The following is a 57,671-nucleotide window of genomic DNA, read 5'->3' as shown; positions in this document are numbered from 1 at the left end:
TCGTCTTTTGCAGAGGGAGACGTTAGGCATTGATTGGCTAGGGAACACGGTACTTCTTAATAATGTCGATGATGAGGAAACGGAATATGGGAAAGATAACAAAATGGATATAAAACTATGTAATTTTTTTATCGTTCCTACCCATCGTCTATACATAAAAGAAAATCAAACCATACGAGAAGAAGGATTAGGCATTAAGGTTTATACAAAGTTAAGCAAGAAAAAATATAAATGTATTTATTTAAACCTCAATCAAGAGATGATAGAAAAGGGATATTGGGTAACTGCCTCATTTTTAGATCATGATTTATTTTTGTACGATAAATCGTACTATCGATACTTGAAAATGGCTATAAAGCTTTCGACTAGAATTTTATTAGATAGTGATTTCAAAATATTTGATGGAGAGTGGTGGTTTGAAAATCGGTTTTCAGATGTAACAATTAATGATTTTGAGGGCTACCATCAACGAAGACCGGTACTGCAGCTTGTACATCCAGTAACTACAAATGGCGTAATAAAATCATTCTATAACCTATCCAACAGTGAAAACTTAAATATTAGTGATATAAACACACTAAAAAAACAAGATGCCATCATTTTTTTGAAGGAAATTTTAGCACTAATTGAGGAACAACCTTTAACGAAGTTAGGAGAAATTCCTGAAAATGAAGTTGATAATCTGGGGTGGCAAGATGATGATAAATATTATTTACCATACAAAGAGACATGGGATTTGGTTGAAACTAGGCTAAGACATAGAGAAAAGTACTCACTCTTAGCAAGGAAAGAGCTTGATTTGTTCCTATTCGACGAGAAAATTATTGAGATTGAAGAGGAGAAAAGTGGTAGGAAAAGAGCAGATAAATTAGTGACTGTCTATCCTAAGACTAAAATACGAGTTTTTGTTATAAAGAAGACGAAAATGAACGAATACCTGAATACATAATCAGATTAAAAGAGAAAAAGTACAAGGAAAGCGAACAATCGCCACCTTGTACTTTTTTATTTGCCTCTAACAGATAAGTAAGCGCTGGACTTGCTTAAAGATATACCACCCCGTCAACAGTGGTCCTTGCTACGTCCATGGTTACCTACATCATTGAGAGGATTGATTAGTTAATGATTGACACAATGACTATTTATTATCGAATAACCAAAAGTGAGTTTAACAACTTATATACAAATCTAAATGAATTAAGCATCGAGTCTTCAGGGAGAAAACTCCATATTGATAGAAAGGATAAGGACGCTTTGGTAACTTATTCGTTCGCAAAACTCGGTTTTCAGATCATCAAACTTAGGTATGTTAAGGAATATAATTACCGGGCTATTGAAATCACACTAAAACCAAAACTTCTAGTTGATGAAGGAAATGCTTTCGATGTAACGGACTTGGATGAGATGGAAGAGGTCAGAAGAGAATTTAAAAGATTCGTGGATCTATTATCCTTACCTGACCTTTTACAATGGACGGTCAAAAGAATTGACTATGCTATTGATTTGGAAATTAATCAAGATTTAATTCCTATCTATATGTTCGTGTTTAAACAAAGTAATATCCCAATTTATATGCTTAAAGATCCTATAACCCAGATGTACCTGGAATCGCCGACAAACTTCTATCTTTACTCAAAAAATCTTACTGTCAATTTTTACAACAGGTATAGTACTTTGAAAGAGAAATTCGAAAAAGGGGAAATTCATAAAATAAACCTTGACGCAGTTAAAAATAAACTCAGGTTAGAAGTCCAGCACAAAAATTGCTCAGGAGAGCTGTGTGAATATCTCAGTGTAGAGAGATGTAAAAAAAGCATTTGTTACTTTTATGATTCAATCATTGGCAATGGTCACTACTATAATTTTGAAAAATCGCTAGAGCTAATAACTAAATCTACAAGAAGTATTAAGAGAAGTATTGAACTCAAGGAATTCATAAAATACATTCATCAGACTGGGAGTGTCTGGTTGGCAAGAGAGTCCTTTGCAAAAAGCAAAAAATTTGATAATGAATTGAAGGCTAGAAAAATCTTTAGTCGCAATCTAAATTTGCTTCGAGAATTAAACATTAACCCTGTCACATTGACAAATAGTTCAGGTATATCAATGCTTGAAAACCTTTGCGAGAGAATCAACAAGAAATTTAAACTTGACGAAAGGAATGTCAATTAAAAGAGTGTATAGTATCAATTTCTTTATCGGTGATATGCTCCAAACTAGCGTTTTGTGAAATGAATTACCCGAACAGTAAAAAACAAAAAGCACTTTTCTCTAAGAGAATCGTGCTGTTTTCTATCTATCCATATTTTCTAATAGTTCTAATATCGCTTCACCAATACTCCTAGCTAGCAGCGGCGGGACAGCGTTTCCAATCTGCCTATACTGAGCATTTCGCCCTCCAGAAAATACATAGTCAGGAGGAAAAGACTGAATAAGAGCCGCTTCATAAGGGGTAAAAGTTCTAGGTTGATCTGGGTGAATAAACTTAAGACCATCTTTCTCCATATGAGATAAAATTGTATTTGATGGTTTATTCCAAGAATGTCTCACATAAGTGTCGACATGTTTCGTTCGATCATATGGATAGAGTTCATCCAGAAATTTATCATAAAATAAAGAAGCTTTATTCATGAATTGCGCTGAAGAAGAACCTGGTTTCATCATCGAAAACATAACAACATCCCTGATATTATGTTCCCTTGAAATATGAGATTGCCTGTGTGCTAAATGTCGTTCCACATATTTTTTACTAGATTATTATATCCTCGTAAAAACTCTTCTAAGTAAATCAGCTTTTTATATTTCTTACTCAGTAATTTCGGTAGACATTCATCAAAATACCGTATGATCTTATTAAATTCATCTGAATTGACTTCTGGTTGCTCCTTATATGTGTCCTTCAAGTTCTTGATACTACCTACAAATGCATAGAGGCTTTTTTCTAAATTTTGCGTAATTACATTTAGATTGATTAAAGACTTCATTCTACTTACACTAATTTCTGGAAGAACTACAGGAAGTCTCCCTATGGCTTGTAGTAAGGTTTGATCAATCTCGTAATTTAAAACATCTAGCGTTGGGTTAAGCTGGTTTTGATTATTTGCGATAATAATAACTCTTTTTCTCTGTTGAGGAACACCGTAGTTGACAGCATTTAATACTTGGTATCTTTTTACAAGGTCTCCTTCTATTCGTGTTGAGTATCCCAAAGATTCCAGTTCATCGCAAATCACTTCAATAGCTATTTGCTGTTTCTTAGACAACTCTTCTTCTGTATCAAGTTGTTTTGAAATAATCCCCTCAACATTCTCAAATACTACAATTCGTGGACGTATTTGACCAACTAAATCAAAGAAATGCCTAAATAACGTATTCCGGGGATCGGTTCTTAATGCCTCTCTCATTTCTGGTTTTCCAGACCTTGCAGGTCCAGCGAGAGAGTAAGTTTGACATGGAGGTCCTCCGATAATAACGTCTACGCCAAGGCATTCAGCAATGATTCTATCTTTTATCTCTTTTTTCGTTAAGTCTCCTTCGATAACTTTATTTTCGCCTAAGTGGTTTCTAAGCGTATTACATGCATCTTCATTCAATTCAACTGCTTTGATAATCTCAAAGCGGGAGTCTCCTCGTCGTGCCATCTGGAACCCCGTAGAGAAGCCCCCTCCACCAGCAAATAAATCTAAAACAGTATAAGCCATTTACATCTTCCTCGACAAATTTCGATAGTCATAAGTTATTATAACGCATCACCAAATATTCTATAAATCTATTTTTTTAGTAAACTGGTGAGTGACTAGTTTTTCAAATGCATTTGCTACTTTGTTTACATCTTGCCCTGACAACATTACTGCTAATTCATGATTTTCAAAAAATCCCCTTCTGGATATATTTGAGGAACCAATTATTGCTCGTTCACGATCTACAACTATCATTTTTGCATGCAGATCAAACCCGTCTGGATGAGTAAAATCATAGAGCTTATAATTTATAAATTTTCTCGAAAAAGATGCTAACATTGCTTGAGCTGCGGAATGGTGGTTATGAAATTGATTAACCAAAATTCTTACATCAACGCCCCTAGATAAAGGGGCGTTAATCAATTCTAAAACGTCTGATGCTCCTGTGCTAATTTTGTAAGCACAGATCATTATTTCGTATTGTGCATTTAGAATCAGTTCTTCCAAGTTGGCTGTAATAGATTCGACACCGTTTCCCAACCAGCCAAGTCCAGTAGCTAATATTTTAATCTCCATAGTTAAGGTAAATTCTCCATAAGCAAATTTCGATCAAGTAGCATATTTCTATGCTCACAAGAAGTTTCAGAGACAAATTGACAAACATAACAAGCCGCACCGTTAAGTTTATTTGGAGCAAACTTCTCTTCACCACACAATGGATCGTTAGAGCATGTGTGAACATTTCTAAAAACTCTATTCAAGACCCTGTTAAACTCTGGAACCAATCCAATAAGACCGCCTAAAGTACCATCCCCACCAGGTTGTGTAGTGTATAATAAAACCCCACCACTTATCCTATCATCTTCAAATTTAATAAATACTCGTTCTCTAATAGAAGCGGATGAGTATCCCGAATCAACCGATAAAGAACTTATTAATCGATGGGCCAAGGTATGCCACCAAACAAAAACAGGGTGGAGTTGTTCAGGATCAACTACTCCGCTTTTTACCCCATATTGTTCGGGATCTTTAAATGCTATGAGCCAATTTTCATAATCTTTTCCACTCATAGCAAAATGGCCTGTACCTATCTCTTCAGTTGGAGCCAGATCAATAAATATCCCCTCCCCAAATGTCTCAACACCAGGATACCAGTCCTTTATCCCATCATGATAAACAGTCGAGACAATATCTCCGTTAACCAGATCTAAACGACGATAACCAGTTTGAACCATAACTACTCTTAATCTACTAACGGGGGTAATTCTGAGCTTTCTACCGTTTGGTCCTGCAAATATTTTAATATCTTGTCTAACTACCTCAAATTGAGGTGGCGAGCCTGGTGTGGAAGAAACTTGTAACGGGGCTCCTCTTGTTGCAGCTATTTGTAGGGCATTAAACTCTGCAACACGATAATCCAGCTCGTTTTGAATATCGATTGGCTCACATACATCAGCTATCGCATTTATTATTGCAGAATTATCGTAACGAGATATTTCGTCATAAATGTTTTGCTGAACTCTACGACGATCCACAAGGGCTTTAATTTTGGTTAAAAGTTCCTCTTTACTACTTATCTCTGAGGTGTAAATCAGATTTATTATACTTGAATGCGCTAATAATTGATGAAGTCGCGTATCCCGATTTGGTATGGTAAGTGAAGATATTATCTCTCCGACCCTTAAATTAGATGCGCCTCTTTGCATCATCCGAGCCGGTTCATCGCAACCTGGTCTATCATTCCCCATTTCAGGATAGCGACCAGTACAATCTAATTCAGTTGCATATGCAGTCCCTAAATTAAATTCTCCGTCACAATCAGGACATACGATAGTTACATTTTTAAGTGCTCCACCTCCTCCTTTCCAAATTAGAAAGTCTGGATAACATGGCTTTTTTTTGTGTTTAACGAGACCGCCCCAATTTACATCATCAAGATGACCTTTTGGACATGCTACTACAAAACGAATAGCTTCCCTTCGGGATTTTTGCCATCCTTCATATGAATTATGGAATCGACCGCAATCAGGGCATCCTATCTGTCTACTAATATTGTATCGGTATAATTTGTTATGGTTCTTTTTAATGCACAAGGACCATTCAGGGAAGTGCTTGGTTTCATAAATTGCTCTTGATTCAGCAACTTGTAATTCAGCATTAGTAGGTAATCGAATAATCCCTGCACCTTGAAGCAAAGATTCGGACAAACGCTGGTCAACTATTTCAAGCTGATCCAACGATTTATAATTAAGAATTCCTGATTGAGCAATATTGTTTATCACTCTTGGTCCATTTGGCCCCTCTAATATTGCTCCTGGCCCGTAAGTTGTAATATATTGCGACGGTCTAATAGATTGTCCCATTTCGTCACCTCAGCTCTTAAAGTTTGTCGTGCCCTCAACGTCTCGTAATGACTGAGGCGCATTTTCAAAAGCAACATCTAGGCCTTGGAAATAATGTTGTGGATCACCTAGCACGACTGGGTGAGTTGGTTGCCTATTCATAGATGATTCGTTATATAGGAGGCGATTGGCATGTTTTTGAGCTAGCATATACCATCGATCTAATTCAGAGCGAATTTCTGAGATAATAGTTGATCCTTCTGGCCTTCTTCCATCAGGTTGTTTACTAGCCCTCTGAGCAAATAAATCAATTACTCTTGATACTTCTTGCGAATGACGTAAATTTCGCATATTTACCGCAGCAGACTCGGTGGTTTGCCCTTGTAATCGTTGTTGATATCTCCACTGATTGGATACTTTGGCACCTAGAATTCTTATGGCATGTCTTAATAGAGCGACACTTAAAGGACCAAATGCTTTTTCTCGCGCTCTAGGCGAAAACGGTGCTACCGTCACAGGTTCTACATATTTGTATAATGCCCTGTGGTAACCTGTAAAAAATTCATAATGGTCTAAGTCCCGCGGGCGACTTGCTCTGAAAAATGCTACAACTAAACCCGCGTGTTTCCGTCCAACACGACCAGAAGCTTGTATATAAGACGACGTAGACTTTGGCTGTCCGTTAATCACCATTAATCGTAGTCTATCCACATCCACACCTGTTCCGAACATACTTGTTGCTAATACACCATCTTCGGGATTACCTGTATCAATATCTTTTCCGAGTAACTCTAACAATCCTGGTAACTCGGTCGAACTCTTTCGACTTGACAACTCTAATGGGTTTTCACTTAACGTTCTACTACTTGGACCATTAATGTAACTTATTCTTTCTGGAATGTCTTGTCGATACAAAGAGGCTGCACCAGCTAATTCGCGCACAGCATTAAAGTAACCGACAACGGTAAGAAATCCATCTATTCGTTCTGGAGGCATTCCTGTATTTTTTAACGCATGTGCGGTCTGTAACAAAGAAGACCATATCCGAACCAAAGGTGTTTGTGCCCCTTTACCAGGAGCACAAATCCCCACGTAGAGACGTCCCGCATTTTTACTATCTAATGGGTGGATTTCCTCACTTGTCGAAAAGAAGTTATCATTAACATCAATCCCCGAGGGAGGAAATTGAGCAAATTCTCTACCAAATAAAGACTTCACTTGTTTTTCTGCTTGCCGTACAGTTGCTGTAGAAACAACATATTTAGGAGAAACTCTTTGGTTCTCCCCTTGCTTTGTACAGAGCTCATCAATAATGGTTTCGTACAGTCCGTATAAGCTTCCCAAAGGCCCCTCAATTAAATGCAACTCGTCTTGTATAATTAACTGAGGTGGATCGAATGCATCTACTCTTTTATGCAATGATTGACCTCTCTGGTACCCTGGAGGATTGTCCTGTAGTGAGGTTGGCATACCTCCTCCGTGATTTGGTGGACACATCTCACGATAATATCCCCATCTAGCATGATAATACTCTACATTACCGAAAATCGAAGATGCTTTCGGCTCTGATGGTAGTTGTGCAAATTTATCTGCAGTAGCAATAATCATTGAAGGGCAGCGATGGTATATCTGATCATCCACGGTATAAGCAGGAATAACAATCCTCGATGAAATGGATGGCTCTCCTGGCACCTTAAAGGCATCCATAATTTCTTGGAACTCTGTATCCCCAGATGTTGATAAAAACTGGCTTCTAACACTTGCAGGAACTTTTTCCGCCCAATTTCCTCTATTCAAATCACATTCTGGATTAGGGCATATTATATCGAAGTTAGCTTCTTTTTCAGTATTCTGCATTGTATAGAATGTTTGAAAGAAGTAACCAGGTCGAGTAGGTCTAGCAGATAATAATTGTGCATTACGAATGATCCCTTTGATCTGGTTATTCCAAAGATCATCTATCGAATCTGATTCTATATGTTGATTCTGATCAACAACAAATGTGACAGAAGCAGTATAGAATACATTACCATGTTTAGTAATGGTTATTTCACTAATTGTCGCTTCCCCTAGAACCACATCAGATGCTTGAAGCCTTGATATTGTTGTTGTGGCCTTAAACAGAAAATGAATAGTATGGGTGCCAGGACCTAGGCCTTCATTTGGAATGGCCACAAAAGAATTACAGCAAGGACAATTTAATACTTGGGCAGGTTCACCTTCATTATGTTTCCCTTTGCTCTTTAGAAGATCAAATGCACCTAGAATGTTAATAATACGACCGTTTTGATCTGGGAATTTTAAGGTATGTAAACCGTTAGGAGTAACACCTCCACCAACCCATAGTCCCACTGAAATTCGTTCCCCACCCCAAATGTAGTCACTCATTTCCTTACAACCAGAGGGCCTCCACCCAACCTTCTTCCCACTTTTTAGCAAACCGTCCACTCTTAAATATTCAGCAGCGGTTATGACGCGAAGAGCCCTACGAAACTGCTGAATGGTTAAAAGACGTAGTGTATATCTTGAAAGTACATTAACACCTGCACCCTTTTTATGCCCTTGACGATCTATTCTTGCACGGCGTCTTTGCAGAGCGATTGTGAACGCTGCTAATCCTAAATAACTTTCTGTTTTACCTCCACCAGTTGCAAACCAGAGTAAATCAGCAACTCCTCTATCGGGATCATTATCATCAGCAACCGCAGATACATTCAATAATATAAACGCTAGCTGGAACGGTCTCCATGGGAATACCTTTTTATTTGCCCATAGGGATTGTAAAGCCATGACCTTATTCGCAAAACAAAATGCTAGTCGTACATCTTCGTCTGTACACAATAAATCAATTGATCTTGACATTCTGCCAATTGCATTCTCGATTAGGAGAAAATGTTTATGGGCTGCCCTTTGAAGATTTTGACTTAACTCACGACTTGAATTCTTGGCTTTTTGTTCTTCAAGCCACATTTTATAACCTGAAACCAAAGGAAAAAGTCTATCCCTCAATTCTTTCGGTTCCCAAGTTTCAGATAAAATATCAGGGTTAAACTCAGGCTTTGGCCCATATTGTTCCCTCCACACCATACTGGGCGCTTCCATCGGGTATGTCGGAGTGTAGTCGGTCCTCAAATCTGGAGAATTAAACTGTATTCTAATCTGTTCTGGAACGATACAGCCATCACTCCAAATAAACGGTGGAAATGTTAAATCTTTTAGCTTTGGGTGTTCTCTTTGAATATCAATTGATTTCCAAGTAGCACCAACTAAATGTCCTCTAGCAATAGCAGTCCTTTCCTTATATAGAAGTTTAAGTGAATCCTCCTCTTCAAGTTCACTTACACTTGCATTATCATATATTGTTTCGTCATCAAGAGCACAAAACTCAAATCCAGACACTTTATTTATGCGGATTTCAGGTTGAAATACGAAATCAGCTGTAGTTGGCTTAGAATGGTTATCCAATGGAGTATTGTTAACCAAAAAGATAGAAATCTTATAGCGATCAGTTGCAATTTTAAGAGTCCTTACAAAAAACTCTACACCAGTTTTTTCATTATCACACCAATAATGATTAGTAGTGATATTGAACTCTTTATGGAACCAATATGGCTTTCGAAGCCACTCAGTCCCATTAGATATGTATCTTCCCCATGTAAAACATACATTAGCCAAAGCATTTTCAGATGAAATTTCTGCGACGAATGAAATTCCCATCGATTTAGGAAGTGATTTTGGATCTAAAGATGGTGAACCAGCTATCGCAGGCTCAAAAGAATCATCATTTGAATCCTGTTCATCATCTTCCCCATCATTCATTAATTCGGCTTCAGCATCAATGTCTCTAGTTGTATTCGCACTCCTTGGCGAAAGTACGCCAACAATATATTCATTTCTAGGATCAAAGTCATTTGGTAAAGTTTCATTAGCTCCATTTCGGGGACCTAATACTTCTCTAATTAGTTCCCCTAGAATTATTGCTCTTTCCATTTGATCAACCCCTTGTCTAATTTCCTAGTACAAAGGGCTTGTATTCGAGATAAAACGACAAAAATCCTCTTCCAGTAAACAACAATTATAGAAAAGCCCAGCAAAAACTTTCACAGTTTTTAGAAAATACTCAACAAGTATTAGTATTGTTTTACCAATGAAAGTAATATTGTGTAAAAAAGTTAGTACAAATAATTAGCTTACCCCTTTCCGTTTTCTGAAAATATGATTCTATCTAAATAAAGGATAACATCACTTGATAATACCAAGAAAGCTACGCCCCAGAAAGTAGACTATTCGATCTGGAGAAGGCATACACCTTATGAAAACAAACTAGAACTTATAGATGGTGGATGCTTTTGGGGGGACGAACAGCGTAACAGAATGACATTAATGCTTGTTTATAACATGGGACTTTAACAGTTAATCCAGATACTCCTCGATGAATCCATAAACGAGTTACGCAAATTATTATCGTAACTATGTTAAGCTGGAAACATTAGTCACTATTGACCAGAATACTATTCTTGACCAATTCTTGACCACGAAAACTATTTTAGGGGGCGCTCCCGATCACCCTACTTCAAGACAAAAAGAAAAACCCTTGAATAACAAGGGTTTTATCGTTTGTTTTATGGTGATCCGGACTGGGTTCGAACCAGCGACCCCCACCCTGTCAAGATGGTGCTCTCCCAACTGAGCTACCGGATCATGGGATATGTATGTGACCTTGTGAAACGTATGTACTCACTTAATGGTGGGCCCTGTAGGACTCGAACCTACGACCAATCGGTTATGAGCCGACCGCTCTGACCAACTGAGCTAAGGGCCCCAATCGCACCGGACGTCGATCACATTTATTACTATACAGCATCCTAAATTGGATTTCAAGAGGAAATGAATAATTTCTTGTAATTTTTTTCACTCTGACCAAAAGAACTTGAAAAACCCGCTTAAAACCTACTTTATTGCGTATTCACCACCTATAAAACTCAAGCTGTCTCCCCTTTCTGCTGAAAAATAACCGATAAATTTTTCCTCGCCCTCCACTCCTCAACTTTTCCAAGTTGTTACTGACTGCCCCCCTTTTCTAAGTACACTCCTAAATCATTGCTACATCCATCAGTTTTGGGGCTTGGGGAATGAAAAGTGGGGATCGGGAGGGAGTGCCGTCGCATTGCTCTTGTTCTTGTTCTTGTTCTTGTTCTTGTTCTTGTTCTTGTTCTTGTTCTTGTTCTTGTTCTTGTTCTTGTTCTTGTTCTTGCTCTTGTCCTTGCTCTTGCTCTTGTCCTTGTTCTTGTCCTTGCTCTTGTCCTTGCTCTTGTCCTTGCTCTTGTCCTTGCTCTTGTCCTTGCTCTTGTCCTTGCTCTTGTCCTTGCTCTTTATCCCTCTTCTTCCCCTACTCCAACACTTTAACTTCCCCCTCCCCCTACTCTCACCCCCGAACCCCAAAAGCCATCCCCGCCGCTCCTCTCCCCACCCTTCCTGCCTCTCGCTCCTGCAAGCGGCAGCCCAAATGGGAACAGCACCAACGAAAAAATGGCTCTTGATTACTTTATACAATTTACTATTTTTGGATCTTCACTAGATTTTTACAACGCTCTATCTTTTTACCATCTACTACCTTTTCAAGACCGACAGGCTTTTCACAATCCCGCCAACAAAATTCCGCTTCCTTGCTCTTTCTTACCTTACCCCTGCTCTCTAATCCCTGCCCAAAACAACCACACAAAGATAGGTAGGTAACAATCCAAGCCACCTAAATCCTCTCAACCATCAAAACCGCCAACCTACGCAGCAACGCATTTACCCCGCCTGCTCGGTTCCCCCGGCCTTTTCCTCCACGCGCAGCTTGGCTTCCCCGCGCTTGAGTGCTTCGGCTTCCAAGCGGGCTTGTTCTGCTTCCTGCTCATCCCGCATGCGGTGAGCCATGCGGCTGGAGGCGTTTGCGGCCACGCTGGCTACGAGATCGTCGAGGAAGGTGTGGACGCGGCCTTCTTCCGACTTGGTGTCCAGTCTTTTGATGACGCCCACTTTATGTTTGTCCAAGTGACCAAAAGTGGTAACTGCGATGCTGCCGTATCCGAAGACGGAGCCTAGTGCCAATGTCTCGTCGCATCCGAACAGGCCTTCGTCCGTTGCGATGATCGATTGGAGCGGCTCGGACAACAGTCCTTTTTCCGCCAGCGTATCCAACTCAACGCCTACCAAAATGGCGTGCTGCATTTCCCTTTTTTCCAAGACGGCTTTTACGCTCTCGATGCACGGTTCTATGGTCAGGCCAGGGTGATAGGGGGCCTGCATGAGATAGACAATCTCAGCGATATCCTCCACCGTGACGCCACGTTCTGCCAGACGGTTGAGAGCAGCGTTTCTGACTTCGATGCTGTGTACTTGCTTCTTCATATAAGAGACAACCCCTTCCACAAATCGAGTGAAGTCGTTTCCTACCATAGTATCACATGGTGACAAAATTGCGACAATCTTTCGCCCAAATAATTGGTAATTCGCCCTCCTGCCCCGCCACAGCAAAATGCTTGAAGGGCAAACTAGCTCGCGACGATGCGCTGGGGCACACGAAAGCATTGGGCAGGTTATGTGCTCTCCTGTATAATAAATTTTGCGAAGAACACCCAGAAGGAGGACACTGCTGTGGCCCTTGAGGAAATCGTCTTGGACAGCCGGCTGCTCGGAACGCCGGAAAAATTGATTGTCTATACCCCGAAACGTTACTCGCCGCTTTACTCCTATCCGGTTCTTTACGTGCAGGATGGCGACGATTACTTGGCAATGGGCAGAATGGCGACCTTGCTGGATCAGATGATTGCGGACAAAGAAATCCCTGATCTGCTCGCCGTTTTTCTTCCCGTCGACAAAGCCAAACGCTTCGACCGCTACCATCCGGATGGGAAAGAGCATTTTGCCTATTCCCGTTTTCTCGCGGATGAAGTGGTCAGCTTCATTGATTCGCATTACTCCACGCATCCATTGGGCAACGGACGCACGTTGCTGGGTGAATCGCTTGGCGGCGTCGTTTCGCTGTTCACCGCGCTTGCTTACCCGCATACGTTTGGACAAGTTGCCAGCCAGTCAGGTGCTGTGGACGAGCAGTTGAACCGCCGGATCGCCCAAGCTGATCTCACCGTGTCCCAAACGTTCTACCTGGAGATTGGGACAGAAGAAACAGCCGTGAACTCTTCTCGCGGCGTCTTGAACCTGTACGCAGCCAACGAGGAGCTGCGGGCGATTTTGCAAACGAAAAAAGCCACCCTCTATTACGAAACATTCGAGGGTGACCATACATGGGGCCACTGGCAGAAAAATTTACCGCGCATGCTACGGACGCTTTACGGGTAAACTTACCGTGGCTGTTCTTCCTTGGGACCTTCATCTTTTAAAGGCGAGACGAGTGCTTCTTCGAACTCTCCTTTGCGGATCGCTGTCAAAATGGTGAAGGTCAGGACGGACAACAAAAGCAGGACGAGAAAAATGAATGTAATCATCATGGCCGTGTACATGCAGCGCGGCACCTCCTTGCACTACACAGTGTTTCCTGACGCGGCTGGAATATACGGATCGGCGCATAACATTACACAAATGAAGAATTTTCTGTTAAAATAGTTTCTTGTAGAGCATGATAGATAGTAAGGAGGAGTGGTTCTTATGTTGTACAGTATCGTAGTCTTTCCATCCAGCAAGGTGCAGGAAGTAGCCAACTCTTACCGGAAGCGTTATGACCCGGCATACGCATTGGTCCCTCCATATATCCGCTTGAAAGAAGCTTTTGACCTCGATGAAGCCAAACTGCCAGAACTGGTGAGCCATCTGGAGCAGGTTGCCTCTTCTTCGGAGAGCTTTACAGCGCACTTCCATCGGGTATCTTCTTTCCATCCTACAACAAACGTGATCTACCTGGCTGTGCAAAACAAAGAGCCTTTTACCGCACTGCACGAGCAAATCGTGAACAAGTGTGTTTCGGAAAAGGAAACGTATGCGTACGTTCCGCATCTGACCATCGGGCGCGATCTGTCCGACGATGAGCTGCGTGATGTAACCGGACAATTGAGCATGGCCAAAATCGATTTGACCAGCGAGATCGATCGCTTCCACCTGATTTATCAACTGGAAGACGGAATCTGGAGCGTTTACCAGACATTCCTCTTGAACAAATAAAGCATTTCTCTTCCCCTCCTCGCGAGCCTGACTTGCCGGGAGGGATCTTTTTACTGCCACCAGAAAAGGACGTGTCCCCACAGTGAAACAACAATCTTATGCGATTCAAAAAGTAAGCTCGGAAAAAGAAATGCAAGATGCGCTCACGGTGCGCAAAGCAGTGTTCATCGACGAGCAGCAGGTTCCTGCCGAGCTGGAAATCGATGAGCATGACGAGCAGGGCAGCGGCACGGTGCACTTCGTCGCTTACAACGAACAGGAACCAGTCGGAGCGAGCCGCTTGCGTCCGTACGCGCCTGGCGTTGGAAAAGTCGAGCGCGTCGCTGTGCTGCAAAGCGAACGCGGAACCGGACTTGGCCGACAAATCATGCTCGTGATGGAAGACGCGGCAAAAGAACTCGGCTTCGACAGCCTCAAACTAAACGCCCAGACGCACGCGCAGCGTTTTTACGAAAAGCTCGGTTACGAGCCGCACGGAGACGTTTTTGATGAAGCGGGCATTGAGCATATCGCGATGGTCAAAGCTTTGCGATAGATGCGTTGCCCCAGGCATCATAGACGTTCCTAGCGCTACATAAACCACTGGCAGATCGCCTCCTTAGCAACCTGAGCTTTTCTTTTGCCCTCCCCTCTTTGCCAAAGTAGGCGGAGGGCGTTTTGCTCTTGACGACTTTTGCCATCTGAATTAGGATGGAAGCAAAACATACGCAACCGTATTTTTAGAGGTGAAGCATGCAATATACGCGAGAAGATTGGGTTCGCGCAGGGCTGAATACGTTGGCGGAGGCGGGAGTGGAAGCTGTGCGCGTGGAAGCCATTGCGCGGAAGTTGTCCATTAGCAAAGGGAGCTTCTACCACCATTTTGCCGACCGCCAAGATTTGCTGCACGCCATGATCGACTACTGGGAGCTGCACGCCACGGAGCGGATCATTTCCGCGCCGGAAGCCGAGCAGGCTACGTTGGAGCAGCTCTTGTCGTTCGTGTTTGCAACCGAGCGCAAGACGGAAGCAGCGATGTACGCCTGGGCCAAGCAAAACCCGGAGCTGGGCAGGCGCGTTGCCGGGATTGAAAAACGCAGAATCGGCTACGTAGCTGCCTTGTATGCCAAAAAAGGACTCTCCCCGGACGAAGCAAATGCCCGCGCTCACCTCGCTTACCTCGTCTACATCGGTTGGCTGGTGCGCGGGGAGCTGGACGAGCCGTTTGACATCGCTGCGCCGTTGCAGCATTTTTTGAAATGGACAACGTGAAGCTTGCCTTGCTGTGGAGACTTCGTAGAGGTAGGGCTGTGCACGATGATGATCCGTATGGTCTCCATCCGGCAACATAAGAACATTTCTTTCTGCGTGAACTTCCTCGTGCCGGGCACGATGATGTACCGTACAGCTTCATCTGACAACATGAAAGCATCCTTTCTTTCTGCGGAACTTCCTCATGCTGGGCACGATGATGTACCGTACAGCTTCATCTGACAACATGAAAGCATCCTTTCTTTCTGCGGAACTTCCTCGATCTAGGCACGATGATGACCATATGGCTCCATCTGACGACCTGAGAAAGTCCCTATCTGCGGCGAACTTCCTCATGCTGGGCACGGTGATGTACCGTACAGCTTCATCTGACACATGAAAGCCTCCTTTCTGCGGAACTTCCTCGATCTAGGCACGATGATGACCATATGGCTCTATCCGACGACCTGAGAACGTCCCTTTCTGCCCCCTCCCTGCACAGGGGGATTCTCGCACCCAAAACATACGCTTGCGTATCTTCCGTAAAAAAACGCCCACGAAGCTTTAACCAAGGAGGCACTCGCATGACCACATTCGTCGTCTTATCTACTGCGATTATCCTGGCCGTTCTGTCATTGTTGCATGTGTACTGGGCATTCGGCGGCCGTTGGGGACGGACTGCCGCCATCCCCGTTACTGCGCACGATTCCCGCCCGCTATTTCGTCCCGGAAAGATCGGGACGCTCATAGTCGCTGGCCTGCTGCTTTTCGCCGACTATTTGCTGCTCACACAAAGCGGTTATCTTGCGCCGCTGATTGCGCCCGCCTTGATTCAATGGGGCTGCATCTTCGGTACTGCCGTTTTTTTCTTGCGTGCTGTCGGCGACTTTCGTTACGTGGGCTTCTTTAAAAAAGTCCGGCACACCGTCTTCGGCCGCCAAGACACCAGATTGTTCACTCCGCTCTGCCTGTGGCTCGGAATGGCGTTTTTGCTGACGGTTCTGTAATCCGCCAGTCACGGTAGTTGCCGACATTTCCCAGGCACAAGGCAATATGTAATTTGCCAGACAAAAAAGCCCCTTCATCCGGTTCAGCCAATCGTCTGACGGATAAGGGGCTACTTTTCTACTTTTCTGTTCCAACAGGCAAGGGGGCTACTGCGTTATTACTTTTTGCTCCAACAGACAAGACAAGCCCCTGCGTTCTTACTTTTCGCTCCAACAGACAAGCCAAGCCCCTGCGTTCTTACTTTTCGCTCCAACAGACAAGCCAAGCCCCTGCGTTCTTACTTTTCGCTCCAACAGACAAGCCAAGCCCCTGCGTTCTTACTTTTCGCTCCAACAGACAAGCCAAGCCCCTGCGTTCTTACTTTTCGCTCCAACAGACAGGCTAAGCCCCTGCGTTCTTACTTTTTACCCCAACAGACAGGCTAAGCCCCTGCGTTATTACTTTTTGCTCCAACAGACAGGCTAAGCCCCTGCGTTATTACTTTTTACCCCAACAGACAGGCCAAGCCACTACGTTATTACTTTTTACCCCACCAGCACAGGCTAGACTGCTGCGTTCTTACTTTCTACTCCAACAAGCAGACCAAGCCCCTGCATTATTACTTTTTACTCCGACAGACAGGCCAAGCCCCTGCGTTACTACCTTTCACTCCAACAGGCAGACTAAACTACTGCGTTATTACCTTTCACTCAACATATAAACCCATCTGCTCCAGTTACCCCTTCCGCCTCCGAGCAATCTCACGCAACTGCTCTACCGCCTCTGTCGGCGCCGTGTGCGAGCCGAGCATGGCGTGAAAAGGCTCCTCGCCGCGCCAGCCATGAAAGTCGGAACCGCCTGTCACGACGAGGCCGTGCTCTTGTGCCCACTTGCTGTAGCGCAGCTTTTGCAGCTCATCGTTGTCCGGATGGTTGACTTCGATGCCGTCCAGCCCGAAGACGATCAGCTCGCGCACAAGCTCGTCATCGTCATACAAGCCTGGATGCGCCAGCACAGCCGCGCCGCCCGCCTCCTTGATCAGCGTGATCGCCTCCTGGGGCGAGATGCGCGGAGGATTGACGTAAGCCGCTCCCCCTTTGCCCAAATACTTGTCAAACGCCTCTTCGATTGTGGCCACGACGCCCAGCTCGATCAGCTCTTCGGCAATATGCGGGCGACCGATGTTTTTATCTGTGCCTTGCTTGCGGCGGTAGACGTTTTCCAGCGTAATCGGAATGCCCAGCTCCTGCAGGCGGGCAATCAGCAACTCGTTGCGCTGGTGGCGCGTTTCTCGCAAGCCCACAAGTCGCTCTTGAAACGCCTGATCCTCATACGGAACAAAATAGCCTAACACGTGAATGTCTTGCCCGTTTCCTACCGAGCTTACTTCCACGCCCGGAATGATTTCCACCCCGAGCCTCGCTCCCGCTTCGATCGCTTCTGCCACGCCCGCCACTGTATCGTGGTCGGTAATCGCCAGAGCGGCAAGTCCCGCTTCTTTCGCCAGGCGCACGTTTTCCGCAGGTTCGCAAGTCCCGTCCGACGCCTTCGTATGTGTATGTAAGTCTGCTTGCAACAGCATATTTTCTCCACTCCTTCTTTTCTTTTTCTTCAAGTCTGAAATCTGCCCACCGCACATAGGATGGTAGCAAACCCGAATTTCTCACAGGTTGAGCCGAGGAGGATGTCCATGCGGTTAAAAAACAAGACCCTGACCGGTGTCGTGCAGCCACTCTCCTATGTCGACAAAATGCTCAGACAGCAGGGGTTTCACCGATCAGGCGGGGACGGCATGCCCACGTACGATGTCGTCATGTACGATTCTGCCAGCAGCAGCACGTATTTCCTGCGCATTCCCACCAATTTTACCACCTCGTCCACTGGAAAAGGCGAGATGACAGTCAAGCTGGGCCATCCGTATCTGGAAGCAAAATTTTATATGAACACCTCTGAAGAGATTTTTTTCATCCCCAAATCCGTTCGGGAAGCAGCCGAGCATAAATTGGCCGAAATTGCCGATTATCTCTCTTCTTCGTCTGGTCCATCCTGAACCGTGCTCCACAACCATCTGTTGGCACCAAAACGATAGACCACTCTCTTTTCTTTTACCAAACCGACGAGATAGCCCATGAAAGCCGTCCGAAACAAGGCGTAGCTTCCGGCGTTTTCTATGGAAATGTGCAAGCGTTCACACAGGAGGGCGAGAGCGTCTTCTACTCCGCGCTCCTCTCTTAAAATGTCTTCGATGACAGCGTAAATCCGTTCATGCCATTCCATATTTTTGTGCACCGCACCTTGAGAGGAGGTGGTGTACGCTCCGTGACCTGGCAAATATCCTGTGCATGTGGTCGCAAGGAGCTTGTGCAAACTGTTCATCGTCTCATGCGCATCCACAAGAAACGGCAATTTGTGCTTTTCCAATACTTCCTCACCCAAATAGCTGTCGGCTGCAAAGCATATGTCGTCGCAGATCAGACCGACCTGCTGATAGCTGTGCCCCGGCAGAGAAAGGATCGTAAAAGGCACACCGTCGATTGCAATCGTTCCTTCTAATGGAAGGAGGTGGTCCACCCGGGAAGCTTGCGCCAGCAAAAACTTGTTTTTCAAATCGGCAAGAGGTTCTGCTCCCATGTTCAAGTAGATGGGTTCCAGAATCGGATAGCGAATGATCGCTTCTTCCAGCGGTGGTGCGTATACTTTGGCTTCGGGCCAGCATCCGAGCAGGTAGGCGTTTCCTCCGAAGTGGTCGGCATGAGCGTGTGTTTGAATGATCGCGCACAAGGGCTGGGCTATCGCGTCCAGCCCTTTTTTGATTTTCTTCGCCGTTTGCGCCTCCAGCCCGGAATCAATCAGGATGGCCCCGCTCTCCCCTATCACCAACCCGATGTTTACGTGACCGGGAAAATAGCCGACCCGCTCCGTAATCATTTGCGGTGTATGTGTAGACACAATGTTCGCCCCTCATTTCATCCTTTTCCTATTTATTTTCTCCAAAAACTTTGCTTCCCCTGCCCTGGTTCTTCCGGTTTGTTTTGCGCGTACAGATGCGAGCTGTTGTCTTTTCCTGTAAAAAACCGGCAAGACAGGAAAGGCTCGCAACCGTTCTTTGCTCCGCTCTGCGCGCAAAGTGTGCAGCGGGCCAACGATGGTATAGGGCGGATGCGGACGCCCGATCCCGCTGAACATGTGTGTCGTGGCTGCGACAGCGACGATTGTCAGCAGCGAAAAGGCGGTGCGCACAAGCCCGATCGTATGCAGCGAGCAGGCCACGATCAGACCGTCAATCACCAGGATCAGCAAAGCCACGGGCAGGCGAAAGCGCCGGGCCAAAAATTGCGCCACCAGATCCGTTCCTCCGGTATTCGTTTCGAAGGCGAGCATCAAGCCTACTCCCATGCCGATCAGCAAGCCCCCCGTTACAGACGAAATCGCCGTAGACCAACTGTTGAAATCGCGCAAATCGGACAGGACATCGATAAAAAAGGCTGAGATCAGCATCCCGTGAAAACTGTGAAAAAACAGCCGACGATCGTAAAAAAACACGATGACATACACCGGAATACTGACGACAATCATGATTATCCCGGGCGGCCACTGCATGTAATACGTCGCCAACAGCCCGATCCCGATCATCCCTCCGTCCATGAGGCGGTGCGGCACCAAAAACAGATTGACGCCAATGGCAACCAGGACACTCCCCATGACGATCGCCACGCTTTTTTGCAGCCAGTACACACGCCTCCCCTCCCTCGGACAACTGCTCGTTTATGTGTATGAATCGAGGGATTCCCGTATGTCCGGACAATGTGCAAAATGCGCCCGGGCAAATCGGAACGTTTTGACTCTTCGGTTGACCTATTGGTATACTTACCTGTAACAAGGAAGTTACGAATGTTTATTCCTTTTGGTTCGTACATTTAAAATACAATTAGCGTAACGGAGGTGAATTCTCCACCTTTCGCACCGCGGAAGGCTGGAGGTGCGCTTGGAGAGTCCGATAGGGGAGATTACGCTGAATCTGCTGCTCGTGGTGTTTTTGGTCCTTTTGAACGGCTTCTTCGTCGCAGCAGAATTCTCGCTGGTTAAAGTTCGCCAAACTCGTTTGGCCCAGCTCGTCAGTGAAGGCAACAACAAGCGTGCCCACTACGCGCAAAAGGTCACCCGGGAGCTCGACGCCTATTTGTCTGCCTGCCAGCTCGGCATCACGCTGGCATCGCTTGGATTAGGCTGGGTTGGTGAGCCTGCAATCGCCCATTACGTCGAACCCATGATGGCATACTTTCAATTCCCGCCGTATATGGTAGGCCCTGTTTCTCTTGCCATCGCGTTTGCTATCATTACGTTTTTGCACATCGTTTTCGGAGAGCTTGCTCCCAAATCGCTCGCGATTCAAAAAGCGGAAGCGACTTCGCTCTGGACAGCTGCTCCGCTCATGTTTTTCTACAAGCTCAGCTACCCGCTCATCTGGTTTTTGAACGGAGCGGCCAACCTCTTCATCCGCCGCTTGGGCATCGAGCCTGCTACGGAGAGCGACCCGGCCCACACGGAGGAAGAAATACGCTTGCTGGTCAATCAGAGCCATAAGAGCGGCCACATCGACCAGACAGAAATGGCCCTGGTGGACAACGTCTTTGATTTTTCCGAACGACTTGCCCGGGAAATTATGATCCCGCGCATCGACATGATTTGCTTGTACGATGACAACACGTTTGACGAAAATTTGCAAATCATCCGGGAATCCCGCCACTCACGCTTCCCTGTCGCCCATGAAGACAAAGACAGGCTGATTGGCTTCGTGCACACTTCCGACTTTTTCCTGTCGGCGCTGACAACCGGGAAAGCCGAGTTAAACGATTTCCTTCGTCCCCTGCTTACGGTGCCAGAGTCCATGGAAATCAGCCACGTGCTGCGGCTCATGCAAAAGCGCCGCTCGCAAATCGCGATCGTCATCGACGAGTATGGCGGCACAGCAGGGATTTTGACCATGGAAGACATCCTGGAGGAAATTGTCGGCGACATTCAGGATGAATTTGACGAAAATGAACGGCCTGAAATTGAAGAAAGTGCGAGCAATGCCCTCTCGGTTTCTGGAAAAACACTCTTGAGCGAGTTGAACGATTTTCTGACGATCGAGATCGTCTCCGATGAGGTCGATACGATTGCCGGCTGGCTCTACAGCCAACTGAACGAAGAAGTGGCATCAGGCAAAGCCGTCATGTACGAAGGCTACCTGTTTACAATTAGCGAGTTGGAAAATCACCGGATCACACGCGTGGCGATCACCCATCTGGATGAGGAAGAATCGGCCGCACTTCCGGAGGACACGATTTTGCTGCACGCCCAGTCATAGCGAACAACATTTGGCAAGTGTCCCCTTCAAGCCAGGGGGCATTTCTTGTTTCCACAGTCAGACCGTTGACAAAGAAGCTGTTTTTTCGAGGTGCCTACATGAACTATGCGTTACTAGACAACAAACCCATCCTGTTGCAGCCTGACACTTACAACCGCATACCGTTTTGGCGCATGGCAGCCCGACAGGACAAGGTTCGCTGTCCGGCCTGCGGCTCCCCGTTGCGCCTGGTTGCGGGCATCAGCTTTGAGCCTTATTTCGCGCATTCGCTGGAAACGGACTGTCCGCTTTTGCCGCAAAACAGTCCTGCCACTTTTGAGTGGCTGCAAGCGTTGGACGAGACGGCCGCGGCTGCGCTCCACCCCATCGTCACTGGCACCGCTGCTGTCGCCAGCACTGACGCAGCTGTAGAGCATACGCCAGCAGATGCAGATGGTACAAGCTCTGCAACTGGCGCACCAGCTGACGATTCGCTCGGCCGCGCGACGGAAAAAGCATCCGGCGAAGACGATCGCACGGAAACGGAAACAGACACCACAACGATCGGTTCCTTTCGCCTCCCGAAAAAACGGACGATTGGCAGCAGCGTCACACCAGCTCCGCCTCCGCCAAAGCCCCCGGTCTTTCGCAAGCGCTTCATGCCGAAAAAGACGATCGCGCACTTGGCGGAGCAACAGCTTGACCAACCGCTCCACCCTACGCAGCAGCAGGCTGTGCATGCGACAGATGGGCCGCTTTTGATTCTCGCCGGAGCCGGCAGCGGCAAGACCCGCGTGATGACAGCGCGCACCGCCCACCTGATCAAAGATCTCGGTGTGGAGCCAAACCGGATCATGGTCGTGACCTTTACCACGAAAGCCGCGGAAGAAATCCGTCTGCGCATTGCCAGACAGCTTCCGTCCGGTCAGGCTCGCGAGCTGATTGCCGGAACGTTTCACAGTATTTTTTACCGCATGCTCTTGCACCATCAGCCGAACAATTGGGATCAGCAGCGGCTTTTGAAAAAAGACTGGCAAAAGTGGCGGCTCCTGCGCGAAACCGGGTCGCTGCTCGGACACGACGAGCTGGCTACCTTAAAAGAAACTGACATCACCGAAGCGCTCGGCATCGTCAGCCGCTGGAAAAACGAATACATCCTCCCGCGTGAGGTTGCCTACCGCGAACTGGCGACCGATGCGGAAAAGCGGGCGGCACAGCTGTATCCGCTCTACGAGGAAGCGAAGAAAAAGCACCAATGGTTTGATTTCGACGACATGCTGCTCGGCTGCTACGAGCTTTTGCGCGACAATCAAAACTTGCTGCAGCGCTACCAGGAGCGGATTACCCACGTCATGATCGACGAGTTTCAAGATATTAACCGCATCCAGTACGAGACGGTCAAGCTGCTGTGCGCACCGCAAAACAACCTGTGCGTCATTGGCGATGACGATCAGTCGATCTACGGCTTTCGCGGCAGTGATCCCCAGTACATATTGGGCTTCACCAAAGATTTTCCCCAAGCCTCTACGATTACACTGGAAGTGAACTACCGCTCTCACTCTTCCATCGTCAGTCTCGGCTATTCGCTCATCGGCCACAATCGCGCCCGCTGGGACAAGGCGTGCCGTTCGTTCCACCGCGAGGAAGGCGACACGTTTTTGTTTGAACCGGACGACGAAGAAGAGCAGGCATCCCGGATCGTGGATGAAATCATCCATCGGCGCGAGCAAGGAACGGCTTTAGGCGAATGCGCCATCCTCTACCGGACAAACGAGTCGACGCGCCCGCTTTTGGAGCGGTTGAGCGAGGCGGGCATCCCGTTTCACTACACCCAGGAGGAAGAGTCGTTTTACCAGCGTCAGACGGTTCGCTGGACTTTGCACTACTTGCGGCTGGCGCTCAATCCGGACGACACGGATGCGCTCAGGGAAATCTTGCCGACGCTGTACATTTCCGGCGAGACATGGAATGCCGTGCGCAGCCAATCCATTTTGGAGGACAAGCCCGTTTTGCATATCCTCCCGCACCTGACACAGCTCAAACCGTACCAGCGCAAGCATATGCAAGTGATCAACGACATTCTCGCCGCGTGCAAGGATTGCCCTCCTGCCCAGGCGCTGGAACTGATTTACGAAGACGGAAAGCTGCGCGACTACTTGAAAAAGCGGGCCCGTGACCGGGAAGATGGCCGGGAACGCTGGAGCGACGAGCTGCAACAAATTCTCGCCGCCGCCAAGCGGCACGCCACGATCAGCGACTTTTTGGCTTACATCGAGCAGATGACGCGACAAGAAAAAGAGTGGCGCAATATGCGGCCACTCCCGGGCGAAGCTGTTCACGTATTAAGCATTCATCGGGCAAAAGGGCTGGAGTACGACCATGTCTTCCTGCCAGACCTGGTGGAAGGCGCTCTCCCTCACGAGTACACGCTGGATGAACTGCGCAAAGGGCAGACGACCGCCATCGAAGAAGAACGCCGTCTCCTATACGTTGCGATTACCCGTGCCCGGCGCAGTTTGTGTATCGGTATCCCCCGGGAGCGCTTCGGCCGGAAGACCCGCCCCTCCCGCTTCGTCTCCGAAATGGGCAGGTAAATACTGAAAGCCGCCGCCCATGTAAATCAAAAATTCTTCCATGTTTGTAATCAACGGAAACATAAAAAGGCTCCCTTCGTCGCATTTTTGTATAGTATGCGAGCGGAGGGAGCCTGTTATTCGTTTAGCCGCCGATGATGCTGTAGCCAGCGTCTACGTGCAAAATTTCGCCCGTGATGCCGCGGGAGAGATTGCTGAACAAGAAGAGGGCCGTGTCGCCTACCTCTGTCTGGTCAATCGTGCGACGCAGCGGAGCTTTTTCTTCGATTTCTTTCAGGACCGCATTGAAATTGCGGATGCCTTTTGCCGCCAGCGTACGGATCGGGCCAGCAGAAATCGCGTTCACGCGGATGTTCTCTTTGCCGAGGTCGTTCGCGAGGTAGCGTACAGATGCGTCCAGCGCCGCTTTTGCCACGCCCATGACGTTGTAGTTTTGCACCACGCGCTCGCCACCCAGGTAAGTCATGGTCACGATGCTTCCGCCTTCTGTCATCAGCGGACGAGCAGCACGCGCTACCGCTACCAGCGAGAACGCGCTGATATCCTGTGCCAATGCGTATCCGTCACGGGAAGTGTTGACGAATTCGCCTTCCAGCTCCTCTGTTTTGGCAAACGCGATGCAGTGTGCCAAGCCGTGAATGACGCCCACTTTTTCCCGGATCGTCGCGAATGCTGCTTCCACTTCTTCGTCCTTGGTCACGTCGCAGTTCACCAGCAAAGATTCCTTGCCCAATTTGGCAGACAGCTCTGCTACGTTTTCGCGCAGGCGATCTCCCTGATAGGTGAAAATCAGGTTCGCTCCCGCGTTGTGCAAAGATTGGGCAATGCCCCAAGCGATGCTGCGGTGGTTCGCTACACCCATGATTACGATATTTTTGCCTTGCAACAGTGTATTCATTATGTATTCGCCCCTTCCCAAGCTATTCCCCGCCATTATAACCGATCTTGTCCTTCGTTACGAGAGGGGCGCGTGAAAAGAGCAGGAAACGCTTCGTTTCGACATCGGCTTCATCAGCTTTGGCGAACTACTCGGTCGCCGCCGAAGACTCGCTCGGGGTGGGAACGAACGTCCCCCACGCTTCGTCAAAAGGATTCAGGGAAGTTCCCATGACCGGGAACTCGCTCGCCGCCTGCGCGGTTTCGTCGACTTGATTACGATTTTGTTCATTCATGCTCACCAAGGCTCCTTTGCGTCAATCTGTCATGCCATTCTGTTCATTAGGCTGGCAAGGAGCGCCCTGGTTTATGCATGAAGATGATTCGCGTGCAAGTAAGCAGACAACACGATATAGACCAGGACGGAACCAAAAAAGTAGACACCGTATTCCGCTCGCCTCGCCTGCACAATGTATGGCACCAGATGACTGGCCGACACGTACAGGAAAATTCCCGTGGTCATCGCAAGCATCACATCCGACCAGTTCGGCGGAAAAATACGCTCGGCAACTCCGAAGCTGCAAGCTCCGACAATCGTGGCAATCCCCAGGGAGGTCGCGGCCCAGAGCGCTTTTTTCCGCGAGTTTGTAGCCGCGAGCATCAAGGAAGCGACCGTGACCCCGTCCGGTATTTTGTGCAGCAGCATAGCCAAAAGGACGGACATGCCTACCTCCGAATCCACCGTCAAGCTTGCCACAAGCGACACTCCTTCGACAAAGGCGTGCAGCAAAAATCCGCTTACGACACCGATGATGCTTGTCGAACCGATTTCTCCTCCGGCTTTCCCGAGCAATTCCAGGGCAAACATCGCCGCAAAACCGACGAGCACAAACGGCATCATCCGCATATTCGCGCCCTGGAGCACGTGCGGCATCAAGTCCAGAAACGTAATCGCCAAAAGCAGGCCCGCTCCGGCGCTGATCATGGCGAACAATGCCTTTTGCGACCAGACGCGCAGACAAAGCAACAGTCCGCCCACGCAGCTTGCCAGCGCGGCCGCAAGCAAAACTACCCAAAAGACAGGTTGCATCATCCAGTCCTCTCCTCATCCCGCATGAGTATGGGACGTGTATTCCCTCCATATGTACGCGCCTGTCCGGGCCATTATGAGTGGAAGCAGCCATTTCGTCCTGCTCGCGACTCTGTGACAAAAAACAACGGTCTGTCCAAATCAGACGAAATGCCACTACTTTTTAGAACCTTTGTCGATTCTCTCTTACCCGGAAAAAAATGGTGCTATAATGAGTCCACCGGGAATACCCAGGGGAAAAAGGAGTGATTCGGGATGGATGTACAAGTTTGGATGGCTTCGAAAGAGGTAGCTGATCGCCTTGACGTGCACGTTCGTACGCTGCGCAACTGGCTGGACTTGTTCGTACCTGTCAAGGAACGTCTGAAAAATCCGCAGGGTCACTATTTGATCAGTGAAGCAGGCTTCGCCCTGCTGCGAGAAGTAAAAGAGCGCAAAGATAGCGGAAACAGCTCCCTGAAAGAAATTCAGCGACAGCTCATAGATGAAGGCCGTTTGTCGGAAGAAATGCTGGCAGTCGAGGAGTGCGCCAGCGCGGAAGAAACGGCTGTAGCTTTCAGTGCGGGCACCCAGGTGGAGTCCGGCATGCGGGAAATGGAGCTTGCCGTCCACGAGACGCTGGTGAAGTTTCAGCAGGAACTGACGCAGCTGTCGTCTTTGAACAGCATGCAATCGACCATTTTGCAAAAGATCGCGGATATCGAGGAAATGCAGGAATCATTGCGCCTGGAGATGCGCCGCGTCACATTTGAAATGGATTTGATGCAGCAGCGCCTGACTCGTCGCAAGGAGCGCTACGCCCGTCACGAGCCGCGCTGGTCGTTGAATCCGTTCCGCTGGTTTACCCGCTCCGACCGCGCCGCCGAGCAGTAACAAGTGGAAAAAAACGACAATTTGGCGAAGTGACAGGAAGCGGTAGTGTCCCGGTCTTTCCATATGATAGAATTAGACTATACGATGTGACTGAAAATCAGGACTATTTACATTCTATCGACAAAGGACTGGGGCTTTCGTTGTGAGAAAATTGCATATTACTTCAGTAAAGCCGGGAGATATCATTGCCAAAAGCATTTTTCAGGAAAACGGAAACGTCCTCTTAGGTCTGGGTGTACAACTGACTGAACGCTACATTGAACGTCTCAAACAATTGGGGATTGATACGCTCTACATTCAGGACAAGCGCACCGAAGACATCATACCCGAAGACACGATCCGCGACGAGACGCGCAAAGAAGCCGTCGATACCGTCTACAAAACAATGACGACGCTGATGGATCAGCCGCAGATCAAGCGCCGCACATCCCTTCCTGATTTCGGGAGCACCTTTCAAAAGGTGTTCCGGGAAATTATGCAGGACTTGAGCAGCCGCAAAGACGTTTTGGTCAATTTGTCCAATCTTCATGTCATGGACGGCTATTTTTTTCACCACGCCGTCAACGTTGCTGTGCTCGCAGGAGTCGTCGGTCTGGCCAAAGGCTACAACCAGCAGCAAATGATGGAGCTGGGGATTGGCGCTCTGCTGTTCGACATCGGAATGACGCAGGTGCCAAAGGAACTGTGGAGCTTGCGCAAGGAACTGACCGTCGAAGAACGGCAGCGCCTGCAATACCACACGGAAGACGGCTTCAACATTTTGCGCAGCCAGCACAATATTTCTGTCGTATCCGCGCACTGTGCGCTGCAACACCACGAGCGCTACAACGGGACAGGCTACCCCCGTCAGCTCTGTGAAAAAAACATCCACGAATACGCGCGGATTGTCGCGATCGCGGATGTGTACGATGCGCTGATCTCCCCGCGTCCTTTTCGCAAAAGCTACTCGCCGAGCGATGCGACCGAGTATTTGTTTGCTTCGGGGAACACGTATTTTGACCTCGACCTGCTCAAATTGTTCTTGCAGCATGTCGCGATTTTTCCGATCTCCTCTACCGTCTTGCTCAGTTCCGGGCATACAGGGGTCGTCTCGCGGGTCAATCCGCTCGCGGTCAATCGGCCGATCATTCGCATCCTGACCAACGAGGACGGCTCAGAGGTCGCTTCTCCTTTTGAGATCAACCTGTACGACAAAGACTGGATGAGCGTGACCATCGTCAAAACGCTATAGATACGTTGTTATAAAAAAGCAGCCTCTTCGCTGGAAGAAGGCTGCTCTTTTCTTTTATATGGGCAACTATTCGTTCAACAGACGGAACACTTGCTCGACGTCTTTGTCGCCTCGACCCGAGAGATTGACGATCAAAATCTGCTCCCGCGAAAGCGTCGGGGCGAGCTTGAGGGCATGGGCAATTGCATGGGCGCTCTCCAGCGCTGGGATGATGCCTTCCGCCTTGGACAGCTCCTGAAAAGCTGCCAGCACCTCTTCGTTCGTCACTGTGTAGTATTCGGCTCGTCCGCTCGTTTTGAGCTGACTGTGCTCCGGGCCGATTCCCGGGTAATCCAGACCGGCTGCAATCGAGTACGTCTTCTTCGGTTCCCCTTGTTCATCGAGCAGCACCAGACATTTGAACCCGTGCAGCACTGCCGGAACCCCTTCGTTCAAAGTCGGTGCCTGATCAGGCTCGACGCCGATCAAGCGCACGGAAGGCTCGTCGATGTAATGCGCGAACGCACCGATTGCGTTGCTTCCGCCACCTACCGCAGCGATCACGGCATCAGGCAGGCGACCTTCCTTCTCCAAAATTTGGCGCTTGGATTCCTCGCTGATGATCGCCTGGAAGTGCTTGACCATCGTCGGGAATGGATGCGGCCCTACAGCGGAGCCCAACAAGTAAAACGTATTTTCGTAGTTTTCCACGAGGTCGTTCAGCGCTTCATCGACGGCGTCCTTCAGTCGGCCTTGTCCTTTGGACACCCCGATGACTTTTGCCCCCAAAAGCTCCATCCGAAACACGTTCAAGGACTGGCGCTTCATGTCCTCTGCACCCATGTAAATGATGCATTCCATGCCGAACATCGCGCAAGCTGTGGCGGTAGCTACACCGTGCTGCCCCGCGCCAGTCTCCGCGATAATGCGATGCGCGCCCATGCGCTTTGCCAACAGGATTTGCCCGATGACGTTGTTGATTTTATGTGCACCTGTATGGTTCAAATCTTCGCGTTTCAAGTAGATTTTCGCGCCGCCGAGCTTTTCTGTCAGCTGACGGGCGTAGGTCAGCGGATTTTCCCGCCCCACGTATTCTTTCAGGTAATACTTGAACTCTTCGTTAAATTCGGGATCGTCCTTGTACTTTTCAAACTGCTCCGCCAAATAATCCAGCACTTCCTGAAGCTGCGGCGGCACAAAGCTTCCGCCAAATTCGCCAAAGTATCCTTTTTTCGTCTGTTCTGTCAATGACATGCTCATCTCTCCTCAGCTAAAACTAGACTCTTCTAATTTTTTCAATCATATAAGATAGAAAGCGGATTTGTCAATGAATGTAAAGTTTATTCTGAAACTTCCTTTTCACAAAAAACGGGGAGCACAAACGCGCTGCTTCCCGCTTCATTCCTCCCGCTTGTCAACTCGCTTTTCCTTTTGACCGCTGCCTGTACCCTAACAGCAATACCGCCAAAACCAACACCGCTTTGACCAAAAAAGCCAGCCCCGGATACGGATCGACCCAGGCCCGAACCGTTTCCTCCGTCAAAATCATATTGGCCGCGGCGAGTGCGAGCACACCCGAGCCGAAGTAGACGAGCCAAGCAAACCGCTCCATCACGCGAAGGATCAGCTGGCTGCCAAAGACCATCAGAGGGACGCTGATGAGCAATCCGATGACAATCAGCAAAATGTTTCCCTGGGCTGCGCCCGCGATCGCAAGCACGTTGTCCAGCCCCATCATGATATCCGCAACTACGATTGTTTTCACGGCAGAAACCAGATCCTCGCTGGCATCAATGTCGTCCTGATCGTCTCCCTCGCGCAACAAATTGTAGCTGATCCACAATAATATCGTCCCGCCAATCAAATACAAATAAGGAATTTTCAACAGGTACACAGCGAGAATCGTCGCAATCACCCGCACGATGACAGCCAACGTCGTTCCCCAAACGATCGCCTTTTTCTGCTGCTCGGCAGGCAGCCTGCGGCAAGCAATCGCGATGACGACTGCGTTGTCTCCGCTGAGGACGATGTTGATGGTGATAATCAGCAAGAGCGAAGAAAAGAAGTCAGGATCAACCAAGGATAGTTCCTCCGTTTCGGTTTACTCGGTTCTGCTACTGCCATGAACAGCTTGTCCGGGCTTGTTGTCACTCCGCGATTTCAGTATGATGGTAACGAGGAGGGTTGTCGAAATGTCGAAACAATTCGTTATTGAAGCGATTATGTTGGCTATCTACGGGGAGTTGATGGTCCCATCGCAACCGGTAGAATATCTGATACCCGCGTCGACAATCTATGAATTGGACGAATTTATCCAGAGTCCTGAGCCAATCATGCCCTACTCCGGTGACGATCAGTATGTGCGCCGGGTCATGCAGGAAATGAGCCAGTTTTTTGCCGATCCATTCAATCGCAAACGACTGGAAAAAGGACTGATTGCCCCTTGGTCGAAAGTTCCTTTTGCCTTTCCGAACGGCGTTACGCTGACCGTCATCAAGGTAGAGGACAATGCCATGTGGGGAGAAATATTTGATCCTGTCGAGACGCAGCTTTTGCTGACGTCCGTACGCTTTGAAGTCCCGCTGCTCACAGACCAGCCCGATTTTCAGGATCGGATTTTGGAATATATCGTGCCTGTTCAATTTTACGATGTGGATGATTTTGATTTCGCCCTGGAGCAAGGCATTTCGCTCAACGACTTGCGCGAGCCGTAATGCGCCAAAAAACAGACGAACAGACTGACGAGCCTTTTCGCTTGTTGGTCTGTTCGTTTTCTATTATGGCTGTTTCTCCTAAGAAAAATTGCTCGCTTGGCAAACCGGGCACGAAGATGGAAAAAATGCCGCCCAACAGGTTTGTCCATGGTACAATATGGGTAAAGACATAGGAAAGTGGTCCGGGGAGGAATTGTATAGATGGAACTGACAAAGCGAAACAGCGGCACAGATTGGGAGGGGGAAGCTGCAACGGCCCAATCGATCTTGTTTAAAATGGGAAGTGAGTATTACGGGCTGTCCATCGCGCTGGTGCGCGAAATCATCAAGCCATTGCCGATCACCCGTTTCCCCAAATCGCCTGAGTATGTAGAAGGCGTCATTGACCTGCGCGGACGAATTTTGCCGATCGTCAACCTGCGCAAAATGTTTGGCCTGGAGCCGCTGGAACAAACAGACGACACCCGCTTTGTCGACTTGCAGCTGGAAGGGCTGAACATCGGGATCATCGTCGATGCGGTATCCGAAGTCATGAACATTCCGCAGCACCTGATCGAACCGGCTCCCCCTATCGTAGCGGGTGTCGAGGGCAAGTATTTGCAAGGCATTGCCCGTCTGGATGACAAGCTGATCATGCTGCTGGATATCGATGAAATTTTTGGTCAGTGGAAAAAATAAGCAGACATTTATGGCTGAAGGAAACCAGTACACGTCGTTGGTACTGGTTTTTTGCTGACTCTGTTCCTTTTTGCCGAGGATGTCACGCCAGGAAACTTGAACGCGACCTGGTTCGTACTAGCTGTTGAGATTTTTTGCATACGGAGCGTGATTTTCGATGCTTGCTCACCCGCTTTTCCCGCTGGCTCGTGCCATCCCGCTTGCTTTGAGCAGCGGACAATACTCGGCGCTGTATGACATGTGCAGCAGCGCTTTTCGGGACGAGGTTAGCAGGGAAGAATTTATTTCCTTCGCCGCCGATTTTCATCGCGATCTGGAATGCTACGAGGAACAGCCACTGTCTGTCGTGCCGCTGAATGCGATGACGCGCTTCGTCTGGACGGCTTGCGACGGACAAAAGGGCTTGTCTGCCGCCATCGATGCAGACGGGATCATTCACGGGCTGCGCCTTTCCCACCTGACGTCTCATCCCGACACAGACCAGGCTTGCAGCCGCCATCTGTACCGCCTGCCTTTTCAGGGAACGTGGTTCACTTTTTGGGGCGGCAAAAACGAACTGATCAACTATCACTACGCCTACGACAACCAGCGTTACGCCTACGACTTTTTGATCATGAAAGAAGGGCGCTCCTGTCACGGCGATCCTGCTGTCAACGAGAGCTATTACGCTTTTGATCAGCCCATCGTGGCTCCGTGCGCCGGAAAAGTGGTCAAGGTCGCAAGCGATGTGCCGGACAACGCGCCAGTCGGCGTGATGAACGAGGAACAGCCTGCGGGAAACTTCGTCGAGATCGCTCACGGGCAGGGCGAGTTCAGCCTGCTCGCCCATCTGAAGCAGCATTCCATCACGGTCAAGCCCGGTGATATCGTGTCGGCAGGAGAAATTATCGGACGTTGCGGCAACTCTGGCAACTCCAGCGAGCCTCACTTGCATTTTCAAGTGTCGAATGCCGTGAACTTGTACGCGGCGATTTCCATCCCGATTCGCTTTTCGGAAAAGGAACCGATCATCCAGGGCATGTTCGTCGGCGGCTGAACCGAACCGTCCCTCCGCCCTAGCATCGCTCAACCAACCACTCAAACAAAAACAGGACGGGAGAGCCATTTGCCCCCGTCCTTTTCTGTCGTTACTCCCTGCCTCCGCTTGCCAAGTACGCATAATTGACCCATACCATTTCCTCAATCCCTAAAATCTCTTTGAAAAGATCGACTGAGTCGTACAATAGTGAAGCCCCGGTCTCATCGTCTACGTCTGTCAGCAGTTGCAAGTCGAACAGCGAGCGCAGCTGCTGCACCTGTTTGGGGCCCGCGATCCGGTTGAAGGATTGCGGTTTGATGCGGGTAATTCCCTTCCCTACCTCTCGCCGATACAACTCCGAACGCACAACCCGGTCCAGTATGTCTTCATACTTTTGCCGAACGTCCTCGCTGTCTGTAATTCTTTCCTGCAGGTCAATCTCCGGATAAAGTCTGCCGAACTCCGCCTCTGCCATCTCCACATCCAGTGAATAGCTGATCGTCGCCGAAGAGACCTCGAAGCCAGCATCGAACAGACGAAACCCCCAGCCATTGTCTTCTGCATCATGAAACCAAAGCAGCGGCACGAATTGCTTCGACAGTGTAAGCAAAAAATCAAGCGTCGAGGAGGTTTCAATCCATTCATCCTGCAGGAAAAATGCGTTCCAGTCGCCATTGATGTTTCTGTGGAAGTACGGTTGCGAAGACTTGGACAAGGCAATCAGCACTTTCGGTTCGTATTTGCGTGGATAAAGAATGCCGGTCGTGAACTCACCCATCCGTTTTCCACCGCTTTCTGGAAAGCTTTCCCCTGGTCCTTTTCTTAGTCTATTCAGGTACCGCTCGTTTTTTGCTGTGATCTTTATCAAACGTGCTCGTATGAATCACGGTATGCACGGCTCCTTCTGGCAAAAGCTCCGAACGGTACAGATGGACATGCCGTACTTTCCAGCGCGGCGAATCGGGAGTCAAAAACCGCTCGTTCCAGTCCATGAGCGGCAGTCCTTCGCTTCCTGCCTGCGGCCCGCGGGCAAGCGTGATGTGCGGCCGATAGCGCTTGCGGTCATACGCCACGCCCTCATGCAGCTCAAAACGTCTGGCGAGCAAGAGATGCAACTGCTTCAGCGGATTCGTTTGCCCGCGCAGTCCGAGCCACAAGACGCGAGGATGCTGGGCGTGCGGGAATGCGCCAAAGCCGCCGATGCGCAAGGTGAACGGCTCGATAATCGCGCTGACGATGTCCATGTCCTCGCAAACAGCCGGGACAAGCCGCTCGTCCACCTCTCCGAGAAAATGCAGAGTCAGGTGCAGATTGTGCAGCGGCTGCCATCTGTCTGCCATCACTTCCGGCTTGAGCCGTTCTTGGACAGCGGAAATATATTGAACCGCTTCTTCTGGAATATCCAATGCCACGAACAAACGCATAGACGTCTTTTCGTCCTCCTTTTGACTGCCTTCTTGCCTCAACGAAAAATAGCCCTCCTGTGACGGAGAGCCATTTTACCATCTACGCCGCTTTAGGCAGCCATCATCTTTCCGGTTACGATGCCCAAAACGCTGCGCACATATTCGCCCAGTCGTCCAGAGCCAGGTTGATAGGTGAAGCGAAGTGTCAGCTCGACGTGCCCGACATGCCCCGCCGGAGGTATGTTCCAGAACAGGTCAGCTTCGCCGTACAAAATTTCCTCAATCCGCAGTTTCTTGCCCTCGATGTCCAGTTCCGGATCATGAGACAGCGAGAATTTCATCATGATGGAAAATGAATCTTTTTTTACTCCGCCCCGCAAGTTTAGTTTGCCGTGGATCGCGACGAGTCCCGCTTCCCCCCACAAGTTGTACTCCAGCAAAGCCTGGCATTGGGGCTGCACCTGCAATTCAAGCGCAGGCAGACCTCCCTCAATCGTTAGTGCATGACGCTTTGCCAATTGTTCGATCTCCCCTTGAAAACGGTGAGCGCAATCGGAAACAGCCTGGAACAAATCGGGCTCTACAGCGTACATCGTCGTCACCTCTCCCCAACGGATTATCTACTTTATTACTTCGTACTTCCCCTTGTCGTATCCTTTGTTGAAAAATGACTTATTTACCCTTATTTCATCGAAGGGCAAAAGATTCCTATGAAAATGCTATTTCACAATGTTGCAACATTTACTGATACGGGACAGGCATGCCCGGAAACGCTTTCACGAACAGGGTTTGCAGATGCGCCTGTACATTTTCGTCCAGCTCCAAATGATAGAGCACGCCATTTTCATAGCGCAAAAGCGGATACGCGCCCAGACCGAGCGCAGAAACTTCTTTTGTCTCCACATATTCCGGCAGCGTCAACAGGAAGCGGGAAAACGGATTGGCGTCCTCCTCTGCCATGTGGATGACCTCAAACAAGTGCCCAAGCCCTGGGGTGACAATCAGATCGAGCAGTTCGCCGCGCTCCGCCACCCATACGGTAAACGCGGACTCCCGCACCTCGCTGCGCGCGTGTCTGCGCATCACCCAGACAGCCTGGCGAACGGTGCTCATCAGCAGGTGCTGGGCGCCTTCTTCGCCATGTACGGCCTGCATCCGTCTGTAGTCGAGGACAAAAGCCAGCCCTTCTTCCGTGAAAACCGTGTCGGGAAAAGACAGTGCCGCGATGCTTCGCATTTCTTCCTCGCGCACCTGCGCTTCCTGCGGGATCGTCTCGACTTTCCCTTCAAAAAGGGAACGAATCATTTCCCGGGTGCGCTCGACTTCTCCTGCGGAAAAAAAGATGGACTCGGAGTAAATATGCGTCAGCTCGCCTTCCCCGTAAGCCAAATAGTGCAGGAGCGTACAAGGCTGTTCCAGCATTCGCAACGCCATTCCCCGCTGCTCCGCCAATTGGATGTCAAAAGTGAGCGGAAAGCCGAGCGGCTGGAGCGGATCAGACAGCGTCCAGATCACGCCCAAAAGCTTGCCTTGATACGTCTTGAACTCAACAGAGACAGCATCCCGCGTCTGCTCGACAAAAGCGTCCACCGATTCAAACACCAGGTACAGCTCGACCTCTCCTGTTCCGTTCATGCGGGCAAAATAAGGCAGCCCCGCTTCGCTGGCGAGCTGGTACAAGTCGAAAAAATCGTGCTTATCGAGAACCTCGCCCTGCGTCTCCTTGACGGGAGAGCGCAGAGCCGGGTCCGGGGCAAGCACGGGATTGAACTCCTCATTCATCTGGCTGCTCCCCCTGCTTTTCCCATGGCTGCATCAGCGGCCAGCCGTCCATCTGCTTGAGCAGCGAACGATCCGTGGCATCGATATGGACAGGCGTGACGGCGATGTAATCATGCTTCACCAGGTCGTAGTCATACGGCTCTGCAATCGGCATCACCTGCGGGTACTCCCGCATCAAAAAATATCCTTCTGCTGCTTCGCTGTACTTGTCCTCATAATGATGCAGCGAAAGCGTCGCCGGAACAATCCCTTTGACTTGCGCAAGCGGGACGTGCGGAATGTTGATATTCCAGAAAACTTCTGGCGCCAATTCGCCTTTTCCGGCTCGCTCCGCAAAATCTTTCACGAGCGGCGCGATCATCTGTACGACGTCGCCGTAATTTTCCTGGTCGTACCAGTTGTCATAGGACAGGGCAACGCCGGGAACTCCCAAAATAACCGCTTCTCTGGCCCCGCTGCATGTGCCGGAGTAATATATGTCGCGCCCCAAATTCGTCCCTACGTTGATTCCCGAGAACACGATATCGGGCTTTTCTTCTGCCGCAAACAGCAAATGATAGGCGGCTTTCACGCAGTCGGCGGGATTGCCGTTCACCGCCCACGCTTTGACGGGAAGACCGTAAAAGTCGCGTTTTTCCGTTGCCAGTGGCGTGCGATAGGTCACCCCGTGGCCAACGCCGCTTTTTTCCTCATCGGGAGCCACCACAAAGATTTCTGCCTGGTCCAGTACGAGCAGCGCTTCCACCAGCCGCTTGATGCCCAATGCCTCGATGCCGTCATCATTCGTAACTAAAATTCGCAACATAAGATCTCCTCCTTCATCGTGGCGCCTAGTCGCATTTGCTTCACACTTCCTTTTATTGTACTTTAGAAAGCTTTGCCAAGCCAAGCTTCCCGCCCGCAACTTGCGACACATCTGGACAATAAAAAAGACCCCAATGCGATTGGGGTCGTAATTAGTCGCCGACGATCTCTTTCCAGCGATCGCGCCAGGCGATCCCTTCGCGAATCCATTCTTCCACTTGCGCCTGCTTCTCCTGGGAAATGCCGATCAGGCAAGCGATGCGCGCGATTTCCTTCGTCTCCAGCGGCGACAGCTTCCGGTCAATCAGCGCCATATGGTACAGCTTGCGCATCATGACGAGCTTCTCGCTCTGGCTCAGGTCGACCATGTCTTCTACGATCACCTCGGGACGTTTCGGGTAATCGATGTCATCCATGAGGATTTGCCGCTCTTTTAGCGTAAAATGTTCCGAATTGACAATGTCATGAATGCGGTCAACTTCCCGGGAACCTATATAACCGTCGGCATGCCCGACGCAAATCATCAAGCGCAAGGATGCAAACAAAATATGTTTGTCTTTTTCCGTTTTGGTATACAACGTGTCGTTCCTCCTCCGAACAAGTAATAAACAAACGATGATATATACATCTAATAATACGATAAAAAAGGAAAGCGGTTTCATATGAATGTGTGACAAATTTTTGCTTCTCTTTGGCTGGGAGGCGCGATTTCGCCACATTTTCGGGCGAAGTCGGCCATTCCCTATATGAACAAAGGCAGAGAATGCGATTATCGCCCAAAGACCGTCCGAAAATCGATCCAGCCGTACGCGTCCAGGCTGATTCCCGACAGACGAGGGTGTGCTTTCATCTCGACGCGATTGGCGTACAGGGGCACAAAAATATGATCAGCCATCAGCTTTTCCATCATCGTGCGCACAATCGTCTGACGCTCCTCTGTCAGCGTAGTTTGCCCCAAGCTGCGAATCAGCCGTTCCAGCTCCGCTTTGCCGTGTGCAGTCAGATGGTGCGTGATGCTCAAGGCTTCTGCCAGCAAAAACTCGACGAGCGACAGCTCCGTTCGCTCGTCCACATTGGCGCTGTCGACGACGAGATCAGCGTGTTGCAGCAAGGCAGGTAAAGCCAGTTCTTCCGGAGTGGCGTACTGAATCTCGATCGGAATGCCGTACGCTTTGGCCTTGTCCCGAATCCATTCGGCATCCTCGATGTGATCCGCGTCTGGATAAGTGTACAGGCTGAGCGTCTCTTTGCCGTAGCCTCTGGCATCTACCAGGCAGGCGATTTCCGCTGGATCGTCTGGAGTGGAGCCTGCCGTCTGCCGATATCCTCCCCATACCTCCGCCTGCTCCCTGCCGCCCTGCAACTCCTCCCTGAGCGCAGGGCCAGCCAACAGCTCCGCAAGCAAGCTGCGAAAGGAAGCGTCCGCCAAAGGGCCTTTTTTGGCTGCATTCAAACTGACGTACTGAAAGCATTTCTCCTGACGGGCGACTTCGTTCCACGCAAGCTCTGCCTCCGCTTCCTGGAGCGAACTCGCTTTCGCCACAGTCAGCACGCTCTCATCTGCCCAGTCCGCTTGCCCCATGCCAGGGACGCACCAGATTTCAATTTTGTCCAAAAACGGCCGCCCGGCAAAATACGGCGCGAACGCCTCAAGGACAAGCATGGAATCGTCGTGGCGCACAACGCGAAACGGCCCTGTCCCTACCGGCAACCGCGAGAACTGCTCTCCCATCTGCTCGGTGTAGTCACGCGGGACAATCGACAGTTGTTCTTTGCTCAACGCTTGCAAGAACAGCTCATCCCGCTCTTTCAACTCAATCGTCACGACATAGTCATCACAGACGTTTACCGACTCGATAGAACGAGCCAGCCAGCGATGCTTGAACGATTGCTCCATCAGGCGCAGCAAGGAAAAACGGACGTCGTCAGCAGTCAGCAGGCGGCCATGGTGAAACAGCACGCCTTTTCGCAAGTAAAACGTCCAGTGCTTTCCGCTCTCGTCCGTCTCCCAATGAAAGGCCAACTGCGGCTCTATTCGCTTCGTGAGCGGATCAAACCGGACAAGCGTATCGAACAGATGCTTGACCAAATGCGTTTGCGAACGCAGCAAAACATGAATCGGGTCCAGTGCTTCAAACGGGCGATCGAGCAGCAAGCGCAATGTATCGACTCGGCTATTACTACCCTTTTCCCGCGTCACCCGCGCTCCAAACTGACTTTTCATCCAGAGTGAAAAATTTTGCGAAAAAGTCGGCCACGCCTCCCCGTATTGCTGCATCAGTTCCTGGGACGCGCGAATTTCCCCTGTTTGGGCAAGCTCCTTGGCTACAGACAGCAGCAAATCTGCCGGTTCCAAAAGGAGGGTCAGAACGGAATGATTCCCCCTGCCTCGTCCCGGCTGCCAGCCGAGCCAGCCGCGGGCTTGCATTTTTTTCAATGTCAATGTGGCATTGCGCAGCGTACAGCACAAAATCGCCGCGACTTCTGCCAGCGTGATCTCCAGCGGACGACCGACCGAATCGGTTGGCCTCAGCGCACATAAACGAATATATTGTTCAACCAGTTGCATCTCATTTCACCGCCAATAAAAAACATGAAAAAATGATTCTCCTAATCGTACGCTTTTTCTGTGTCGTCCGCCAGCTTACAATTCGAAGAACCAACCACCAAGCCGGAACCTCCGGAGAAAGGACACACGTCTATGCATCTGCTCCCCGCTTCCTTCCGCAAATTTATCGCGGAATACCCTGCCTTGCTGTGGGTTCGTCTGTTCGGGGAAACGCTCACTTCCCTGTCCAGCACGATGATCGCGCCTTTTCTCGTCCTGTACTTGAGCGAAAACATCAGCGGCTCCGTCACACTCACCATGCTGGTGATCGGCTTGCAGCCGTTTTCCGAGATTTTGCTGACCTTGTTCGCGGGCGGATTGACTGACCGGATTCGGCGCAAAACGATGCTGCTCGTTGCCTTGCTGATTCAAGGCTTCGCCATGCTCGGGATGGCTTTTGCCGATTCTATCGCCGCTTTTGCCGTCCTGTACGTGCTCAACGGCGCTGGCCGCTCCCTGTTCATCCCGGCAAGCCGCGCCCATCTGGCCGATACGATCCCGCCTGGGCAAATGGCAAGTGCTTTTGCTCTGTTGAATACGTCCTCAAGCATCGGGGCAGCAATCGGGCCACTCCTTGGCGTGATTCTCTACAAGTACGATCCGGCGATGGCTTTTCTGTTTACCGCGATCTCGCTTTTCGTTTACGCGGCGGCGGTCTTGTGGAAAATCCCGCAAACACCGTTGCCGGAATGGGCGGAAGCAGCTCACGAGAAAGCGCCACGCTTCAGTAGAGGAGCATGGAAGGCATACCGCCCGGCATTGGCGATCATGACGCTTTCACTGCCGATCAGTCTGTTCTATGCGCAAACCGAAACAAATTTGCAGCTGCACATGAAAAATACGCTGCCCGACTATTTGCAAGCTCTCGCCTTGCTCATCGCTGTGAAGGGGATTTTGCTCATCCTGTTTGAATTTCTGCTCGTCAAGTGGACACAGCACATGCCCGCTCGCTGGCTCATTACTGCATCATACGGCTGCTTCTTCCTCGTCGCTCTCGGTTATGCCTACATCGATTCCTTGCCGCTTCTGCTCGCCATGCAAGTGCTGCTCGTCATCGGCGAAAGCGTCGGCTTGACCCAACTGCTCGCTTTTGTCACGCGGATTGCGCCATCCTCGATGCGCGGCCGATATTTTGCCATCACCGGAACACACTGGGATATTTCCCGCATGTGCGGCCCGTATTTGGGCAGTCTGGTCTTGCTGCACTACGGCGGTACGCTGCTGTTTACGATCGTCGCTGGCATCCTGGTCATTGGAGCGTTCGCCATGCACCGCTATTTGACCGTCAAAGAAAAAACCTTCCCGCTCGCGCAGGAAGGCTGATGAAAAGCGTTAGGTCAACAAGAATCGGTCTTCGCTGAAGCTCTCTCCGCCACGGGCTGCCTCGAAGGCGCGCAGCAAGTCTTGCGGCTTCATGGTTCGTTTTTTCTCATCCGGAATATCGAGAATGATCCCGCCGTCGTGCAGCATCAACAGGCGATTCCCCATGTTCAGCGCTTGCTCCATGTTGTGCGTGACCATGATCGTCGTCAGCTTGTGGCGAGCGACAATCTTGTCAGTCAGCTCGACAATGAGCTGCGCCCTTTTCGGGTCCAACGCTGCCGTATGCTCATCCAGCAGCAAAATTTTCGGTTCCGTGAATGTAGCCATCAACAGGCTGAGCGCCTGGCGCTGACCGCCGGAAAGGAATCCGACCTTTGTTTTCAAACGGTTTTCCAGTCCTTGGTCAAGCTGCTTCAACTGCTCGCGGAACAGCTCGCGCTTGTGGTTGTTCACTCCGAAGCCTAGCGTGCGGCGGCGTCCACGCCCGAGCGCGATCGCCAAATTTTCTTCAATCGTCATGTTCGGTGCAGTACCTGCCATCGGGTCCTGGAACACCCGGCCGATCAATTCGGCCCGCTGGTGCTCGCCCAGGCGCGTGACATCCTTGCCGTCAATCGTGATCGTTCCGCTGTCCGGGAACAGCCCGCCGGAGATCATGTTCATCATCGTCGACTTTCCGGCTCCGTTACTGCCGATTACGGTGATGAACTCTCCGCGCTTGACGTGCAAGTTTACATTGCGCAACGCGATTTTTTCATTGACGGTGCCCGCATTGAACACTTTGTTAACATAGGAAATTTTAAGCATTGCTGTTTCCTCCCCTTACCGAGCGTACCGCTTGTTTTTTCCAGATTCCTTTGGCAACGGTCGGAACAGTCAATGCGACAATCACGATCAAGGCGGTAATCAGCTTCATGTCGGACGGATTCAATCCCGCCTGCAAAGCCAGGGCAATCACCAAACGGTACACAATCGAACCGAGAATGACAGCGAGTGTGACGCGGAAAATGGAGGAGCTGCCGAACAGCACTTCCCCGACAATAACAGAAGCAAGACCAATCACAATCATCCCGATCCCCATGCCGACATCGGCAAAGCCCTGGAACTGGGCAACCCAAGCGCCAGACACAGCTACCAGACCGTTGGACAGCGCCAGACCGATAATCGTGGTCGTGTCCGTATTCACTCCGAAGCTGCGAATCATTTTTGGATTGTCCCCTGTCGCCCGCAGATCGAGGCCGAGGTCGGTGTGCAGGAACCAGTCAATTACCAGCTTGAGCACGAGAACTCCGACGAAAAATACGATGGATACGCCAGTCAGCAAAGTGACGCCGCCTACCGTCAAGTCGGGAATGCTCAAATCTTTTACATAGGTGAACAACGTATCTTCACGCAGCAAAGGCAAATTCGCCTTTCCCATAATCCGCAGGTTGATCGAGTACAGCGCGATCATGGTCAAAATCCCTGCCAGCAGTGCGTTGACCTTTCCTTTTGTATGCAAAACGCCGGTAAATGCCCCTGCCAATCCCCCGACGATGAACGCCAGGAGAGTAGCCAGGTACGGGTTGGTTCCATCGATGATAAACTTGGCTGCGATCGCTCCGCCCAAGGCGAAGCTGCCATCTACCGTCAAGTCAGGTACGTTTAGAATGCGAAAGGTCAAATACACGCCCAGAGCTAAAATTCCGAATAGCAAGCCCTGCTCGATGGCTCCCATTATTGCCAAATTCATAGAAGAAATCCTCCTGTTGCTGCGATTATTACTCGATCACTTCGCCAGCGCGGTCGAGCATGGATTGCGGAATGGTCACTCCCATTTTCTCCGCTGCTTTTTTGTTCAATACGAGCTTCATGTCTGCCTGCATCTCGACAGCCATGTCTGCCGGCTTCGCTTCGCCCTTCAAGATTTTTGCTGCCATGTCTGCTGTTTGTTCGCCGAGCTTGGTGTAGTCGATTCCGTAAGTAGCAATCGCACCGCTCTTCACGGAGTTTTCTTCCCCTGCGATGACCGGAATTTTTTGCGCTTCGGCAACGCTCAGGACTGCTGCAATCGACGATACGACCATGTTGTCTGTCGGCACGTAGAACGCGTCTACTTTGCCTACCATCGACTCAGCCGCTTGCTTCACCTCTGTTGCGCTGGTGATCGCTGCTTCCTGAATGGACAGGCCCAGCTTGTCCGCTACTGCTTTCGCCGCATCTACCTGCACTTTGGAGTTCACTTCGCCGGAGCTGTAGATAACTCCAACTGATTTCGCATCTGGCTTCAATTCTTTGATCAGCTTCAATTGCTCTTCCACCGGGTTCATGTCGGAAGTACCTGTCACGTTTGCTCCCGGTTTATCCATCGCTTTTACCAGACCTGCCTCTACCGGATCGGTTACTGCCGTAAACAAGATCGGAATGTCTTTGCTTGTTTGGGCAGCAGCCTGAGCGGTCGGCGTCGCGATCGCCAGTACGAGGTCTACTTTGTCAGACTCGAATTTTTGCGCGATGGAGATTGCTGTATCCATGCTCGCTTGCGCTGATTTGACGTCGATTTTCACTTGTTTGCCGTCTTCGTATCCGTTTTTGGCAAGCTGCGCCACAAAGCCTTCGCGTGCTGCATCCAATGCCGGGTGCTCTACGAACTGAGAAATCCCGATTTTAAACTGTTTGGTTTCAGCAGCTGGCGCCGGCTGGTTCGAAGCAGGTGGAGTCTGCTCGTTGCTCGCCGGGGTAGCGCTTTGCTGTCCACATGCGGTAACAGACAAAAGCAGCAAAGGAAATAAAAAACTCTGAATTTTTCTGATAGTCTTTTTCTGTTTGAACATGTGATAAATGCCCCCTTGAAAAATTTTTTCTAATTTTAACACGGATAAAACAGTTTTAAAAGAATAAAAAGAGAGCTTGACGCTCTCTTTTTACTTGGTGATTTCTTTCGCCTGCTGTTTGAGTGCCTCTGAAATCGTGAGACCAAACTTCCCGGCTGCTGTTTCATTGATGTACAGGTCGGCCTGCTTTGAAATTTCGACAGGAGTGTCTGCAACCGCTTGTCCTTTGAGGACACGGGCAGCCATTTCGCCTGTTTGCTTGCCAATCTGGTAGTAGTCGATGCCGTACGTGGCTACTGCGCCGCGTTTTACGGTGTCTGTGTCGGAAGCAAAAACAGGAATCTTGTTCGCTTCCGCTGCTCCCAGTACAGCCTCAAAAGAGGACACGACGGTATTGTCAATCGGAATGAACATGGCGTCGGCTTTTCCAGCAAGTCCCTGAGCTGCCAATTGCACCTCGGAAAGCTGCGAAATGCCCGCCTTGATGATTTCTACGCCTTCTTTGCTCGCTGCCTCTTCCAGCTCTTTTACCTGTACCTCAGAGTTGACCTCGGAGGTGGTGTAGATCACGCCCAGCTTTTTCAACTGGGGCAGGAAGGTTTTGATCAGCTTCAATTGTTGTTCCATCGATACTTTGTCGCTCGTTCCAGTCACGTTCTTGTCCGGTTTTTCCAGACTGCTGACCAGCTGAGCCGAGATCGGATCTGTTACGGAACTGAACAAAACAGGTTTGTCGGTAATCGCCTTGGCTGCAGCCTGAGCGGATGGAGTCGCAATCGCTACGACCAAATCCTTCTTGTCTCCGGCGTACTTCTGCGCAATCGATACCGTGTTGTTCATATCGCCATGGGCGTTCTGGTAGTCAACCTCCAGATTTTTGCCCTCTTCGTAGCCGGATTGTTTCAAGCCATCCAAGATTCCTTGATGAATCGCATCCAAAGCGGGATGCTCTACGAATTGCGTCAAGCCCAGCTTCACCGTTTGGCCTTGGCCGGAACTGGTCGCTGTTGCTTCATTTTGTCCACCTGTTTGATTGCCACATGCTGCCAAAGAAATGGCCAGCAAAGTGGTCAGTGCCATACTGACTGCTCGTCTCATCTGTACTTCCTCCTCTAAGCTCTGCTCTCTGTGCCTGATCACCCTCTGGTAACAAGGCATCTTGCATTTGTGCAACTTGTGTCCCATTATAGCATATTATTGCGTCCTGAAAAGCTTTTTTCATCAATCTTCCGTTCCGGTTTCTTCCTCTGCATTTGGCATTTTTTTCACGAGAACCCTGGTAATCCGGTAGTGATCGACTTCCCCCACCACAAACTCGAACTTGCCCTCCCGCACCCGGTCGCCTACGCGGGGCGGATGGTCGATTTGCATGTAAATCCACCCGGCCAGCGTATCGACCTCGCTGGATTCCAAATCGAGGTCCAGGTAGTCGCCCACTTCCTCCAAAAGCATTCTGCCGTCAAGCGACAGCATGCCGTCGTTCTTTTCTACTTCCGGACGCTCGTCGTCAAATTCATCCTGGATATCGCCGACGATTTCTTCCATAATATCTTCAAGCGTCACCAAGCCAGCCGTGCCCCCGTACTCATCGATGATGATCGCCATTTGCCCGCGCTGTTTTTGCAGCATCGTCAGCAGACGGCTGATCGAGATCGTCTCGGGAACCGTCAAAACCGGGCGCATCAACGTTTTCAGATCGCTGTGCTCGCCTTCCAAAAGCCCTGTCAGCATGTCTTTGATGTGCAAACTCCCCACGACGTGATCCTTGTCGCCATCGACGACCGGATAGCGGGTGAATCGGCCGTTTTGCACGAGGCGGACATTTTCGTCAAACGGATCGCGCACGTTGAGCACAACCATATCGGTTCGCGGAACCATAATCTCCCGCGCCATCGTCTCGGAAAAATCAAAAATGTTGTCTACCAGCATCAGCTCTGTCTGGTCGATCAGGCCGCTTTTGTGACTTTCGTTGACCAGAATACGGATTTCTTCTTCTGTATGCGCCTCCTGATGCGGCTCCATGGAAATGTGGAACAAGGCGAGGATGCGGCTTGCCGACCAGTTCAGCAAAGCGATAAACGGATACATGACTTTGTGAAACAGCTGGATCGGCCGACTGACAGCGAGCACGACCATTTCGGTGCGCTGAATCGCAAGTGTCTTCGGAGCCAGTTCGCCCAGCACGATATGCAAAAAAGTGATCACGGAAAACGCAATAATAAAGGAAATGCTGCTCACCAGCGTCTCGTTCAGCTGGAAGTAGCGAAATACCGGATGCAGCAAGTGAGCCACAGCAGGCTCGCCAAGCCAGCCGAGTCCGAGCGAGGCGAGAGTGATGCCCAATTGGCAGGCAGACAAATAAGCATCCAAATTGTGGATGACTTGCTCCACGTTCTCCGCCCGTTTGTTGCCTTCTGCCACGAGCTGGGCAATGCGCGACTCCCTCACTTTCACCACGGCAAACTCGGTTGCAACGAAGAAGCCGTTGAGGAAAACGAGGATCAAGACCAAACCCAAGTTAAACAAGCTTCCCCACATTCCCATTCTCCCCGCCTCCCTTTCCGACCATTGCTTTGGGATATTGTTTCCCATCCTATCGCAAATGTTACCTGTCTGTTTTTCTTTCTTTTCCGGATTGTGATACCATAGTGCTGATTCATATGCCGTTTGTAACGAGGTGAATCTTTTGTCTTATCGTCCAGACTTGCCGATGATCGTCCAAAGCGATCGCACTGTATTATTGGAAACACAACATCCGTTGTTTGCGGAGGCAAGACAGGCCATCAGCGGTTTTTGCGAATTGCTGAAAAGTCCGGAGTACATCCATACATACCGGATTACCCCGTTGTCGCTGTGGAATGCGGCAGCCAGCGGACTTTCCCCGAATGAAGTAACAGGAGTGCTTGGCGCATACAGCAAATACGGCGTGCCGCCAACGCTCGTCAAAGAAATAGAAGAAACGATGCGCAAATACGGGCTGATTCGGTTGGAACGTCACGGGGATGATCTCGTATTAAATAGTGACGATCCTCTTGTTCTCACAGAGCTGACCGGATACAAATCGATCGCGGCCTTGTTCGAAGAAGGCTATACACTCAAAAGCTACGCACGCGGGCTGATCAAGCAGGAGCTGATCAAGCTTGGACTGCCTGTGCAGGATTTGGCGGGGTATTCGCAAGGAGAAGCCTGTCCGGTCAGCTTGCGGCAGACCAGTGCGTCGGGCAAGCCGTTTGCTTTGCGCTCCTATCAAAAAGACGCTGTCGATGCTTTTCACTTGGGCGGCGCGGTTACGGGTGGCAGCGGCGTGCTCGTCCTGCCCTGTGGAGCCGGGAAAACGGTCATCGGCATTGGCGCGATTGCGCAATTGCAGACCGCTACCCTTATTTTGACGACGAATACGACCTCCGTGCGCCAGTGGATTTCCGAGCTGCTGGACAAAACCGAACTGGACCCCGATCTTGTTGGCGAATACACCGGAGATCACAAGGAAGTAAAGCCGATAACTGTGGCAACTTATCAAATTCTCACATACCGCCCCACCTCTCTGGATGAATTTCCTCATATGAAACTCTTTTCAGAGCGTGACTGGGGGCTTATTATTTACGATGAGGTGCATTTGCTGCCTGCACCTGTCTTTCGTGTTACTTCCGGCATCCAGGCTACACGCCGACTCGGGTTGACCGCCACGCTCGTCAGGGAAGACGGCCGGGAAGAAGACGTCTTTACGTTGATCGGCCCGAAAAAGTACGAGGTTCCCTGGAAAGCGATGGAGGAAGCTGGCTGGATTGCGGAAGCGCGTTGCCGCGAAATCAGGCTGCCTTTTGAGCCAAAATGGCGGGAAGCGTACGCACATGCAACCGCCCGGCAAAAGTTCCGGATCGCTGCCGAAAACCCGAAAAAGCTCGAAGTGGTCCGCAAGCTGCTCGACCGCCACGAGGGCGACAGAGTGTTGATCATCGGCCAGTACGTCGATCAACTGGAGCAAATGGCAACCGCCTTGCAGCTTCCGCTGATTACGGGCAAAGTCCCGGAAAAAGAGCGCGAGACGCTGTACGAACAATTTAAAAAAGGGGAAATCACACGCCTGATCGTCTCCAAGGTAGCCAATTTTGCCGTCGATTTGCCGGACGCCAACGTCGCGATTCAAATTTCCGGCACGTTCGGCTCCCGTCAGGAAGAAGCACAGCGCCTGGGACGCATCTTGCGACCGAAAACGGACAACAACACTGCCCACTTTTATACACTCGTTACACGCGATACGAGAGAGCAGGAGTTTTCGCTCCATCGTCAGCTTTTTCTCGTAGAACAAGGCTATCCATACGAAATTATAGAAAACGAGATGCTGGTCTGAAACGTTTCGACAGAAGCCAGCGTCACATAGAGGGAAGGGAGGCCGGAGATTCAATGCAATCCGACGCCGAAATCATTCAGCGGATTCTTCAGGGCGAAATTGAAGGGTATCGCGACCTCATCCAGCGATATCAGCATATGATCTACGTTTTTATCTACAAAATGGTGAACAATCGCGCTGATGCAGAAGATCTTACTCAGGAAGTGTTCGTCAAGGCGTATGAAAAACTGTCTACGTTTCGAGGCGACTCGCAGTTTTCATCCTGGTTACATACGCTTGCCCGCAACAAGAGTATCGATTTTTTGCGCCGCCGAAAGTTTCACGACTCTGACGAGCAATTGGCGTACGTGCCGTCCAATACACGAGACGAATCTCCGCAGGATTCGCTCATGAACAAGGAGCAGCGCAGGGAAATCCAGGAAGCATTCGCCTTGCTGTCGGATACTTACCGGGAAGTAATCGTTCTGCGTTGCACGCATGAGTATCCGTTTGAAAAAATTGCAACTCTTCTCGGCATCGCCGAGTCTACAGCACGCGTCCGCTACTTGCGCGCTCGCCAAGAACTCGCAAAATTGTTAACCCGCAAGGAAGGGGGACTCGTACATGAACTGCCAGGCATTTAGAAAAGCATGGCTAGATGACACAGACAGCGATATTTTCTCTCATATAGAAACTTGTGAGGAGTGTATCGCATGGATTGAAACGCAAATGACAACAGAAGAGGAGGTGCAGTTCTTGAAGGAGGTTCCACTACCCCAAGCGAACCTGGAAGAGCGGATTATGCAAGCCATCTACCAGAACGCAGGACAAGGTGTGCCCCCTCATGCCGCCACCGCAACCGTCGCTGTGCTTCCACAGCAAGCGGCAGCACCAGCAACCAGCAAGCGTCGGCCCAAAGGCTTCCCTTCATTCGCCTGGGTCAGCGCCGCAGCAGTCCTCCTGGCAGTGGGCTTCCTGAGCTATCAGCAGCTTCAGGACGATCAGATGATGCAGACAGCCGCCCAACCGGAAGCCAATCAGGCAAACGCAAGCAATCAAATCGTGGCGTACAGCGGCACTGCGACGCAAGCGCAAGAGACAGCTCCAGCCGCTCCTCCTGCACCAGCCCAGGCGACAACAGGTGCGGCGGGCGGCAGTCAGCCAATGGCGAAGCAAAACGAAGCGGCTACTCCGTCCACAGAAGCGGCAGCAGCAGTTAATCCGAACGGTGATGCCGCGCCAGCTGCCGCCAATGCCCTTGTTGCGCTGGACGACACGCAGCAAAGCAAAGCGGCGCCGCCGCAAGCGCGCACCGCTCAGCCGGAAAACCAGGGGGCTGCGGCTGCCCGAAGTCAACCGACTGCCAAAGTACCTGCGGTGAATGCCAAAGAAAACGCGGCAAGCGAAGAAAACGTCGCCGAGAACGCCCTGATGGCTGCGAAAAAAGGCGGGGCACCCGCGATCACGGCCGATCAGCCTATGGGAATGACAGCCGTGCCCGAGCAAGAGAACAGCGAAAACGGACTCGTCGGCCCGTCGTTGGCCATGGCAGCCAAACAGCCGATCACGCTGTCGACCTTTACGGATACAGATACAGCCGTACAAGCGTCCGATATGCCCGTTCCCGTGCTGGCCCAAAACCCGAACAGCTTTTCGCTAAGCTCGATTTCCGTGCAATACGAATCAGAAACGAGCCAAAAAGTAACGCATCTGGCCGCTGATTACAAGCGCAACAACGACTGGATTCGGATCGACGTAGTACGGAACACACAAGGCAAACGCAGCTTGTCGATTCCCGGAACGTTTTCCGCCACTCAGCTGTTTGCAGTCAATGGCGAGCAAGCTATTGCCGTCTCGTTTGACAACAAGGACGCGAAAAATGCGGTCGCGGAGCACGCGGTCCATTTCAACGCCCAGTCCAATAATCAGTCCCTGTACGTAGTGATAACCGCCCACGGTGTTTCGCTGGACGAATTGATTGAAGCTTCCAAGCAACTGACCTGGAAGCCTTAACGAAAACACGATTTTCCAAAGACACGACCTGTTCCATCAGGCTCGTGTCTTTTTTTATTTGCCAAGCCTGGCTTCGAGCGGCCGGGTCGGGGGATGAAAAAGTTTTAGTACGGTATTGATCACTTTAAACTAATGTGTATAATGTTTGTTATAACATAAACAAAAACAATTTTTGTTTATTAAAAAGGAGTGCACCCACATGTCTAATGCTTCACCTCCCCGCTCGTCCCTGTTTCAAAATACGTATTTTCGCACCATCCTGTTGTCAGGAGCGCTTTTGCAAATCGGCGTCTGGGTTCGCAACTTCGCGATTCTTTTGTTTGTCATGGATCAGACGAACAACGACCCTTACGCCGTTTCCCTGATTTCCGTCGCGCAGTTTGGCCCGATCTTTCTGTTTTCCATCATCGGCGGGACATTTGCGGACCGCTGGCGCCCGAGAAAAACGATGATCATCTGCGACTTGCTTAGTGCGCTCTCTGTTGGCGCTGTGTTGCTCACCCTCGTGCTCGGCACATGGAAGGCAGTCTTTTTCGCCACCTTGATCTCGGCGACGCTCTCCCAGTTCTCGCAGCCTTCTGGCATGAAACTGTTGAAGCTTCACGTTCCCGGACACGAATTGCAGCCTGCCATGGCGATGTTTCAGACGATGATGGCAGTGTTCATGGTAATCGGTCCGGCTCTCGGCACTCTCCTCTACCAATCTTTCGGGATCTCGTCCGCCATTGGCGTGATGGGCGTCTCTTTTGTCCTCTCCGCTGTCGTTTTGTTCCAGCTCCCGCGCGACGAGGACGGGCAAAAAAATCACACTGGCGAAAGCTTCTGGGCCGAGTTTGCAGCCGGGTTCCGCTATGTGTGGTCAAAACCTTCCTTGCGCGCGCTCGGCGCGATCTTCACTTGCATCGGGCTGGCATCTGGCTTGATTCAGCCGCTGTTTGTCTTTTTGGTCGTCGAACGCCTCGGGCTCCCCAAGGAATATTTGCAATGGCTGATGATGGTCAACGGAGCCGCGATGCTGATCGGTGGCGGTGCCGTCATGAATGTCGCGAAAAAAGTCTCGCCGCAAATGCTGATCGCTGCCGGTCTGCTCATAAGCGCCATCGGGACTTTCGGGAACAGCCTGTCTACCGCATTGTGGGCAGTCATGTTTTTCCAGTTTATCAACGGTCTGTTCTTCCCGTGCATTCACGTCGGAATCAACACGCTTCTGCTGAAAACGAGCGATGCAGCGTATATCGGCCGGGTAAACGGCGTCCTGACTCCCCTGTTTATGGGAACGATGGTCGTCTCCATGAGCATCGCGGGATGGCTGAAAAGCCTGTATTCCCTTCCCTTGCTTTTCGGTGGTGCGGGCCTGTTGTTTGCCGTCAGCATTTTGTTTGTCCTGCCTATGCTGAGACGTAAAGAGGTGCTGGCTGCTCCTTCGCAAAAAGCTTGAACGATTAGACAAACAGCTTTCGCGTCTTCTCCTTTTGCCCTGTTCGCTTCCGACTGTCTGCTATAATCAAGAGGGTTGTCCTTTCAGAAACAGGAAAAGGAGAAAAGATATGCAAACTTTTCATATCGGCTTCGGCGATTCTGCGTGTGGGACGTTGCGCGTATTTCTGCGTGCAGCCAGACTGCCAGGCTCGATCATTTGCCTTCGCGATGACTTCTCGATCGGCCCGATTGCCCATTTGACTACCGAGGATGGAATGGAGCAACGCTGGCAATGGTTCAAAAACTTGCTCGTCGCAACAGAACCTGACTTTCAGGAGGATTTGGAGCTGTTCGCCCAACAATTTCAGCAAGACCGGACGTTCGCTGCCGACATCCCCGCAGGCAGCACGGTTGTTTTGTGGCATGGCGGACGGTGCACTTCCGATCAGCTCGGGATACGTTACGTCGTCTCCATGCTCCAATCCAAATCAATCCGCTTCGAAGCCGTGGATGTGTCCGCCTATAGTCAGCGCATCCACTACACCGTCACAGATGAAGAGAACAACACCATTCCGTATGTGATCAGAAGTGTCGGCGAGATTTATTCGGAACGTCTCCATGGTGCATGGGAGACAAAAGCAAGCTTGTCTAGCGCTCAAATCGAGGAATGGGTGCATGACTGGGAAGCTCATTGGCTGCACTCCACCAGCCGCCTGCGCATTATCGAAAACGGGCTGGTTCAAGCGGTGCCGGAAGATTACTACGATGCGGCACTGCTTCAGTGCTCCACCCGTTCGTTCCAGAAAGCCGGCCGCGTCATTGGCGAGGTGATGGGCCGCAGCGAGCAGTGCATCGGTGACATGTATTTGCTGCAACGGATTCAGGAGTTAATCCGAGCAGGAAAACTGAGCTATCGGGGCGAGCTTGCTCCTATGCGATACTTGGAGATTCGGTTAGCCGACGCCGCTCTGACGGAATAAGGTTTTTGCACACCAAAAACGCCGCCTTTTGCCATGAAGCACAAAAGGCGGCGTTTCTTCTTTTATTAATGGGTCTGATTTTTAGCCTGGTTCCACTGCTTGATTTGCTCGATAATCTCTCTGATCTGATTGCGGGCATCCTGATGCTCCGGCTCGCTGCCCCAATGCTGGATGAGCGGCGGCATTGCTTTTGCCATCGTCGTATACAAACACCATACTTTCACCATCTCGATCCGCTCCGGCGTCGCTTCGCCTGTCAACAACTCGGTAAACTTGTGCAGCAACTCCTCCAGTTCAGGCACCAGCACTTCCTTTTTCTCACTCATGAATGATCCCCCGCTTTCCTATGTTTTCCTTATTCATCTATTGATCTTCGTATGCAAAATTTCCACTAGCCAAAAGCAGCGGTTGCCTTCGTGGGCCTCTACAGTGTGAGGAACGTAAGCAAGCCGTACGCAACGGCTACAGTCAGGATGATGCTCCATAAAACAATGCCGATCGACATCCACCACATCAGCTTGCCGACTGGTGCGCCGAGCGAAATCCCGATCGCAGCACCGAGCGGAGCGCCAGTTAACAGTGGCGAGGCCAGTCCAAGTCCGATGACGCCGTACTTCTCCCAAATGCGCCCCATTCGTCCTTGGTTTTTCCCCTTTTTCTCCACCCGTTTCATCAGCCAGCTTCGCAGGGAGCCGCCCAAAAAGATGACGATGCCCGCGCTTGCTATTGCACCAATGGCACTGAACAGCCCCGTCAAAAACGGCGGCAACTGCAATAAAAATCCAATGGGAATCGCTCCCCACAATTCAAGCATGCTTGTCAAAGCGACTGTCCCGCATTTCCATAATACGTCCATACTCTCTCGTCAATCTCCTCTCGTTGCCATTCCTGATCCTCTCAGTAAATACGAACGAGAAGGAAAAAGGTAGCGCTTTTTTCCAAATTAGGAAGTGACGTCCCGGCGGATAAAGGCGGTGTAGGCTACGATCAGAGCAGCTACGGCCCATATACTCAGCACAGTCAAGGAAAACGGAAGCGTCATTCCTTTGATCGGAGGCAGTGTGCCGTTCAAATAATCGGTCAACTGCAAATTGACGACGAACAAGTATTTGGACGACTCCCAGGAAGAGGCCATCTGGGTCAGGATCATGCCGCTGATCAGGGCCGCCATCATGACTCCCATCCCGGCGGCGGCGCTGCGGATCAGCACGGAAACCATGAACGTGATCGTTCCGACTACGAGGCACACGAACCAGCCCAGTCCGTACTGCATGAGCAAAAACTGCCACTGCGGCAACATGAACGCCCCTGCTGTCTGCAACTCTCCGCCTGCCACTTCGAAGCCGGTGAGCACAGGCAAGTCCCATCCGGAATAGCCAAAGACGAAGCCTGACAGCGAATAAGCCATAAACAGCGTCATCACCACGGTCAAGGACGTAAACAGCAGCAAAGTGATGTACTTGCTGGTCAACACCTTCCAGCGCCGAACGGGTCTGGTCAACAACAGCTTGATCGTCCCTTCGCTCAATTCCGCCGAGACGATATCGACTGCCAAAATGACGATGATCATCGGCAAAAACATGGAGATCGTCTGATCCATAAAGCCGCGGGCAAAAGTCGGACCTCCAGGCGCCATCGGGTTGATATCGTGGTCGAGATAATATTGCTGTTGCTGAATGCGGATTTTAATGATGTCGCGCCATTCGTCCGGGAGGCGGCTGGAAGCAAGCCTGTTTTGCATATCGACGATTTGCTGGGTCAAAAGCGGACGCCAGTCAGTCGTGCCCATGCGCTCCTGGGTGGTGATCACGGAACGATACTGCGCGTATGTAAAAATCGGGATGAGGATCGCCAGAATCAGCACGACGACGAGGAAGCGGCGGCGGCGCAGCAGTTTGACCGTTTCATTTTGGACGAGGCCCAGCATGCTTGGATTCATTTTTCTCCCCCTCCTGTCAACGTCAGGAACAAGTCTTCGAGCGTCACCGTTTTCGTGGCAATTCCCACGACCGGAACGCCTGCCTGAACCAGCGCCTGGTTGACTTCTCCTACCCGTTCCATATCCATGTGCGTTTTCAATCGGTCTTCTCCGACCGCGGCAATCTCCGTCACAGCCTTATGCCTACGCAGCACGTCCATTGCCTTTTGCATATGCGCAGCGGAGATGGTCCATTCCACCTGATCGGCAAACTGCTCCATCAGCTCAGTCACCAGCCCAACAGAAATAACCTTCCCCTGGCTAATAATCGCTACCCGATCGCACATCATCTCGATCTCGCTGAGCAGATGGCTGGAAATGAACACAGCAAGTCCCTCTTCCTCTGCAAGCCGCCGGATAAACTGGCGCATTTCGCGGATGCCAGCCGGGTCCAGTCCGTTTGTCGGCTCGTCGAGAATCAAGATTTTCGGTCGGTGCAACAGCGCCTGCGCGATTCCCAGCCGCTGTCTCATCCCGAGCGAGTACGTCTTGACCTTGTCGTCAATCGCCCGTTCCAGATCGACGAAGCGCACGATCTCCTCTATCCGCTCCGGCGCAATCCCGCCGCTCATGCGGGCAAATTGCTCCAGGTTTTCTCTTCCCGTCAAAAATTTGTACAACTCGGGATTTTCCACGATGCAGCCAACTTGCGCGATCGCTTCCGGGAAATTGTCCCGCAGCGATACTCCCCCGATGCGAATGTCTCCGCCATCTGCTTTTGCCAGACCGACCAGCATGCGGATCGTCGTCGTCTTGCCCGCTCCGTTTGGCCCGAGAAAACCAAACACTTCTCCGGCGAGCACTTCAAAAGTAATATCGTGAATAATCTGCTTTTTGCCGATTGTTTTTTGCAATCCTGATACTGCGAGGACCGTATCGCCCAATGTGCGCCCTCCTGTCTTTGTTTGCGCTGCCCGCGACTGACGCAAGCTCTGCGTTTATGGTACACTGGCATAAGATGTCCAACCACATTATACCATGTCTGTTCACTTCACATCGAATAGGAGGATAGCCGATGCGCACATCCGGCAAACTTCTCTGGCGGACCGCAGGGTTGCTGTCATTTCTGTCCTTTTTGCTCTTGGCTACAGGCTTTGTCCTGGCGATGAACCCGCAGCAGCTGGCACCGGCTACAGGAACATCCCCTGCCGAATCCGCGAAAACGCCAGCGCCTTTGCCTGCTGAAGGCGTCCGCAAAATCGTCGCGCTCGGTGACTCGCTCACACGCGGTGCCGGCGATGCAAACGGTCAAGGATACGTCGGGCTCGTCCGGCAAGCGTTGGAAAAAAAGGCGGGCCACTCGATCACGTTTACCAACCTCGCGATTAACGGACAAGAGTCGACCGACCTGCTCAAGCAAATGTCCGAAGCACAGGTCAAAACGCTGATTGCCGATGCCGACCTGATCTTGTTCACCATCGGCGGCAACGACTTGTTCAGGCAAACCGGAGGACTTTACACGATTGAACAAGAAAAAGTGGCCGCAGCCATTGACAGGCTTACGACCAACTATGAGGAGATCATTCGACAAATTCGTGCGCTGAACAAAAAGGCGACGATCGTCTACACTTCTTTGTACAACCCGTTCGGCAATACGGAAGCGGCTGTGGATACGGTGCAACCTGTCCTGGACTGGAACAACTCCGCCTCGCAAATCGCGGCCCGCTACCCGCAAGTATTCGTCGTCCCGACTTATGACATGTTCTTGCGCAAGGAACAGTCGTACTTGTACACCGATCATTTCCATCCGAACACGGAAGGGTATTCGCGGATCGCCGAGCGGATCATGCAGGCGCTAGAGTGATTCCGCCCGCGCCTCGTTCAGCGATTTGCCGTGCGTGGCAAAGTACACCCGCTGACCTGCCCACTGGAAGGCGCTGCTGACCATGGAAAAGGCGGCTACGGTCAAGAACAGCGTCGTCCCGCCGTAAAGCCCGAGCAGCATGCCGCCCATCCACGGACCGATGAACTGCCCGAGGTTGCTGAAGCTTTTGGCACCGTAGTAGCTGCCGCGCATTCCTTCCGGCGCCATGCGGTCAATCAGGACGTCACCTGCGGTAAAGGTCAAGATTTCACCGAACGTAAACAACACCATGGCGATGATGAAAAGCGCCCAGGAGCCAGCGAACGCGTAGCCGATATCGCCCAGTGCATACATGACGTTTCCGACCACAATTGCGGTGAGGGGCGTCTTTTTTTCTGCCCATCTAGTCAAAGGCATCTGCATGAGCACGACGACAACTGCGTTAATGCTCATGAGAATCGCGAACAGCTCCGCACCGGACGCCACTGTCATCTCCGTGAACTTGGCGAGCGTGGAGGACATCTGCGAATAGCCGACCGCTCCCAGCACCCCGGCAATCATGTACAGGCGGAATGCCTTGTCGTTCACGACTACGCTGAAGGCGCGGCCAAAAGTAATCGTCTCTTTCTTTTGCCCCTCGATTTGCTTGATCCCGAACTTGTTCAGCAATCTTTGCAAGCTGATGACGTACAGCAAGTAAATGAGCGCGGTAATCATAAAAGGCAGCGCGACGGACGTCTTCGCCAGCACAGCGCCCGCAATCGGACCGACCGCTACCCCTACGTTGATCGCCGTATAGCGAAGGCCGAATACGCGAAACCGTTTTTCCGGCGGCGTCACATCCGCCATCAGCGCCTGCGAGACCGGCTCATAAAACGAGCGACAGAGCCCGCCAGCCATATTGAGGAACAGCAAGACCAACGGGTTTTTGCTGATCGCAAAGCCGATAAAGACGAGCGTCCAGACGTACAACGCCCCCAGCATGACCCGTCTGCGTCCGATTCGGTCCGACAACGTCCCGGCAATAAAACCGCCAATCGTCCCGGCTAATGGGCCAGCTCCGATCGTCAAACCGATCATCGCCAAATCCATATCGGTATGATTCGACAAGTATAAAAACAAAAACGGCATGCTCATCGAACTAGCAGCCCTGACAAACACAGTCCCGACAATCAGCGACCAGACGATCGGGTGGTACTCCTGCAAACGTTTTTTAGTCCAGCTCATGCTCTCTTCTCCCCACAACTGTTCTGCTTGCGCCTTGCTACCAGAACAGACGCTCTGTGATGTTCCTATTGTAGTGAGGAGTCTATGGTTCGTCAATGAGCATTCAAAATTTTTGGATTATGAAAAATTTCTATGAGACTTATCAAAAATTCGATAGCTGCTAACTTGCAAAAAAAAGCCGGGGATCTCCCGGCCTTTACGCTTCTATTTTGATGTGCTCGATGATTTCGCCTTTTTCATTGAGCTTGACCGCCCGGTAGACGGCGTCGTGATAAAACGTGAACCAGGCGCCTTGCTGGATGCCGCCGAGTATCCATTCTTCTTTGGCGAAAATCGACGTCATCGGGTAGTCGTCGTACGCCATGACCCACAGCGGATTGTGGTGGGTGTGCGTCGGCAT

Annotated in this window: 56 protein-coding genes and 2 tRNA genes (2 of these 58 running past the window's edge); 22 read left to right on the top strand and 36 right to left on the bottom strand. The window is 50.4% G+C overall.

Annotated elements, in window-relative coordinates; genetic code table 11:
* Together IRJ17_RS13835 and IRJ17_RS13830 are read left to right on the top strand one after the other, a co-directional pair.
* Positions 1-949: the 3' portion of a hypothetical protein gene (locus IRJ17_RS13835; protein WP_242775048.1), read on the top strand. It extends 119 nt beyond the left edge of the window; only the last 949 of its 1,068 coding nucleotides appear in the window; its start codon lies beyond the left edge, outside the window; the stop codon is at positions 947-949.
* Positions 950-1,122: 173 nt separating this feature from the next.
* A complete protein-coding gene (locus IRJ17_RS13830) occupies positions 1,123-2,172 on the top strand; it encodes a hypothetical protein (protein ID WP_242775046.1) in 1,050 nt (349 codons plus the stop codon).
* Positions 2,173-2,292: 120 nt separating this feature from the next.
* On the opposite strand, the gene IRJ17_RS13825 is transcribed toward IRJ17_RS13830, so the two are convergent.
* The 9 genes from IRJ17_RS13825 to IRJ17_RS13785 all read right to left on the bottom strand — a co-directional run bounded on the left by IRJ17_RS13825 (position 2,293) and on the right by IRJ17_RS13785 (position 12,418).
* On the bottom strand, positions 2,293-2,739 hold the full coding sequence (locus tag IRJ17_RS13825) for a DNA cytosine methyltransferase (RefSeq protein ID WP_242775044.1): 447 nt from the start codon (positions 2,737-2,739) through the stop codon (positions 2,293-2,295).
* Positions 2,724-3,701, bottom strand: coding sequence for a DNA cytosine methyltransferase (locus IRJ17_RS13820; RefSeq protein ID WP_242775042.1), 978 nt, complete (start codon positions 3,699-3,701; stop codon positions 2,724-2,726). Before IRJ17_RS13820 ends, IRJ17_RS13825 begins: the two co-directional genes overlap by 16 nt.
* Positions 3,702-3,761: 60 nt before the next feature.
* Positions 3,762-4,256: a phospholipase D family protein gene (locus IRJ17_RS13815; RefSeq protein ID WP_242775040.1), complete on the bottom strand. Its 495-nt coding sequence runs from the start codon at positions 4,254-4,256 to the stop codon at positions 3,762-3,764.
* A 2-nt stretch (positions 4,257-4,258) separates the two neighbouring features.
* Positions 4,259-6,043 carry a DUF1998 domain-containing protein gene (gene drmB, locus IRJ17_RS13810; RefSeq protein ID WP_242775037.1) on the bottom strand — a complete coding sequence of 595 codons (1,785 nt, stop codon included), beginning with the start codon at positions 6,041-6,043 and terminating at the stop codon, positions 4,259-4,261.
* Positions 6,044-6,052: 9 nt separating this feature from the next.
* Entirely contained in the window at positions 6,053-10,012 is a 3,960-nt protein-coding gene (gene drmA / locus IRJ17_RS13805) for a DISARM system helicase DrmA (protein ID WP_242775035.1), read from the bottom strand.
* Positions 10,013-10,647: 635 nt separating this feature from the next.
* Positions 10,648-10,723, bottom strand: a tRNA-Val gene (locus IRJ17_RS13800).
* Between the two features lie 44 nt (positions 10,724-10,767).
* Positions 10,768-10,844, bottom strand: a tRNA-Ile gene (locus IRJ17_RS13795).
* Positions 10,845-11,134: 290 nt separating this feature from the next.
* Positions 11,135-11,575, bottom strand: a complete 441-nt coding sequence (locus IRJ17_RS13790) for a hypothetical protein (protein ID WP_242775032.1) — start codon at positions 11,573-11,575, stop codon at positions 11,135-11,137.
* A gap of 243 nt (positions 11,576-11,818) precedes the next feature.
* Positions 11,819-12,418, bottom strand: coding sequence for a phosphatidylglycerophosphatase A family protein (locus IRJ17_RS13785; protein ID WP_122964839.1), 600 nt, complete (start codon positions 12,416-12,418; stop codon positions 11,819-11,821).
* A 246-nt stretch (positions 12,419-12,664) separates the two neighbouring features.
* Here IRJ17_RS13785 and IRJ17_RS13780 point away from each other — a divergent pair, with 246 nt between their 5' ends.
* The gene (locus IRJ17_RS13780; protein WP_122964838.1) at positions 12,665-13,369 is read left to right on the top strand and encodes an alpha/beta hydrolase; all 705 of its coding nucleotides are present in this window, start codon (positions 12,665-12,667) and stop codon (positions 13,367-13,369) included.
* Positions 13,370-13,371: 2 nt separating this feature from the next.
* Here the strand turns inward: IRJ17_RS13780 and IRJ17_RS13775 are convergent, their stop codons facing one another.
* Complete coding sequence (locus tag IRJ17_RS13775) at positions 13,372-13,530, bottom strand: hypothetical protein (protein WP_167470313.1); 159 nt, start codon at positions 13,528-13,530, stop codon at positions 13,372-13,374.
* Positions 13,531-13,675: 145 nt separating this feature from the next.
* On the opposite strand from IRJ17_RS13775, the gene IRJ17_RS13770 reads away from it, so the two are divergent.
* From IRJ17_RS13770 to IRJ17_RS13755, 4 genes are all read left to right on the top strand, one after another.
* Positions 13,676-14,185, top strand: a complete 510-nt coding sequence (locus tag IRJ17_RS13770) for a YjcG family protein (protein ID WP_063230116.1) — start codon at positions 13,676-13,678, stop codon at positions 14,183-14,185.
* Between the two features lie 82 nt (positions 14,186-14,267).
* The gene (locus IRJ17_RS13765; RefSeq protein WP_242775029.1) at positions 14,268-14,720 is read left to right on the top strand and encodes a GNAT family N-acetyltransferase; all 453 of its coding nucleotides are present in this window, start codon (positions 14,268-14,270) and stop codon (positions 14,718-14,720) included.
* A 197-nt stretch (positions 14,721-14,917) separates the two neighbouring features.
* Positions 14,918-15,436, top strand: a complete 519-nt coding sequence (locus tag IRJ17_RS13760) for a TetR/AcrR family transcriptional regulator (RefSeq protein WP_242775026.1) — start codon at positions 14,918-14,920, stop codon at positions 15,434-15,436.
* Between the two features lie 563 nt (positions 15,437-15,999).
* Positions 16,000-16,422 (top strand): DUF3995 domain-containing protein, encoded by a 423-nt coding sequence (locus IRJ17_RS13755; protein WP_173597771.1) that lies wholly within the window; start codon positions 16,000-16,002, stop codon positions 16,420-16,422.
* A 716-nt stretch (positions 16,423-17,138) separates the two neighbouring features.
* Here the strand turns inward: IRJ17_RS13755 and IRJ17_RS13750 are convergent.
* Positions 17,139-17,984, bottom strand: a complete 846-nt coding sequence (locus IRJ17_RS13750) for a PHP domain-containing protein (protein WP_173597772.1) — start codon at positions 17,982-17,984, stop codon at positions 17,139-17,141.
* A gap of 108 nt (positions 17,985-18,092) precedes the next feature.
* Here IRJ17_RS13750 and IRJ17_RS13745 point away from each other — a divergent pair, with 108 nt between their 5' ends.
* On the top strand, positions 18,093-18,452 hold the full coding sequence (locus IRJ17_RS13745) for a hypothetical protein (RefSeq protein WP_122964833.1): 360 nt from the start codon (positions 18,093-18,095) through the stop codon (positions 18,450-18,452).
* Here the strand turns inward: IRJ17_RS13745 and IRJ17_RS13740 are convergent.
* Both IRJ17_RS13740 and IRJ17_RS13735 read right to left on the bottom strand, forming a co-directional pair.
* Complete coding sequence (locus IRJ17_RS13740) at positions 18,422-19,330, bottom strand: MBL fold metallo-hydrolase (RefSeq protein ID WP_242775266.1); 909 nt, start codon at positions 19,328-19,330, stop codon at positions 18,422-18,424. The two genes, IRJ17_RS13745 and IRJ17_RS13740, sit on opposite strands and share 31 nt — an antisense overlap.
* A gap of 33 nt (positions 19,331-19,363) precedes the next feature.
* Positions 19,364-20,137 (bottom strand): YitT family protein, encoded by a 774-nt coding sequence (locus IRJ17_RS13735; protein ID WP_242775023.1) that lies wholly within the window; start codon positions 20,135-20,137, stop codon positions 19,364-19,366.
* Positions 20,138-20,381: 244 nt separating this feature from the next.
* On the opposite strand from IRJ17_RS13735, the gene IRJ17_RS13730 reads away from it, so the two are divergent.
* Positions 20,382-21,752 carry a hemolysin family protein gene (locus IRJ17_RS13730; protein WP_122964830.1) on the top strand — a complete coding sequence of 457 codons (1,371 nt, stop codon included), beginning with the start codon at positions 20,382-20,384 and terminating at the stop codon, positions 21,750-21,752.
* Between the two features lie 98 nt (positions 21,753-21,850).
* Complete coding sequence (locus IRJ17_RS13725) at positions 21,851-24,325, top strand: UvrD-helicase domain-containing protein (protein ID WP_242775020.1); 2,475 nt, start codon at positions 21,851-21,853, stop codon at positions 24,323-24,325.
* Between the two features lie 124 nt (positions 24,326-24,449).
* Here the strand turns inward: IRJ17_RS13725 and fabI are convergent, their stop codons facing one another.
* The 3 genes from fabI to IRJ17_RS13710 form a co-directional block, all read right to left on the bottom strand.
* Entirely contained in the window at positions 24,450-25,223 is a 774-nt protein-coding gene (gene fabI / locus IRJ17_RS13720) for an enoyl-ACP reductase FabI (protein ID WP_063230109.1), read from the bottom strand.
* Between the two features lie 127 nt (positions 25,224-25,350).
* Positions 25,351-25,497, bottom strand: coding sequence for a hypothetical protein (locus IRJ17_RS13715; RefSeq protein ID WP_167470312.1), 147 nt, complete (start codon positions 25,495-25,497; stop codon positions 25,351-25,353).
* Between the two features lie 71 nt (positions 25,498-25,568).
* Positions 25,569-26,294: a ZIP family metal transporter gene (locus IRJ17_RS13710; RefSeq protein WP_242775018.1), complete on the bottom strand. Its 726-nt coding sequence runs from the start codon at positions 26,292-26,294 to the stop codon at positions 25,569-25,571.
* A 252-nt stretch (positions 26,295-26,546) separates the two neighbouring features.
* On the opposite strand from IRJ17_RS13710, the gene IRJ17_RS13705 reads away from it, so the two are divergent.
* Positions 26,547-27,164, top strand: a complete 618-nt coding sequence (locus tag IRJ17_RS13705; protein WP_122964828.1) for a MerR family transcriptional regulator — start codon at positions 26,547-26,549, stop codon at positions 27,162-27,164.
* A gap of 142 nt (positions 27,165-27,306) precedes the next feature.
* Positions 27,307-28,395 (top strand): HD-GYP domain-containing protein, encoded by a 1,089-nt coding sequence (locus tag IRJ17_RS13700; RefSeq protein ID WP_173597778.1) that lies wholly within the window; start codon positions 27,307-27,309, stop codon positions 28,393-28,395.
* Between the two features lie 66 nt (positions 28,396-28,461).
* On the opposite strand, the gene trpB is transcribed toward IRJ17_RS13700, so the two are convergent.
* Complete coding sequence (gene trpB / locus IRJ17_RS13695) at positions 28,462-29,628, bottom strand: tryptophan synthase subunit beta (RefSeq protein WP_063230105.1); 1,167 nt, start codon at positions 29,626-29,628, stop codon at positions 28,462-28,464.
* 160 nt (positions 29,629-29,788) lie between these two features.
* Positions 29,789-30,454, bottom strand: coding sequence for a TerC family protein (locus IRJ17_RS13690; RefSeq protein ID WP_122964825.1), 666 nt, complete (start codon positions 30,452-30,454; stop codon positions 29,789-29,791).
* Positions 30,455-30,566: 112 nt separating this feature from the next.
* Between IRJ17_RS13690 and IRJ17_RS13685 the strand changes: the two genes are divergently transcribed.
* From IRJ17_RS13685 to IRJ17_RS13675, 3 genes are all read left to right on the top strand, one after another.
* A complete protein-coding gene (locus IRJ17_RS13685; protein ID WP_217023076.1) occupies positions 30,567-31,088 on the top strand; it encodes an ADP-heptose synthase in 522 nt (173 codons plus the stop codon).
* A gap of 201 nt (positions 31,089-31,289) precedes the next feature.
* Entirely contained in the window at positions 31,290-31,766 is a 477-nt protein-coding gene (locus IRJ17_RS13680; RefSeq protein WP_122964823.1) for a chemotaxis protein CheW, read from the top strand.
* A 157-nt stretch (positions 31,767-31,923) separates the two neighbouring features.
* Entirely contained in the window at positions 31,924-32,802 is an 879-nt protein-coding gene (locus tag IRJ17_RS13675) for a M23 family metallopeptidase (RefSeq protein WP_242775016.1), read from the top strand.
* Positions 32,803-32,893: 91 nt separating this feature from the next.
* Here IRJ17_RS13675 and IRJ17_RS13670 read toward each other — a convergent pair whose 3' ends face one another.
* From IRJ17_RS13670 to IRJ17_RS13640, 7 genes are all read right to left on the bottom strand, one after another.
* Positions 32,894-33,562 carry a hypothetical protein gene (locus IRJ17_RS13670; protein WP_122964821.1) on the bottom strand — a complete coding sequence of 223 codons (669 nt, stop codon included), beginning with the start codon at positions 33,560-33,562 and terminating at the stop codon, positions 32,894-32,896.
* A 49-nt stretch (positions 33,563-33,611) separates the two neighbouring features.
* Entirely contained in the window at positions 33,612-34,208 is a 597-nt protein-coding gene (thpR, locus tag IRJ17_RS13665; RefSeq protein WP_242775014.1) for an RNA 2',3'-cyclic phosphodiesterase, read from the bottom strand.
* A gap of 92 nt (positions 34,209-34,300) precedes the next feature.
* Positions 34,301-34,783, bottom strand: a complete 483-nt coding sequence (locus tag IRJ17_RS13660; RefSeq protein WP_063230099.1) for a hypothetical protein — start codon at positions 34,781-34,783, stop codon at positions 34,301-34,303.
* Positions 34,784-34,931: 148 nt separating this feature from the next.
* Positions 34,932-35,972: a hypothetical protein gene (locus tag IRJ17_RS13655; RefSeq protein WP_122964820.1), complete on the bottom strand. Its 1,041-nt coding sequence runs from the start codon at positions 35,970-35,972 to the stop codon at positions 34,932-34,934.
* Positions 35,965-36,777, bottom strand: coding sequence for a 5'/3'-nucleotidase SurE (gene surE, locus IRJ17_RS13650; RefSeq protein WP_122964819.1), 813 nt, complete (start codon positions 36,775-36,777; stop codon positions 35,965-35,967). The genes IRJ17_RS13655 and surE overlap by 8 nt, the downstream gene beginning before the upstream one ends.
* Positions 36,778-36,928: 151 nt before the next feature.
* The gene (locus IRJ17_RS13645) at positions 36,929-37,354 is read right to left on the bottom strand and encodes a TerB family tellurite resistance protein (protein WP_063230096.1); all 426 of its coding nucleotides are present in this window, start codon (positions 37,352-37,354) and stop codon (positions 36,929-36,931) included.
* A gap of 191 nt (positions 37,355-37,545) precedes the next feature.
* The gene (locus IRJ17_RS13640) at positions 37,546-39,345 is read right to left on the bottom strand and encodes an SgrR family transcriptional regulator (RefSeq protein WP_242775012.1); all 1,800 of its coding nucleotides are present in this window, start codon (positions 39,343-39,345) and stop codon (positions 37,546-37,548) included.
* Positions 39,346-39,477: 132 nt separating this feature from the next.
* Here IRJ17_RS13640 and IRJ17_RS13635 point away from each other — a divergent pair, with 132 nt between their 5' ends.
* Entirely contained in the window at positions 39,478-40,707 is a 1,230-nt protein-coding gene (locus IRJ17_RS13635) for an MDR family MFS transporter (protein ID WP_122964817.1), read from the top strand.
* Positions 40,708-40,716: 9 nt separating this feature from the next.
* On the opposite strand, the gene IRJ17_RS13630 is transcribed toward IRJ17_RS13635, so the two are convergent.
* The 5 genes from IRJ17_RS13630 to IRJ17_RS13610 form a co-directional block, all read right to left on the bottom strand.
* On the bottom strand, positions 40,717-41,514 hold the full coding sequence (locus IRJ17_RS13630) for an ABC transporter ATP-binding protein (RefSeq protein WP_063230093.1): 798 nt from the start codon (positions 41,512-41,514) through the stop codon (positions 40,717-40,719).
* Positions 41,507-42,439, bottom strand: a complete 933-nt coding sequence (locus tag IRJ17_RS13625; RefSeq protein ID WP_122964816.1) for an ABC transporter permease — start codon at positions 42,437-42,439, stop codon at positions 41,507-41,509. Before IRJ17_RS13625 ends, IRJ17_RS13630 begins: the two co-directional genes overlap by 8 nt.
* A gap of 28 nt (positions 42,440-42,467) precedes the next feature.
* Positions 42,468-43,520 carry an ABC transporter substrate-binding protein gene (locus tag IRJ17_RS13620; RefSeq protein WP_122964815.1) on the bottom strand — a complete coding sequence of 351 codons (1,053 nt, stop codon included), beginning with the start codon at positions 43,518-43,520 and terminating at the stop codon, positions 42,468-42,470.
* A 90-nt stretch (positions 43,521-43,610) separates the two neighbouring features.
* Entirely contained in the window at positions 43,611-44,618 is a 1,008-nt protein-coding gene (locus IRJ17_RS13615; protein ID WP_122964814.1) for an ABC transporter substrate-binding protein, read from the bottom strand.
* Positions 44,619-44,741: 123 nt separating this feature from the next.
* A complete protein-coding gene (locus tag IRJ17_RS13610) occupies positions 44,742-46,064 on the bottom strand; it encodes a hemolysin family protein (protein ID WP_122964813.1) in 1,323 nt (440 codons plus the stop codon).
* Between the two features lie 142 nt (positions 46,065-46,206).
* Here IRJ17_RS13610 and IRJ17_RS13605 point away from each other — a divergent pair, with 142 nt between their 5' ends.
* The 5 genes from IRJ17_RS13605 (at position 46,207) to IRJ17_RS13585 (ending at position 52,262) form a co-directional block, all read left to right on the top strand.
* The gene (locus IRJ17_RS13605) at positions 46,207-47,871 is read left to right on the top strand and encodes a DNA repair helicase XPB (protein ID WP_173597782.1); all 1,665 of its coding nucleotides are present in this window, start codon (positions 46,207-46,209) and stop codon (positions 47,869-47,871) included.
* Positions 47,872-47,924: 53 nt separating this feature from the next.
* Positions 47,925-48,494 carry an RNA polymerase sigma factor gene (locus tag IRJ17_RS13600; RefSeq protein WP_063230087.1) on the top strand — a complete coding sequence of 190 codons (570 nt, stop codon included), beginning with the start codon at positions 47,925-47,927 and terminating at the stop codon, positions 48,492-48,494.
* A 103-nt stretch (positions 48,495-48,597) separates the two neighbouring features.
* Positions 48,598-49,863 (top strand): hypothetical protein, encoded by a 1,266-nt coding sequence (locus IRJ17_RS13595; protein WP_341276028.1) that lies wholly within the window; start codon positions 48,598-48,600, stop codon positions 49,861-49,863.
* A 199-nt stretch (positions 49,864-50,062) separates the two neighbouring features.
* The gene (locus tag IRJ17_RS13590) at positions 50,063-51,301 is read left to right on the top strand and encodes an MFS transporter (RefSeq protein ID WP_242775008.1); all 1,239 of its coding nucleotides are present in this window, start codon (positions 50,063-50,065) and stop codon (positions 51,299-51,301) included.
* 109 nt (positions 51,302-51,410) lie between these two features.
* Positions 51,411-52,262: a DUF1835 domain-containing protein gene (locus tag IRJ17_RS13585; RefSeq protein WP_242775005.1), complete on the top strand. Its 852-nt coding sequence runs from the start codon at positions 51,411-51,413 to the stop codon at positions 52,260-52,262.
* Between the two features lie 65 nt (positions 52,263-52,327).
* On the opposite strand, the gene IRJ17_RS13580 is transcribed toward IRJ17_RS13585, so the two are convergent.
* From IRJ17_RS13580 to IRJ17_RS13565, 4 genes are all read right to left on the bottom strand, one after another.
* Positions 52,328-52,588: a DUF2573 family protein gene (locus IRJ17_RS13580; RefSeq protein ID WP_063230083.1), complete on the bottom strand. Its 261-nt coding sequence runs from the start codon at positions 52,586-52,588 to the stop codon at positions 52,328-52,330.
* Positions 52,589-52,686: 98 nt separating this feature from the next.
* Positions 52,687-53,118 (bottom strand): small multi-drug export protein, encoded by a 432-nt coding sequence (locus tag IRJ17_RS13575; RefSeq protein WP_217023085.1) that lies wholly within the window; start codon positions 53,116-53,118, stop codon positions 52,687-52,689.
* 87 nt (positions 53,119-53,205) lie between these two features.
* A complete protein-coding gene (locus IRJ17_RS13570; protein ID WP_217023087.1) occupies positions 53,206-54,201 on the bottom strand; it encodes an ABC transporter permease in 996 nt (331 codons plus the stop codon).
* Positions 54,198-55,124, bottom strand: a complete 927-nt coding sequence (locus IRJ17_RS13565) for an ABC transporter ATP-binding protein (RefSeq protein WP_173597787.1) — start codon at positions 55,122-55,124, stop codon at positions 54,198-54,200. Before IRJ17_RS13565 ends, IRJ17_RS13570 begins: the two co-directional genes overlap by 4 nt.
* Positions 55,125-55,255: 131 nt before the next feature.
* Between IRJ17_RS13565 and IRJ17_RS13560 the strand changes: the two genes are divergently transcribed.
* Entirely contained in the window at positions 55,256-56,044 is a 789-nt protein-coding gene (locus IRJ17_RS13560) for a GDSL-type esterase/lipase family protein (protein ID WP_122964805.1), read from the top strand.
* Here the strand turns inward: IRJ17_RS13560 and IRJ17_RS13555 are convergent.
* Entirely contained in the window at positions 56,036-57,271 is a 1,236-nt protein-coding gene (locus IRJ17_RS13555; protein ID WP_122964804.1) for an MDR family MFS transporter, read from the bottom strand. The two genes, IRJ17_RS13560 and IRJ17_RS13555, sit on opposite strands and share 9 nt — an antisense overlap.
* 196 nt (positions 57,272-57,467) lie before the next feature.
* On the bottom strand, positions 57,468-57,671 hold the final stretch of the coding sequence (locus IRJ17_RS13550) for a YtnP family quorum-quenching lactonase (RefSeq protein WP_122964803.1). 645 nt of this gene lie beyond the right edge of the window; 204 of the gene's 849 nt are visible here — the last part of the coding sequence; the start codon falls outside the window, past its right edge — the gene reads right to left on this strand; it ends in the stop codon at positions 57,468-57,470.

The organism is Brevibacillus parabrevis (genome assembly GCF_022701015.1).
Taxonomy (GTDB): domain Bacteria; phylum Bacillota; class Bacilli; order Brevibacillales; family Brevibacillaceae; genus Brevibacillus; species Brevibacillus parabrevis.
Note: the sequence above shows the minus strand (reverse complement) of the source record. Positions and strands in the feature narration are given on the sequence as shown.

Excerpts from the sequence above, each read along its gene's own strand:
- IRJ17_RS13615 (WP_122964814.1), bottom strand. The coding sequence starts at position 44,618 with ATGAGACGAGCAGTCAGTATGGCACTGACCACTTTGCTGGCCATTTCT.
- IRJ17_RS13630 (WP_063230093.1), bottom strand. The coding sequence starts at position 41,514 with ATGCTTAAAATTTCCTATGTTAACAAAGTGTTCAATGCGGGCACCGTC.
- IRJ17_RS13705 (WP_122964828.1), top strand. The coding sequence starts at position 26,547 with ATGGATGTACAAGTTTGGATGGCTTCGAAAGAGGTAGCTGATCGCCTT.
- trpB (WP_063230105.1), bottom strand. The coding sequence starts at position 29,628 with ATGTCATTGACAGAACAGACGAAAAAAGGATACTTTGGCGAATTTGGC.
- IRJ17_RS13655 (WP_122964820.1), bottom strand. The coding sequence starts at position 35,972 with ATGAATGAGGAGTTCAATCCCGTGCTTGCCCCGGACCCGGCTCTGCGC.
- IRJ17_RS13580 (WP_063230083.1), bottom strand. The coding sequence starts at position 52,588 with ATGAGTGAGAAAAAGGAAGTGCTGGTGCCTGAACTGGAGGAGTTGCTG.
- IRJ17_RS13725 (WP_242775020.1), top strand. The coding sequence starts at position 21,851 with ATGAACTATGCGTTACTAGACAACAAACCCATCCTGTTGCAGCCTGAC.
- IRJ17_RS13575 (WP_217023085.1), bottom strand. The coding sequence starts at position 53,118 with ATGGACGTATTATGGAAATGCGGGACAGTCGCTTTGACAAGCATGCTT.
- IRJ17_RS13590 (WP_242775008.1), top strand. The coding sequence starts at position 50,063 with ATGTCTAATGCTTCACCTCCCCGCTCGTCCCTGTTTCAAAATACGTAT.
- fabI (WP_063230109.1), bottom strand. The coding sequence starts at position 25,223 with ATGAATACACTGTTGCAAGGCAAAAATATCGTAATCATGGGTGTAGCG.
- IRJ17_RS13745 (WP_122964833.1), top strand. The coding sequence starts at position 18,093 with ATGCGGTTAAAAAACAAGACCCTGACCGGTGTCGTGCAGCCACTCTCC.
- IRJ17_RS13660 (WP_063230099.1), bottom strand. The coding sequence starts at position 34,783 with ATGTACGCTGTAGAGCCCGATTTGTTCCAGGCTGTTTCCGATTGCGCT.
- IRJ17_RS13820 (WP_242775042.1), bottom strand. The coding sequence starts at position 3,701 with ATGGCTTATACTGTTTTAGATTTATTTGCTGGTGGAGGGGGCTTCTCT.
- thpR (WP_242775014.1), bottom strand. The coding sequence starts at position 34,208 with ATGCGTTTGTTCGTGGCATTGGATATTCCAGAAGAAGCGGTTCAATAT.
- IRJ17_RS13785 (WP_122964839.1), bottom strand. The coding sequence starts at position 12,418 with ATGAAGAAGCAAGTACACAGCATCGAAGTCAGAAACGCTGCTCTCAAC.
- IRJ17_RS13715 (WP_167470312.1), bottom strand. The coding sequence starts at position 25,497 with ATGAATGAACAAAATCGTAATCAAGTCGACGAAACCGCGCAGGCGGCG.
- IRJ17_RS13750 (WP_173597772.1), bottom strand. The coding sequence starts at position 17,984 with ATGCTGTTGCAAGCAGACTTACATACACATACGAAGGCGTCGGACGGG.
- IRJ17_RS13620 (WP_122964815.1), bottom strand. The coding sequence starts at position 43,520 with ATGTTCAAACAGAAAAAGACTATCAGAAAAATTCAGAGTTTTTTATTT.
- IRJ17_RS13740 (WP_242775266.1), bottom strand. The coding sequence starts at position 19,330 with ATGATTACGGAGCGGGTCGGCTATTTTCCCGGTCACGTAAACATCGGG.
- IRJ17_RS13815 (WP_242775040.1), bottom strand. The coding sequence starts at position 4,256 with ATGGAGATTAAAATATTAGCTACTGGACTTGGCTGGTTGGGAAACGGT.
- IRJ17_RS13755 (WP_173597771.1), top strand. The coding sequence starts at position 16,000 with ATGACCACATTCGTCGTCTTATCTACTGCGATTATCCTGGCCGTTCTG.
- drmB (WP_242775037.1), bottom strand. The coding sequence starts at position 6,043 with ATGGGACAATCTATTAGACCGTCGCAATATATTACAACTTACGGGCCA.
- IRJ17_RS13760 (WP_242775026.1), top strand. The coding sequence starts at position 14,918 with ATGCAATATACGCGAGAAGATTGGGTTCGCGCAGGGCTGAATACGTTG.
- IRJ17_RS13640 (WP_242775012.1), bottom strand. The coding sequence starts at position 39,345 with ATGCAACTGGTTGAACAATATATTCGTTTATGTGCGCTGAGGCCAACC.
- surE (WP_122964819.1), bottom strand. The coding sequence starts at position 36,777 with ATGTTGCGAATTTTAGTTACGAATGATGACGGCATCGAGGCATTGGGC.
- IRJ17_RS13600 (WP_063230087.1), top strand. The coding sequence starts at position 47,925 with ATGCAATCCGACGCCGAAATCATTCAGCGGATTCTTCAGGGCGAAATT.
- IRJ17_RS13775 (WP_167470313.1), bottom strand. The coding sequence starts at position 13,530 with ATGTACACGGCCATGATGATTACATTCATTTTTCTCGTCCTGCTTTTG.
- IRJ17_RS13625 (WP_122964816.1), bottom strand. The coding sequence starts at position 42,439 with ATGAATTTGGCAATAATGGGAGCCATCGAGCAGGGCTTGCTATTCGGA.
- IRJ17_RS13670 (WP_122964821.1), bottom strand. The coding sequence starts at position 33,562 with ATGGGTGAGTTCACGACCGGCATTCTTTATCCACGCAAATACGAACCG.
- IRJ17_RS13675 (WP_242775016.1), top strand. The coding sequence starts at position 31,924 with ATGCTTGCTCACCCGCTTTTCCCGCTGGCTCGTGCCATCCCGCTTGCT.
- IRJ17_RS13770 (WP_063230116.1), top strand. The coding sequence starts at position 13,676 with ATGTTGTACAGTATCGTAGTCTTTCCATCCAGCAAGGTGCAGGAAGTA.
- IRJ17_RS13635 (WP_122964817.1), top strand. The coding sequence starts at position 39,478 with ATGCATCTGCTCCCCGCTTCCTTCCGCAAATTTATCGCGGAATACCCT.
- IRJ17_RS13680 (WP_122964823.1), top strand. The coding sequence starts at position 31,290 with ATGGAACTGACAAAGCGAAACAGCGGCACAGATTGGGAGGGGGAAGCT.
- IRJ17_RS13585 (WP_242775005.1), top strand. The coding sequence starts at position 51,411 with ATGCAAACTTTTCATATCGGCTTCGGCGATTCTGCGTGTGGGACGTTG.
- drmA (WP_242775035.1), bottom strand. The coding sequence starts at position 10,012 with ATGGAAAGAGCAATAATTCTAGGGGAACTAATTAGAGAAGTATTAGGT.
- IRJ17_RS13610 (WP_122964813.1), bottom strand. The coding sequence starts at position 46,064 with ATGGGAATGTGGGGAAGCTTGTTTAACTTGGGTTTGGTCTTGATCCTC.
- IRJ17_RS13710 (WP_242775018.1), bottom strand. The coding sequence starts at position 26,294 with ATGATGCAACCTGTCTTTTGGGTAGTTTTGCTTGCGGCCGCGCTGGCA.
- IRJ17_RS13560 (WP_122964805.1), top strand. The coding sequence starts at position 55,256 with ATGCGCACATCCGGCAAACTTCTCTGGCGGACCGCAGGGTTGCTGTCA.
- IRJ17_RS13830 (WP_242775046.1), top strand. The coding sequence starts at position 1,123 with ATGATTGACACAATGACTATTTATTATCGAATAACCAAAAGTGAGTTT.
- IRJ17_RS13570 (WP_217023087.1), bottom strand. The coding sequence starts at position 54,201 with ATGAATCCAAGCATGCTGGGCCTCGTCCAAAATGAAACGGTCAAACTG.
- IRJ17_RS13685 (WP_217023076.1), top strand. The coding sequence starts at position 30,567 with ATGTCGAAACAATTCGTTATTGAAGCGATTATGTTGGCTATCTACGGG.
- IRJ17_RS13555 (WP_122964804.1), bottom strand. The coding sequence starts at position 57,271 with ATGAGCTGGACTAAAAAACGTTTGCAGGAGTACCACCCGATCGTCTGG.